The organism is Enterobacter cloacae complex sp. SHL018 (assembly GCF_049237905.1).
Classification (GTDB): Bacteria; Pseudomonadota; Gammaproteobacteria; order Enterobacterales; family Enterobacteriaceae; genus Enterobacter; species Enterobacter hormaechei_C.
The window spans coordinates 1,821,804-1,878,120 of sequence record NZ_JBMKJE010000001.1; the positions used below are offsets into that span (position 1 = coordinate 1,821,804).

A 56,317-nucleotide genomic window follows, 5' to 3' on the forward strand; every position below is an offset into this window, starting at 1 on the left:
GGTGGTGATTATTCTGGTGCAGGTGCTGATTGCAGCGGGAATGCTGCCGGAAGTGGGGTAAAAAAAAGGGGCTATGAATAGCCCCTTTTTTCAGTGCAGGCAGCAGCTTTTAAACTTCTTCCCACTCCCGCACGGGCACGGATCGTTACGCCCCACCTTCGACCCGTTCACGATCGGCTTTTTCGCTTCCGGCTGCTGCGGGTTAGCCACCCAGTAGTTATACAAACGCAGCGCCGCAGGCTGAATGCTTTCGATGCTGGCCATGTACTCCTCTTCGGTCAGCGCATCCAGCTTCTCGCTGTTCTCTTCCGTCCCGTGCAGGGCAATCACCGCCAGGTCCGCTTCCAGCGCTTCCGGCAGGGATGACCAGTCCGTCAGCGCCACGCCGCGCATGTAGCCATAGCACCACTCTTCCACCACGGTATAGCTCTGACCGTCAACGTCGTTATAGCCAAACAGCGGTTCAAACTGATCCGGGTATTCGCTCAAACGCTCGGCAATATCGTTCATGTGCTTAAAGCAGAGATCGATAAAACGGTTCATCTCACGATCGTTTTTCCAGCGCGGAATATATTTCTCACCACCCCAGACCGCCACCAGCCAGGTGTCGGGCTCCACCACAACGGGACCGGAAAGTACTGCGGTAAGCATGCCGTCCAGTTCGGACACGTCAATCACGGATGCATCGTCGTGACCGTAAGAGATTAATGTCTCTTCCAGCCACGCCATCTCGCTTTCATTTAATGGGCCTTCAGCCATTGCTGATACTCCTGATAAAAAAAACGATCCTGACATATATCGCCGCGCGTGCCTATCTGAAGTTTAGGTCTTTATTGCTGCAAAAACGTGCAAATCGTGACCGTTGCACAACTTATGGGCTTTGTTGTTAAGGAGATGTGATCTCCGCTGTAAATTCATCTCCTCCCGCAAAGGCGCATAAAACGGCGCTCTATACTCAACGTGTTGTGACCCGGTCAAGGGATTAACCATTCTGGCAACCTTTTTGCTTAATGTTCTGCGCGCTTCGCGGTGCGTGGGATCCTCGCCGTATTAAGCATGAGATTGCTTCTAAAGTGCATTTTGTTCTCGCTCTTGTTTTTGGATTTACGATGCCATCAGGCGTTCGGGTTTATACCTGGTGCAAAAACCTCTTTGCTAAGGAACATAATAATGTCGCTGAAATTTACCAAAACTCCCCTCTCCCTGGTGCTGGCCGGTTGTCTGGTGACGGCCTTTTCCGCGCAGGCTGATATCGTCATCGGCGTGGCCGGGCCGTTCACAGGCCCGAACGCAACCTACGGCGATCAATACTGGCATGGCGCTACGCAGGCGGCGGAAGACATTAACGCCGCCGGCGGGATCAACGGTGAGAAAATCAAACTGGTTCAGGGCGACGACGCCTGCGAGCCCAAACAGGCCGTCGCCGTTGCCAACCGCTTAGTCGATCAGGATAAGGTGAAAGCGGTCGTCGGCCACTTCTGCTCCTCGTCGACCATGCCCGCCTCCGAGGTCTACAGCGATGCCGGGATCCTCTCCATCACCCCCGGCTCGACGAACCCGCTTATTACCGAACGTGGCATGAGCGATATATTTCGCATGTGCGGACGTGACGACCAGCAGGGCCAGGTCGCCAGCGATTTCATTCTTGATAAGCTGAAAGCCAAACGGGTGGTCATCATCCACGATAAAGACACCTACGGTCAGGGGCTGGCGGACGCCACTAAGGCGGCGCTGGCGAAACGCGGCGTGAAGGAGGTGATGTACGAAGGGTTATCCCGCGGGGAGAAAGACTTTAACGCGCTGGTGACCAAAATCGGCGCACAAAAACCGGACGTGGTGTTCTTCGGAGGCTGTCACCCGGAAGCGGGCCCGCTGGTTCGCCAGATGCGTGAACAGGGCGTGCAGGCGAAGTTCTTCTCGGGAGACTGTATCGTCAATGAAGAGATGGTCACCGCCGCCGGTGGGGCGCAATACACCAACGGTATTTACATGACCTTCGGTAAAGATCCGCGCCTGATCCCGGACGGAAAAGCCGTCATCGAGAAATTCCGCACCGGTAAATTTGAACCTGAAGGATACACCCTCTACGCCTACGCGTCTGTGCAGGCTATCGCGGCGGCATTCAAGGCCACGAAAGGGACGGATTCCGCAAAAGCCAGCGAGTGGCTGAAGGCCAACCCTGTCGACACGGTGATGGGTAAAAAAGCCTGGGACAGCAAAGGTGACCTCAAAGTCTCTGACTACGTGGTCTATCAGTGGGATGACAAAGGCAAATATAAAGAAGTGCCATAACGGGACGGAATCTGCTCAGCGCCGGCAGGTCTGACTGTCGGCGTAACCCTTTATTCAGGTGCGCGACCATGAGTACATTCTTCCTGCAACAATTAATTAATGGCTTAACGCTGGGTTCGGTCTACGGTCTTATCGCCATCGGCTACACCATGGTGTACGGCATCATCGGTATGATCAATTTCGCCCACGGCGAAGTGTATATGATCTCCGCCTATCTCTCGGCCATTGGCCTGGCCCTGCTGGCGTTTTTTGGACTCCACTCCTTTCCGCTGCTGATCCTGGGGACGCTGGTTTTCACCATCGTGGTCACCGGCGTTTATGGCTGGACGATTGAGCGCATCGCCTATAAGCCGCTACGCAACTCGACGCGTCTGGCGCCGCTGATTTCGGCCATCGGGATGTCGTTGATACTGCAAAACTACGTCCAGCTCAGCCAGGGCCCGCGCCAGCAGGGCGTGCCCACCATGCTTGATGGCGTGCTGCGTTTTCACCTCGGCGAAGGGTTTGTCCAGATAACCTATACCAAAGTCTTTATTCTCATCGCCTCGTTCGCGGGCATGCTGGTGCTGACCTGGATTATCAACCGTACCCGCTTAGGACGCATGTGCCGTGCGGTACAGCAGGATCGTAAGATGGCCTCCATCCTGGGTATCAACACCGACAGAATTATTTCGCTGGTGTTTGTTATCGGCGCAGCCATGGCCGGGCTGGCGGGCGTGCTAATCACCATGAATTACGGCACCTTTGATTTTTACGTCGGGTTTGTTATCGGCATCAAGGCCTTTACGGCGGCGGTGCTGGGCGGCATCGGCTCTCTGCCCGGTGCGATGCTTGGCGGGCTGATTCTGGGCGTCGCAGAAGCGCAATTCTCCGGGATGGTGAACTCGGATTATAAAGACGTGTTCTCGTTTGGATTGCTGGTCTTAATTCTGATCTTTCGTCCTCAGGGGCTGCTGGGCCGCCCCGTCGTGGCTAAAGTGTAAGGAACAACGCGATGACCTCTGACGGTTTTTCCCTGAAGCGCTGCATTCTGGACTCGATTTTTTCCGGAATGATCGCCCTGATTATTTTCGGCCCGATTGCGGGCGTGATACTGGATGGTTACAGCTTTACCTTTGACGGCCAGCGGCTGGCGTGGATTGTAGGCACGGTGATGGTGGGACGCTTTTTACTGAGCGCCTTTTCAGCTACGGCGGCCGGAAGACGTTTACAGGCACGGTTTGAATCCGACAATGCGGGGGTGCATGTCCGGCCGCCGGCGTATAAAAGCCGCATGCGCTGGATCATTCCGCTGATTGTCACGCTGGCGATCTGCTTCCCGTTTGTGGCCACTAAATACGTTCTGACGGTTGCCATTCTCGGACTGATCTACGTCCTGCTCGGTCTTGGGCTGAACATTGTTGTTGGCCTGGCAGGGCTGCTGGATCTGGGTTATGTCGCCTTCTATGCCATCGGCGCTTACGGGCTGGCGCTCGGGTATCAGTATCTGGGGCTTGGGTTCTGGAGCATGCTGCCGCTGGCGGCGCTAATGGCCGCGGGCGCGGGCGCCCTGCTCGGCTTTCCGGTGCTGCGCATGCACGGGGATTATCTCGCCATCGTCACGCTCGGGTTTGGCGAGATCATCCGCCTGGTGCTGAACAACTGGCTCACCTTCACCGGCGGGCCTAACGGCGTTTCAGCCCCTGCCCCGACCTTTTTTGGCCTGGAGTTTGGCCGACGCGCCAAAGAAGGCGGCGTCCCCTTCCACGAGTTCTTCGGCCTGACCTATAACCCCAACTTGAAGTTTATCTTCATCTATGCGGTGCTGTTCCTGGTAGTCATGCTGGTGCTGTACATTAAACACCGGCTGACCCGAATGCCCATTGGACGGGCGTGGGAAGCGCTCCGTGAGGATGAGATTGCCTGCCGTTCAATGGGGCTAAATCACGTTCTGGTCAAACTCTCGGCCTTCACCCTGGGCGCATCGACGGCAGGTATCGCCGGGGTGTTTTTTGCCACCTACCAGGGGTTTGTTAACCCGACCTCTTTCACCTTTTTTGAATCGGCCCTGATCCTCGCCATTGTGGTCCTGGGCGGGATGGGCTCCACCGTCGGCGTCGTACTGGCCGCCTTTGTGCTGACCGTCACGCCGGAACTGCTGCGCAGCTTTGCGGAATATCGCGTGCTGCTGTTTGGCATGCTGATGGTGGTGATGATGATCTGGCGTCCTCGCGGTCTGATCCGCATCAACCGCAGCGGATTTGCCGTGCGTAAAGGAGTGGCGCCATGAACGCAACGATTTTACGTGTAGAACATCTGATGATGCACTTCGGCGGGATCAAGGCCTTAAACGACGTCAATCTTGAGGTGCAGCGCGGCTCCATTACCGCACTCATTGGGCCTAACGGCGCGGGAAAAACGACCGTCTTTAACTGCCTGACCGGTTTCTACCGGGCCTCCGGCGGCAACATTCTGTTCAATGCACGAAATAAAACCACCAATGTCATTCAGGTGCTCGGCCAGAAATTCCAGCCGGGCGACTGGCTCAACCCGGCGCAGCTTGGTCAACGCCTGTTCTATAAGATGTTTGGCGGCACGCATCTGGTGAACCGCGCGGGTCTTGCGCGCACGTTTCAGAACATCCGCCTGTTCCGCGAGATGTCCGTTGTGGAAAACCTGCTGGTGGCACAGCACATGCGCGTCAACCGCAATCTGCTGGCGGGGGTGCTGAACACCCCTGCGTATCGTCGCTCAGAGAACGATGCGCTGGACCGGGCGTTTTACTGGCTGGAGGTGGTGGATCTGGTGGATTGCGCGAACCGTCTGGCCGGGGAAATGTCCTATGGCCAGCAACGACGCCTCGAAATCGCCCGCGCCATGTGTACCGGCCCGGAGATGATTTGTCTCGATGAACCTGCTGCCGGCCTGAACCCGGTGGAAACGCACAAGCTGAGTGAGATCATCCGGTTCCTGCGCGACCACCATGACATCACGGTTTTGCTGATCGAGCATGATATGGGGATGGTGATGGGCATTTCAGATGACATCATTGTGCTCGATCATGGCGATGTGATTGCCAGAGGTAAACCGGCTGAAATCCAGCACAATGAAAAAGTGATTGCCGCGTATCTGGGCACCGACGAAAGCGAGGTAAATCTGTGAGCGAACCGATGCTTCAGTTTCAGGATGTGGATGTTTTCTACGGGGTGATCCAGGCGTTGAAGCAGGTTTCGCTTGAGGTTAACAAAGGGGAAACCGTGGCCCTGATTGGCGCTAACGGCGCGGGGAAGTCAACATTACTGATGTCTGTCTTTGGTCAGCCCCGGATCCGCAACGGGCAGATCCTCTTCTGCGGCGAGGATATCAGCCACAAATCCACCCACTATGTTGCCACCGGTGGCATCGCGCAGGCACCTGAGGGACGACGCATTTTCCCGGATATGTCTGTAGAAGAGAACCTGCTGATGGGGACAATCCCCGTCGGCAATCAGCATGCAGCGGAAGATATGCAAAGCATGTTCGACCTCTTCCCCCGCCTCAAGGAGCGACGTAACCAGCGGGCGATGACGCTCTCCGGCGGTGAACAGCAGATGCTGGCTATCGCCCGCGCGCTGATGAGCCGTCCTAAACTTCTGCTGCTGGATGAACCCAGCCTCGGCCTCGCGCCAATCGTGGTTAAACAGATTTTCCAGACGCTGCGCGAACTGGCCCGTAACGGAATGACGATTTTTCTGGTCGAGCAGAATGCGCACCACGCGCTGAAGTTGTCCGACCGCGGCTATGTGATGGTTAACGGGCAGATTCGGTTAAGCGGCAGCGGCGAGGCGTTGCTGAAGGATCCTGAGGTGAGGAAGGCGTATCTGGGTGGAGTGTGAAATGAAAAGGCTATAGTGAGAAAAACTCACAGTGATTGCCATTATTAATCGTTTTTCAAAAACGCACGCCTTCCAATATTATCCTCTCGACCTACCCTGACGGTGGGCCAATTAAAACATTCAGGCGCAAACTGAATAGTCATAATGAGAGGAACCGGGGCAAACATGACACTTGATGCTTTATTTCAATTAATAAAAATTATATCGCCATCTGAAACTCCATCAGATGGCGATTTAGCGAATTTTATGACCATGCTTATCTCCACCAAAAATCATTCTGGCGCCCTGTTACCGTTTTCGCAGCGCGCGTATATGCTTTCAGTTGCCTATCGCGATCCCCAAAAAGCAGCTGCGTTGCTTTCATCCTGTCAGCCCGAAGCAGGCAACCCTCTCCCGCTGCTCAACTTCTCTGGCTGGCCGGACGTGCGTTACGCCACTTCTGGTGAATTACAGACGCCCGAGTCTAAGGACTATTTTCACAAGATTTCGTCTGCCGCCACGCTATTACGTGCGGCAATTATTGACGCTGAGCAACAGAAAAACACGCCAGCATTTTATATTCTGGATAAGGTGCTCAACCTGAACAGCGCTTTGCCAGAACGTTATAAAAAGATGGCAAATATATCTTATTCATAACGGTATTAATAAATCCGACTGTCATCGTATGCCAGATAATCGATATCCAGCGCGGGAACGACCGGGGTATGGTTTTGCAGCCAGGCCAGAAGATGCTGAATGCTCTCTCTTTTGAGTGAATTTTTTGGCCAGACGAGGTAGTAGCCATCCCCCGTCGCGATAGCTTCCCTGAAAGGCAGGCCCAGCAGGCCACTTTTCAGGGCATCAAGCGTGAGATGCAGGTCGGCGATAGCGATGCCGTGCCCGTTCATCGCGGCAATACTTCCCTGTTCAAGGGTATCGAACACCATACCGCTGCTCATATCGAGCCCCGGGAACAATCCTGTTCTTCGCAGCCAGCGCCGCCAGTCACGTCTGTCCGGTGAAGGATGGATCAGATCGCATTGCGGAAGCCGCTGCCGGGCCGGTTCGATAAGTGATGGAGTACAAACCGGGATAAGCCATTCATGAAATAGCAGTTGGCTTTCCGTTGTGTCACCAAAACGCCCATTGCCGAGAAGAATGGCGCAATCGTAGGGCTCAAGATTGAAATCAACGGTGTCAATGTCCATCCAGACGCTGGCAATCTCAACCTGTGGTTTTGTATGGTTGTTGCGAAAAGATCGCAGCACGTCGAGAAGCCATCTCATGGTCAGGGTGCTGGGCGCTTTAAGCCGCAGCAGGTGGTTTTCACTGCGAAATACCCGGCAGGCCCATTCAATGCTCGTGAAGCTTTCGTTCAGCTGCCCGGCAAGCACTCGCCCGGCTTCAGTGACCTCCACCCGAGGACCTTGCCTTTTGAAAAGCTCGCAGTCGAACCACAGTTCAAGGGTACGAACATGTCTGCTGACCGCGCCCGGCGTAATATTGAGCGTTTCAGCGGCTTTACTGAAGGAGTTCAACCGCGCAGCAACTTCAAACGCACGCAGTGCATACAATGGCGGTAAAGACATAGCGTCCCTTAAATGAGGTGATGGCATGGGGAATCAGGATCGCAAACCTGCAAATCTTCACACTGCAAATCGCGCCCGCTACACGATAGCATAATGGGTATCTGTTTAATTCCGTTGAAAAGGATCGTTGTTTTATTACGTGAGGGTCAGAAATGAAGGTTGTTGATTAGCAGAATGGCAGGCACAAAAAAACCACCTTTCGGTGGTTTCACGACACTGCTTATTGCTTTGATTATTCTGCTTTTTCCCATGGTAGCCGGAGTGGGACTTGAACCCACACAGCGCGAACGCCGAGGGATTTTAAATTGGTTGTTAAAACCAATAAAATCAGTAGATTATAAAAATATTCCGAACATAGACCCAAATATATACGCCTTAAATACATGCACTTACAACCTCTCCGGCACCAATCTTCGGAATGATTAGTGAATAAGAGTGCGTTATTCCGTAGCCCTGTACCAAGCTTGCCAACGATATTTATCCAGCCGTAACTGCCGCAGGCATTCCGCTGTTTCGATGTCTGCTTGCAGATCTTCGTCGCTGTCTGTTCCTGCTTTACTCGCTCCCTTGCATGGCTCCTGCATCAAATCCGCTGATGGAGTTGGCCGCATCGAGGGCTCGCTGCCGCAGCTGCACAGCGTGATCGTCAAAATCGCACTTAGTATGATTCGGGTCGTTAACATATTTCACCACATCTCGGTAAATGGTCCGGTAAATCACTTTACCTTCTGCGCTGGCCGCTGCCGCTTTCTGCTCACTACTGGCGACGGCTTTCTCAGCCTTTTTGTTTTTCGCTGCATGCTCACTGTTTACCTTTTCGCTATGGGCGTACCAGCCTTTCAGATAACCCGCGTAAAAGGTAACAGCGAAAAGAGCCAGCAGAACGGCCAGCGCTAACAGCTTTGCTTTAATGGTCACTGGTCTATCCCCCAGCACGCAAGTGCGCTTTCCTGATCCCGGCGTACAACCTGACCATAGCAGCCATTCTCCTGGCCTTTTGTCAGTCGACAGTCGCGGCCACCGTCTCTAATCCACCAGCGGATCGACTCGCAGGCCCCTTTGCGGTCACCGGCATTGATGCGCTTATAGAACGTTGATGGGAAGCATTTACCGGGGCCGATATTGTACGGGCAGAACGAAGCAATACCGGCTTTCTGTGGTTCGGTCAGCGGCACCTTTATATTTCGTTCTACCCAAGCCAGCGCCTTATTACGTTCAATGGAGTTTACCTGGTCGCATTTCGCCTGGGTCAGCCTCATGCCCTGCACCACCGGTTTACCATCCACCATTGTGGCACCACGACAAATAGTCCAGACCCCACCGCCGTCTTTGTAAGCTGTGAGGCTGTTTCCCTCTTTTTCATTCAGAAACTGATCGAGGATGACGGAAGCAGGCGCCCCGGCAAGGATCAGCCCGAGAACTGCGGCGCTGAATTTAGTCTTGCTGGTAGCCATTATCTCTGGCCTCTTTTCGACGATCGTCTTTGATTTTGAAATACAGGTTGGTCAGATACGTCAGTAAACCAAAGAGAATACTTGCAAGAACGCCGATTGCAGCCCACTGGCTGGGGCTCACTTTATCGAGTAGTTGCAACAGCCAGTACCCAAAGCTGCCAATAGATGTGCCGTAGGATAGTCCTGCCGCTACGTCTGATAGGTTGTTCATCCTCATGCCTCACCCCCTGTGGGGAAAATATTTGTGTGAGCCGAGGGTAAGCGTGGAGACCGGTCGGAATCCCGACCATATAGAGGAGGTCGATTAGGTTAGTGACAAGTGCTAAACTCTTTGCCTTTCAGAATAGACTGATTCTCATAATGTTAAAGCTCTTCGCTAAGTACACATCGATCGGTGTCATAAACACGCTCATTCACTGGGTTGTGTTCGCTATTTGCATATATGCGTTTCACACAGGCCAGGCACTTGGCAACTTCGCCGGGTTCGTCGTGGCGGTGTCATTCAGCTTCTTTGCAAACGCCAGGTTCACGTTCAAGTCTTCCACCACAACCATGCGTTACATGCTTTACGTTGGGTTCATGGGCTCGCTGAGCGCGGCTGTTGGTTGGGCTGCCGATAAGTCCGGCATGGCTCCGATCGTAACTCTCATTCTTTTCTCCGCCATCAGTCTGGTGTGCGGTTTTATTTATTCAAAGTTCATTGTCTTTAGGGATGCGAAATGAAAATTTCTCTGGTCGTTCCCGTCTTTAACGAAGAAGACGCGATACCTATTTTTTATAAAACTGTTCGGGAATTTGAAGGGCTTCAGAAGCATGAGGTTGAGATAGTTTTCATTAATGACGGCAGTAAAGACGCGACAGAATCAATTATCAACGCGCTTGCTGTTGCCGATCCGCTTGTTGTTCCACTGTCATTCACTCGTAACTTTGGGAAAGAACCCGCTCTTTTCGCCGGGCTTGACCACGCGACCGGTGAAGCGATTATCCCGATCGACGTAGACTTGCAGGACCCTATCGAAGTCATTCCTCACCTGATAGAGAAATGGCAGGCCGGGGCTGATATGGTTCTGGCTAAACGCTCTGATCGCTCAACAGATGGCCGACTGAAGCGCAAGACGGCTGAGTGGTTCTATAAGCTGCACAACAAGATCAGCAATCCGAAGATTGAAGAAAACGTTGGTGACTTCCGTCTCATGTCTCGTGAGGTTGTAGAAAATATTAAGCTTTTACCTGAGCGTAACCTTTTCATGAAAGGTGTCTTGTCATGGGTTGGTGGTCGCACTGATGTAGTCGAGTACGCCCGTGCCGAGCGTGTTGCAGGCAGCACGAAGTTTAACGGCTGGAAGTTGTGGAACCTGGCGCTTGAAGGGATCACAAGCTTCTCTACATTCCCTCTGCGTATGTGGACTTACATCGGCCTGTTTGTTGCTGGGGTGGCATTCCTTTACGGCGCGTGGATGATTTTCGACACTTTGGTGTTCGGTAATGCTGTCCGTGGATATCCATCTTTACTGGTATCTATTCTTTTCCTTGGCGGCATTCAGTTGATCGGTATCGGCGTACTTGGAGAATACATTGGCAGGATATATGTTGAAGTGAAAAATCGTCCAAGATATGTGCTTAAAAACAAGGGCAAGAAAGATGATTGAACAGTTCTTCAGCAGATACAAAATTGCGTACATTGCAGGATTAGTGTACATCCTTCCTATCATTATTGCAGGACGTATGTTTAATGATGATATAGGAAGGGCAACGGAGGGTTATACTAAATGGGGTGTAAACGGAAGGCCACTAAGTGACTGGATTATGGAGGGTCTAAGCTTTGGATTCCCTATAAGTAACCTTTCCCCTTTCACCATAATTATTGCAATGCTAATTACTGTGCTCTGCGGCGCTCTACTTGCTGAGCACTTTGGTGTTGAGGATAAAGCAAAAAGAAACATACTGGCTTTTTCTTTTATTATATCTCCGTTTTATTTAGAGAATCTTTCTTATCAGTTCGATTCTCTGCCTATGGCTTTATCATTATTATTCGCATCTCTTGCGTTCACAATCCCAGGAAAGTTCAGACCTTTAGCTGGCTGTGCAGTTGGCACCGTCTTGCTGATTGGCACCATGTGTCTTTATCAGCCATCTATAAATGTGTACATCATACTAGTTTGTTTTGCTGCAATACTAGCAGGAATAAATAGCGAAGGTCGCATTTTACTTACCGCTTTATACAAAGCCATATCATTACTTGTAGCTCAGGTGATTTACTCTTTAGCAATTGTACCTGCCTTTATCGAGGGTGATTACAACACAAATCACAGTATTATGATTACTGAAAAACCAGATCCGGTTGGTCTGCTTTTTAGTAATGCTCAAGCATTTTACGATAGAGTATTAAGCTCACTAGATACAACGGCATACGTGATAGCAGTTGCTCTGGTAGTATTGCTATTAGTGATATGGATAAAGTCTTTATTTACACACAATAACAATAAAAACAAATTAAACCTTGCGTTTGATAAGTTAACTATACTCATTGCATTTCCAGTTATTTTTATATGCATAGCTGGCCCCTTACTATTACTCTATAAACCAGTGACAAACCCCCGCGTATTGCTTGGCGTTAATGCCATAGTATTCATTGGGGTATTTTGTGCGATATATTTCTTAAGCCGATACTGGAAATTCCTGATGATTGTCCCGGTGGTTTACGCTTTCTCACTTTCCGCAGCGTATGGGAATGCTTCAACCATGCAAAAAAGGCTTGATGAATATCGGGCAATAGTAATTGCCAAAGATATTAACAATTTAAATAAACCATTTAAGAATCTTGTTTTTATAGGCATGCCTGAGCTTTCCAAGGTGTCTAATAAATATGCTGACAACTTCCCTGTCATTCGTCAACTGATTACCCCATCCATAAGAGAGAACTGGGTTTTCGCAAACTACTTCATGCGGCAGTATGGGATCTATCTCAACTATATTCATATAAGCAAAGGAAGAACAACCAGAGATGCTTTATGCAAACAAGGTGTATTAATTGCTAATGATGACTATTTTGTTATGCACAATTCAGACGCGGTAATAATAGACTTTACAAAATGTAAAGACGTGAACTAACTTAGTCGAAGGCCGATACTTTTCGGCCTTCCTTAATTTTATTAGGTTCATAAATTTAATTTGTCACCATTAAATGCAGTGATGATGGCTTGTTTTTTATCATTAGCAATACCAATCAATGGTCATAAGTTATACAATTTGAAACCGTTCTCTTTTTGCTGGTGATACATACAGTGAATCTTACTCGCCCTTCTGAATAAGTGAACTTTCCTAAACATGTGATAAACTGCTTTTTTGAGGAGAAGAAGATGGAGTGGCTAATCATCATGATAGTTGTGCTTTTCGTCTTTGCACTACCCGGTACTGACATATGAAAGAAGGGATTAACCTCCCAAGAGTTTTGGGTGTCTCAATGGTATGCTTGCTTGTCACTGGATCTGTGGATAACAAGTGGGTAGTGGCTATCTTTTTACTGCTCATAGCAGCCTGGCTAACACTAGAAATCTATCTTAAGAATAAAAAATGCGATTAATTCTTATACTAATTCTCTGCCTTTCTGTACCGGTAGACATGCTGAATGGGTGGCTATCTTATGAGCGAGACATAGGGTTTGTGTCCCCTCTCTATAAAGCTGCTGTATTAGGTCTGTGCCTTTTGCTGCTCGCGGCAACCAGAATCAAACGGTTTTTGTTCTATTCATTTTTTATGCTTATCCTGTGCCTTGGTCCGATACTCGGCTATACTACTTTTGAACTCAATGAGTTCCCGGTAGAAACTGTGCAGATAGCAATTCGATGCCTGCTAATGTTTGTCGTTTATGACACCCTCTCGGCACTGAGAGTTTCTCACAGGATGGCCGCGTTGGGAGCAGTTTCAGCGCTAGGTTTTACGCTTCTCAATTTCCTTATGGCGCAAATGGGTTACGGTTATTCTGCATATGGAGACGCCGCCCTAAGTGATGCTTACGCTGAATACTCTGTCGGCGCTAAAGGGTTCTTCTTTGCTGGAAATGAAGTAAGCATTTTGCTTATGTTCCTTGCTGCATTTGTTTCACTTTATTTCTATAGATACTTTTGGACTTTCTTCCTGCTTGTTGCATTGCTTGGATGCAGCATACTCCTTTCAACAAAAACAGCTATGATTGCTTCTCTCGCAATGGTAGCTGTATGGTTCTTTGTTAGATACCGTTCACTTTCTGTAAAGTACCTTATACCTGCCGCCATTATCGCAGTGTTCGCGCTGGTTTTCATAATCAACCCAGACATAACACTGAGTGGAGCTAAATGGACTCAATTCGTTTATATATATGAGAATGGCGGAATTACTCGATTAATATTCTCAGGAAGGGATGAGTTTGTAGACGCGGCGTGGAGAATGATTCAAGGAAACTCCGCATTTATTACTGGTGAATATTTCTTCGGTTTTACCAAAGAATATCTTGAGTTTCAGAGAATAAAATCATCGGTAGAAATAGATCTGATTGATATGTACCTGTGGTTTGGCGTAGCCGGTGTCGTTTTCTTCTTCTACTATATGAAGTTTGTGTGGTCAAAAGTAAAATATGGATGCTATGAGACTCGCATGTCCAGACTCATATCACTTTGCTTCTTTACCATGATATTCTTCGTATCATTCTTCTCTGGTCACGTTGTTTACTCGGGAACGGCAGCGATCCCTGCTGCATTGTGTCTGTATGCCATTTATCAAAAAATGATGTCTCACAAATAAAAGAAGGCGGCATTAGCCGCCTTTTCTTTTACACCATCAACTGGAATGTTGGTGCTGTTCCAGAGAAATCTCCGGACTGTGTACATACCCAGCCTAGTTTCACTGATGTTCCAGGTGTGATGATGAATATTTTATCCCCGCTGTACCACTTACCTGCTGTTGGTACTGCTGCGGCATGGAAGATTCGGCAGTTAGCAGAGATAGCGCTGCTGATATATGGACCTGCGTTAACCTGCACGGCCTGGCCCACAGCAAAGTCTATCGTGTCGTTTCCAATATTAGTCATTCTCACCGTCGCCGTGGTTGACCTGTAATTCTGATACCCAACCTGAGAGCCAGCGAACTGAGCTGTAGAAGGCAGAGAGAAGTAAGCAATGCTTGCTGATGTGAGTGTCCCTGTGGTGTCATTGAAATCTATCGTCCAGTTACCCAACTGGATCCTTGAGCACCCTGCAAAATCCGCCATGCCAAGATATGAGCCGGTTACGTAATTTACCCGTAGATTTACATCGCCAATATACAGATCAGTCACACCTTGCGTAATGGAGAACATAGAGTGAAGAATGCTCGCAGTAACTCCAGCAAGTACACATGCCCCTTCAATGCGGCCTATCCTGATTGTGCTGCTCACGTTATCAGGTCGGCTACGCAGAATTGGCATAATAGATGAACTTAGGGTGTTGTCGATATACAAGGCATCGATGCGCATGGTTCCACTGTACGAGTATGTAATGCCATATCCAGAGCACTCTCTGATACGCAGAACCCCTATGTTTACTATACCGCCAGCATTTACAACGGGCTCGCCTAATCCGTTATCAACAACCATTTCAGAGATCGAAACGCGACTACCCTCGAGGCAGTAAATTCCATTATCGTGGATCAACCTGGCAGTGATAACACCGAATACCGTTTCAGTGGTGGCTGCGACGATTACCCCACCTTGACTGTCATAGATATTAACATCTGGGTAGTTTCCTCGCTGAGTTGTAGCACCTACGGTGAATGCAGCAGGCTGCGGATCAACGCCAGTATCCCCCTTCTGAATATTACGAATAATGGCAGAAATGGTGTTTCTTGTTCCTTCATCCGTTACTGCGTTCTGGAGGCCATAAGTCGTTCTGTTAGCACCATAGATATTCGAAACCTTGATGCGACCAACAGTGTCTGTACCCTGGTTGATAAAACCACCAGCGCCGAAATTCTGCATGTCGATATCGATGTCATAAGTTACATTCGCTCCAGTCAATGTCAGGAGCGTACGACCGTATGCCGTGGAAAAATCAGCAGTAGAGGCTTTCATTCTCCCGGTCAGGCTGAATCGACTTGAAGGGATGCTAACGACATTATAATTCTCCCCCATCATTTTCACGTCAAGACCAGAGGCGCATGCTTTCAACAGGCGTGCAGAGTTGTCAGATCCTGTATTCCCATCCCAGCATCCATATTCTTCTGTGCTGACCTGTTTATTTTTGACGCACCGCCGCCACACAGCTCCGCCGGACGTTTTGATATAAAGACCGCCATCTTCTACCAGCGATCCGGGATTAACACTGCGGAAGAAGCCCCCACCACCAAATTTGTCTGAGTAGTAATTTTTGACCCTTATTAACTGTCCGAGTGTTGTTGGTTCAATCGACCGTAAAGTCGAGATATCTGGACACTCTCCGATATATTTGTAGCCATCACTTGCAGCTAGTTGCAACATGACATCTGAGGCAGACCCCGATGGCGGCGATACGAATACTGGATCGCCGGCGCTGTTGAACCCCAGCAGCTTATTTGCTCGATGTTCCGCGGGTGCAAGTGTTGGAATGGAGCTTTCAGGGACACGCAGCGCACGAACAAGACTCACATTATCAATGTAACGTTTTGTCGCAGCATCTTGCGGATTAACCGGATCGGCAAGCTTCTCAATCCGGTAACCTTCTGCGTTAAACGGCCCTCCAAGCAATGGGCGACGTAATGCCAGACCAAGGTAGATAAAGGAACGCTGGATAGCCATCCACAGACGGTCAAAGTCCTTGTTTACCGTATCGGCCAGCAGGTCACCGTTATCCTGGTAATCGGTCAAACGGTAAGTCGGGACCACTCGTTCCAGCATCACTACTGTACCCGCAGCAGGTGGAGTAATGAAAATCACATCTCCGCCTGTTACATTACCAACGCCGGAAACGCTGTAACCGCTTGAAACTGGTGTACCGTTTATGGAGACCTGAATATCCCCAGCATTAATGATGTAAAACTCGAAGGGAAAAACGGTCGTCAGGCCGTTGGCATTATAAATTATATAAGGTGTCTGGTTAGGGACCGACATGATGCGAAACCTCTGGCAGGTTAGTAATCGACGTCGACCAGATGATCTCCGTCACTTAACTGCCAATCTTCGCGCGCATGCCCGGTCGGAATCCCGACCACTTTCCCGATACGTACAGGGGTCTGACTTATTGCACCAGCGCCGGAATCAATGAAGTCGTCCGGCTGGTTGGTCAGCGCAGGATTAAAGTCACGCATCTGGCCATAGACAGGACCGTCGAGCACATCGGTATGCGCCCAGAGGAACCGAGAAGACAGGGGCGCTTCAAACGCATCGAGGATGCGTTTCTGCTTGTTGGTGATACTGAATTCTTCTCGTACGCCGCAGCCGGTACCCTTAAGCGCCTGACGAAGCAATTTGCCCGCGAAGCTGCCGGGGCCGTTCACCTCAACGCACACAACCGGGATCTGATATTTGAGTACCAGTTCTTTGATCTGCGCCACCTGGCCGCCAGTGATTTTGTCGTTATCGTCAAACTCTGCCAGCTCCCCGGTAAGCTCCTGGCATATGTGCCAGTACAAATGCCCTCTCGCATCCGTCAGCATCAGCGAGAACGCCGAAGCATCCGCTTTAACTTTACCTGTGGCCACATCCCACCAGGCTACAGCACCGACGATTTGCACGTTACCCAGCCATAGCGAGGCCGTACGGTTCGCATAGCGGATCTGCGGATGGATGTTGTACTCGCGAATTCGGTCTGGATCGAGACGAACGTCGCCGACGGGTTTACTGTGCAGCTGATACTGGCTGTCCCACTCGTTAATCGTGCGCGTTTCTTTGCGGCGATTCTCCATTTCATCGCGCGTGAATCGCTCAGGCCAGGCGCAATCTGCATAGAAATCAATAACGGTGTCGGGCGCGGTGGCAAATTCAACCCCGCTTGCCGTAATTTTGTAGTCGACATCTTCCACCAGCAGGCGGGCACTTTTATGGATCCCGGCGAAAACATATTCCGGCCGGAAAGATAAGCTGTATCGCAGCTGCGTGGCGTCTTTGGCCTCAACGCGTTTTTCTTTCTCAAATAGCCGGATGGTCAAGCAGTCAGCGCCCATAGACTCAACCTCATCGTAAAGGCTGTCATGCGTATGCGGCGTACCAATGTAGAGTTTGCGGCCACCGGGGATCAGGATGTGCGTTTGTTCACCCAGGCGATAGCGCAGCTTTTCACGCGCTTCTGGCGTCTGGATATTGCGGGGTACTTCTACATCATCGTTCTGGCATTCGTTGGCACGGGCGGATGTAACGTTAGACAGAATGCCTTTGGCATACATGCTGCCGTTACGTAAATCCAGCGCACCGTTGACCCACCACTGCTCTACCGTCCCCTGCCCGTCCGGTAGCATTCCTTTCGTCAGCGGATGATTACGTAAAACGTTCTGCGTATCGCGGCTGGTTTTATACGCAGTACCATCGGATTCAGACTGATGCAAAATGCGATACTGCCGATCGCAGTAATACCGCCAGGCGTTATAGACCGCGAGAATTGTCGATTTGCCGAACCCACGGAAACAGCGAAGCACCGCGAGATTACCGCGATGCTCCAGCCAGTGGCAGGCTTTATAGTGACAGTCCGGTACATTCCACTGCATCCGTTCCGCCCACATCAGAAAGAAGGCGAGGAAGGAGATCATTTTTTGCCTTTCTGGAGACGCTCGATAATAGCGGCTGCTTCACGCTCAGCCTTCGATACCTGCTGGCCCAGCGCAAAAGCTTCATCATCCTGACCAGGATTATCAGTTGGCGTACCTCCGCGCGTCTGCATGCCGATAAGGGAGTGAACCTTAATCAACAGCGTCAGCGATGCGGCTGCGTTCTTCTTGTCCCAGTAGCGGTCGCCGCGCTCATCTTTCGTCAGTTCGCTCGGTTTCTTCCCTGCCCCCGGCCAGTTATCCGGATCGGCTTCTTCGAGCACCATATCGGTGAGTTTATCGCTCAGCGCGGTAAGGCGTGTTTTGTAATCCTGATGCATAAAAAAGCCCCATAGTGAATACAGGGCAATGATGTAACAGACAAGAGGTCGGAATCCCGACCGATTACCGCATACCAGGGTCAACCTGATTTATCAGAGGAGCAATCCAGAAGAGGTTATTACCCGGCAACAGCGTACGTACGTTGTGCAGAACCCGATCGCCAGCATCGCCATTGAGCACGCCAGCTGTCACATCGGTAATGGTATCGAGAAGGCCAAACGTCGGACCCAATGCAGAGCCGATAAAACCTCGACTGGCATAACGTGACTGTGTGCCGGTACCGAGCAAAGCACCCAGCCCCACCATACCGCCGGAGGCCTTTTCCGCCATATTGTTATATTCCATCAGCGGGCCAAGAATACCGGAGCGGTCAACACCTTCCAGTACCAGTTTATTCGGCGACCAGTCTACCTCTTTACCGTTTGCAGTCTGTTTAAGCGCGTACGTCAGCGCGCCGAGACCAATCTGAAAAGCGGTACCGTAATAAAACTGCCCGGTTCCTTCTTGCAGGCCGCCCAGTGTGGCACGGTTATAGGATGCGGTAGCGAACGATTTAAACTGGAAGATGGTTTTACCGAGCGGCGTGCTGGCCCATAGTGGTGTATCACCTATCCCCGGCGTGATAACAGTGTTATTAACGTCTTTGAGTACCGCCGACTGAAAAACGCCAGCCACGTGCTGATCATCCCATTTCTCGAAATTACCGATATGCCAGCCGTTGATGACTTCACCGTGCTTCTCGAACTCGCTGCGGATACGCGCGGCCATGTTGTCGTTAATACCAAGCTTCGCCAGACGACGGCCAGCGAACGCGCCGGAGAGAATGCCGTCGGACGTGATCATGCCGTTTACCGATTTGTTCATATCATCGAAGTGGCCCATCAGCGTGAGCTTGCCGAACGCATCAGTAACGCGCTCCATTCCCGCTTCTACCGCCGTAGTGCGGGCAGAACTGTCTACCAGATCACCCATCGTACGCGCACGAGTATGCAGGATCGTTTCCAGCCCGACGGCCATTTTTAACTGTTCGGCGCGGCTGGCCTTGAATGCTGGCGACCGGCTGATTAGCGCTGAGTAACCGCGCATGGTATTGCCAAAGCCATTAACCATCACACCGCGCGCGAGATCAGGAATAGCGGAAACGGTCATACCGCCCAGCTTGGTTACAAAGTTAGCGCTGCGCAGAAACGCACCAGCGCGCACAAAAAATGATGATGGATCGTCCGGCATGCCGTAGGTACCCGCCAGGCGGTCGCGCAGCGCTGTGATGTCGCGGATATCGTTATCGCGGGCTTTCGCCAGTTTCGCCTGGTCTTTGGGATTCTGGCGCATCAGCGCATCGTATTCGTCCTGAATATCCTTGAGCTGCTTCTCCAGTGATTTATTACCGAATGCGCGCGTCAGCTCCACCTCTGCCGACGCCTCGCGAATATGCCGTTGCAGCACATAGTTGGCGTCGCTCTCCAGATAATCTTTCATCAGGCGATCGGGAACGCTGAGCGTACGCGACCGGGTGCTGCCTGCCGCTTTCACCATAAAGACGTTTGCGAAATCCTGCGGGATTTTTGCGCCGACGATTTTATTGATCGTGGCATCAGCTGTAATTTCCGCCTCTTCGCGGGACATGGTTTTCTCACCGCGCGACCACCAGTCGACCAGCATGTCGCGAAATTTATCGCGCTCGTTAACGATTTTGCCGACTCTGTACACGCGCGGGAAATAACTCTCCTGGCCGATGGCTTTCAGCTCCTCGTCAGGCGGCAGCAGGCCCAGCTTTTGCTGCGCCACTTTCACCCGGTTAACCACGGTCCGCATCGCCTGTGCCGTTTCATGCACTACCGGATTAGCATGCACATCGCCGCTGCGCATGGCATTACCCACTTCTTCGCGGAACTGAGAAAAGCTCAGGTCACCACCGGTGGCTTTGTACTGGCTGTAGGCCTGCTTGTTTGTCACAACAACAGCGGCCTCTTCACGACGCCACCCACGAACGCGGGTTTCTGCGGCGACAGGTGTCTCGATGCCGCGGGCATTACCCTGAAGTGTGTAATTATTCTCTGCCAGCTCAAGAGCCGTGCGGCGGGATGTCTTCGACGGTGACTCCATCAGGCGGGTGAACGGTGTCAGATAGCTACCTGCCTTTCGCGCCAGTTTACCGACCGGGCCACCAGCTGCCGGAGTGAGATCTTCGAGCGTGGCTTCGCTGATTCGTGCCGCGCCGACGCTACCACCTTCTGAAAGGGAAGCCGCTGCCGTATCCGTCGCTGACGTGATACTCATACTATCGAGCGCATCAGCCACTTCGCGCGTGGCCCTAGTGCGAACAGAAGGAGACAGCGCGGCGCCAGCCGCCGCAAATACACCGCTCATCAATGCACCCGCTGCGACGTGAGACGCGCTTTCGCCCCATGTGCGGGTTATTTGCTGGTTGTTAAGCGCAACCTCGCTCGCTGCTGTTGCAGCCGCACCGATTGCAGCCTGCGACGCAATACGAGCCACTGCGCCCCCCTGCGCCCCAGGGATGAACATCGAAGCTACTGTAACCGGGTCAACAACCCCGGCGGCAATGCTGGCGAGAACACCCTCCCCCCCGGCCTCGGAAAGTACCCGCCGGTCCTCGTTTTCGTCGTCAATCTGCTGTTTCAGCCAGGCAGTTTCTTCTGGCGAACGGGAGTCGGCAAAAGCGGATCCCCATTGTTCATAGCCGTGCAGCTCGGTTTTATCAGCATAGGGGTTATACCCGTCTACAGGCTCAAACTGCTTCGCCGGGCGGAACATCTCGCCCAACAGGTTATTCTGACGAAATGCAGCGCTCCATACAGACGGCTCATCCTGCTGGGGGGCCGGGTTGGTACCCTCAGGCAACGGGACATCAAACCCGGAAGGCGCCGCCAGGACATTACCCGCCGGAGTGAATCCGTTATTCATTTCTTCATGAGTGGCGTATACCGGCATTATTCAGTGCTCCACGAAAAGTAATTTTTAACTCTGTCCATACGCTCGTTGTGCAGACGCTTATACTGTTCGTCGAGTGCGCGGTGTTTATCTTTGAACCCGCGTATATCCTGACCGCGTTGCAGCTCATTGCGATCATGTTCTTCGCGCTCTTCCTGCATTTTTTTGTATGGCGCCCACTCTTCCAGTGACGGTTTCCAGCGCATCGGTCTGCCGTACGAATCGTAGAACGGCTGTACCGCCTCGATACCATCCTTATCTTTTGTACGCACCATGATGGCGTAATCGCCATTGCGGGCCGTCAGCACATCAGGAGTTATCTCCAGTTCTCCGCCAATAGGCGATTCTGGCGTTTTACTGATAACAGGTGCAGCGCTTCCGGAGGTGATCCCGAGCTGCGTTGGGCTGGTGGAGATATCACCCTTGCGTTCGCCATACATCAGGCTCTCTTTTTCTTCTTTCCACTGCGCTGCCTGCCAGCCAGACGGTCCGTAGTTATAAAGTGCTTCCGGAGCATATTTCATAAGCTTAGCGCTGCCGTTCACCTCGCTGATACTCCATGTACGTGCGATCTGCTGGTTGGTCATTTTCTTCGCCGCATCCGCATTACCGCCGGTGGTGCGATAGTTGATGTCGTATAGCGACTGGTAATCGTTACGGAAACGTGCAGCCTCCGGCGTCTGGTCGTCGGCTGATGGATTTCCCCAGCTAAAGAAGCCAGACATACTGCTCACTGCGGAATCCATCGCTTTGCTGCGGTCTTTTTTGTACTCCTTGGTGCTCTGAGTTGATGCCAGTTGCGCTTTGAGCGCATCGGTCTGGTTGTAGGTCAGATTCTGCGCCTGCTCGATAGCGGTTTCGGACGCCATGCCAGAATCGGTAAGCTGCTTAACGGTGAGATAAAACCCTTGCATATCCTTTGGCATGTTGCCAACAGACGCAGGATCTGTGTCATAGAGACGATTAAATAACTCAGCACCCTGACGTACCGCCTCAGAGCTGCGCGAGCGGGATATCGCCGATAACTGGGTGGTTACCTGCGAAGGAATGATCCCGGTCTGGGCAACCTGCTGTACGATCCCGTCGTGGGTAGTGGCGTCGTTAATCCGGAAATTTTGCGCCGTTGGTGTTGCGTCAGCGGCTTTTTGCATAGATTTATTGGTAGGGTCGAGTTTCTCGCCCATAGACAGCGCTTCGTTAAAACGACGGGCATCACGCTGCGCCTGTATCGCTTCATTGCTTTTCTGCACCAGCGCGCCAAGTTTGCCGTATGCATCGAGTTTCAGCGCATAATCAGGGTCATTTGCCTGAGGCTTTAACCTCGCAATTTCTGACTGCTGCTGTTCTGGGGAAACGTACTGTATCGCCTGGAAGGTTTTGGCGTTGTTGATCGCAATATCGAGCTGCTTAACCGCCTTTGCCCCCTGCTCGCCATACGCAAACATGATGGAGGCTTTATCAGGCATAGCGTCCGGCACTTCACCGTTATACAGCTGTACCATTGTATTATTCAGAATTGGGTCTATTTGCTCGCGCAGGGCTGTACGCTGCTCCCGAATTTTCGACTCGGCGATATTATCGATTTTGTTGACAGACACCGGATCGAGTCCGGTTTTATTTTTACGGTACCGGGCCAGCCACCCGCGAGTTTCCGCAGGTAGCTGCCGAACAAAATCAGCCTCAGATATTTCGCCTTTACGTGGGTCCCCGGCTTTCACGATCAGTTTGTCAACGTTGCCCATACCCCAGTTGTACGCAGCACCTGCCAGCGTTTCAGAGCCGTATTTACCATACAGCTGATTTGCGTAATCGCTTGCCAGCAGGGCATTTTGCTCTTCGTCTGCCGGGTTATATTCAATACCGCGCTTCGCCGCCAGCTCCTTACCTGTGTCCGGCATCAGCTGGTATTTTCCCTGCGCACCGGCAGAAGAAGTGATAATACTGCCGTCGGCATTAAAATGCTTACCGCCGGATTCAACTATCCCGATGGCGCGCATATCCAGCGCACCGGTATCTTTCACTGGAAAATCGCCATTTAACCAGCCCTGAGGATTGGTAACCGCATAATTCTGGGCTCGCTGGTCCGTAGCACGCAAATTTGCCTCAGAAACCGCCTGGTCAATTTGCTCCTGTGACCATCCTTGTGCCTGGCCATACAATGAAATCGAGTGCTGCCGGGCGCCGCGAATTAACGCAGCTGCCTGCGGGTCGTCAAACGCCCCCGCTTCCTGTTCAACGGACGATTTTACCGTCGCGTCGAGTTGCTGGCGCTGGGCCTGTTCGGTCTGGCTACGTTCAAAGCTGTTGTAGGTGCTGGCGCGGCGGATCTGACCAGCTTTCCATTGCGCATCGAAATACTGCAACTGGCTCTGTGGTACGCGTTTGCGGGCTTCTTCGTAGTCTGATGAATCCAGCTTGTCCATGTCCAGACCAACGCCAGACGACTTAAACCCCTGCCGGGTTACCAGCGCGCCGGTCTCCGGGTTCTCCCAGCGGTCGCTGGATTTCGCATCGAGATCGGTAAGTATCGCCTGGGTAGCAGCCACATCAGCTTTATCCTGCGTACGCTGCAAATCATCCACAGTCTGGCCCAGAGCAGCCCCCAGCCCAGCTACAGCGTTACCAATCTGGCCAACATTACTGACACCGACCCGGGTCGGATTAGCCTGCGGCGCAACGTTACCAAAATTACCCGTTGGAATTCTCACGCTTATTTACTCCCTGCTTTTTTCCAGCCGTTATACGCTGTACCGCCAGCGCTCAGCAGCGAGCTGCCCGCACTGATATAGCCAGATGTTGAAGCATTACGGCCGCTGATGCGGTCAGCAGACGCCTGCGCGTTGAGCCGGGCGCTCTGGTTCGCGCCGTTCAGAATGGTCTGGTACGCATCCTGTTCCGCATCACCCACAATATCGGACTGAATACGCAGTGCTGTACCCTCCCCTGTGTCAACACCTGATGCTGCCAGAGCTGCATTTGCCTGGGCTGCTTGTGCCCTGCCCGCCTTACGAATACGATCAGCTTCTACGCGTGCAGCAGCCTGCGCGGCTTCTGCATCTGCTTCCGCCTGCGCCGCCTGATAGTTGGACATTTTCTTTTGCTGTTGCCCGCTATAGACCGCGCCACCAGCTGCAAGAACAGACGCACCAATTGCAGCCACCTCTAACCCGGTACACATCGTTACACCTCTTTGGAATAAAGCAGACCGGTACGGGACAGGCCGAGACGTGAATACAAATCACCAGTGCGCTCTTCATGTACGCCCGTGGTGATACCCATATTTATGATGGCGGCGCCGTGGTCTTCCGCCCAGGTGATAAAGGCTTTAGCGAGACGCGGGCCAGCCGTGCCGCCGCGATGTTCAGGCGCGATAAACAACCCATACTCAAAGGCCATGAGCTGGCGGCTGAACCACTGCTCAGCAATCCCGCCGGCCAGCCAGCCGATTACAGCACCGTCTTTTTCTGCCACAAGCAAACAGCCGGCAGGAGATGAAATAAGGTTACGGGCAAGTTCTGCGCACTTTTCTTCATCAAAAGGTGAATTCTGCGAATAGCGAGACTCGATATACATCCGCGCGCCCAGCTCGATCAGCGCCGGGATATCCCCGGATTTTGCGTTACGTACCATGTCAGCCCCCGTTACTGGTGAACGTTAAAATAATCGCAAGAAGATGGAATGGCAGCGGCTGGCGCTGCTGAATAAGCAGGGTGTCTTCCCCCCGCTCCCAGCCGAGTTTTCCCCAGTAGTGATCGCCGGTGAAAAGCGGTGCGGGCTGGTTGAGGATTTTTGGTCCGAACCGGCGGAACGGGATGACCTGGCCGTTGCACTCCGCACCAGTTGTTTCGAGAAAACGCATCGTCACTTCGCTGGTGCGCTTCTTCGCGTTCTGTGTCGTACCCTCTGTGGTCTGGACTTCTGGCGAAAGCGTTTCGATCGTACTTTCGAAGTGCAGACCAATTTCCACGCTTTTCGCCGGGCGGGACAGGGTAATTTGACCAGAGGAAACAGTGTGCTGAGGCATAACAGCACCGTCAGCCACAACATCAACCGTCTGACCCTCAAGGTGAGTAAGACCGGACCACGTGGCAGAACCGGCGCTACTGGTGCCCGTCACGGCTGCATCGGTATAAAGCTTACTGTCGAAAACCTCGACATAACGAACTGTCTGGCCGTTAATCTCACGACGTACGATGGCGTAGACCACATCGTCGGTATCGGACGGGATGGTAGCCACTGACTCAAACGCGCCGGAAGTCACCTGACGGGACCATGCAACAACGTCCTGAGCGCGATCGATAGCCATGGTGACCGCAACCCCATCCGCTCTGACCATCCAGATAAATGCATCTGGTTGCTGCTGATAGGCCATGTCCAGCACGCCGCCAGCGGTGATGTGCTCGGCCAGCACCGTCATATCGTTGGCGGAATATGAAACAAAGCTGTCTGGGTCATACGCCACTGCGTAGAGCTTGCGGCCAGCGCGCTGCACGAACATGATTTCGGTACCAACGCGCACCGGGCGGATCCCGTTGCAGCCGTACGGGCTTGGGTTTTTCACCGAAATATTGGTCGGAGTAATGGCCGCATCGTTGCCTGAGGTGATCGTAAACTCGCCGCCGTAGGTCAGCGCAATCAGGGTATTCATCTGCGCCAGATGTACGATAGGGTTGAGCTGGTCGGAAGACAGAGTGAAGCTGATCGCGTCATCATCTTCGGTAAATGCGGGTGGCGGCGTTTGTGCGTTTCCGCAATGGCGCGAATTTGTTCGACGGTCAGATCGGTAGCGTCAACAATCCAGATATCACGATCGTTGAGTGTGGCCATCGCTGATGTTAAGCGTGCCCAATCTTCGTCATACATATCCTGCGGGTTGCGCAGACGCGATACGGAAAGGTTTCCGGCGCCAGCCAGAGAGCGCTCAACGATCTGCGTAGCCGCCATTTCCATGCTAAAAATCAGCGCGCCGCCGCCTTTAGCCGTTACACCTTCCACCACAGTGAGCGCGAACTCTGTTTTACCCATTCCCGGTCGGCCAGCAACGACAATAAGATCTTGAGGGTTGATCCCTCCAGTGGCGCTATCGAGATCCGAAATGCCCGTCAGCAAATTGCGGGTCGATTCATCGCCATCCATTCGTTTCTGCACGGTATCCATGTAAACAGGCAAAAGCTCGTTGATATGTACTGGCTGAATGTCGCCAGTGTCAGCAGTCATGTCCAGCAGCTGCGCGACGGCGTTCTCGACCACCTGATCGCGTTGTTCCTGGTTTGACGCCTGCCGGATGCCGTCAGCCCCATCTTGCAGCAGTTTCGCCAGCGCACGGCTACGCCATGCTTTGACCATTTTCCCTGCATACCCTTTCAGGTTTGGTACCGTGGCGGGGATGCGGGAAATTTCTGACAAATCGGCCAGGCTTGAACCGCCCAGCGCCTCGCTGATGAAAAGCATATCGATCATGCCGTTCGCCAGTGCCTGTTTTTTTATCTCACTGAAAGCGCGGCGATGGAATCCAATGCTGAATGATTCCTCCGGTGTGCTGGCGATCACATCGAACGCGTCTGGCGTTGCACCGCCATTCAGCAGACCAGCCAGCACACAGGCTTCGAGATCCTGAGGACTCACAGTGCACCTTCCCTTGTTTTACGCAGTGTTTCCGGTTTCATGAGGTAATCAAAACTGGCGCGCCAGCCGTCGTGGTGCTCACCCCCAAAGTAAAAATCTGGCGCGGTATTGCGGAACTTTTCCAGGTACCCCAGAAACGCACCAGTGGTTTTATTCATCATGTGAGCCGCAAGCCGCGTAATTTTCTGGCGGCGATCAGCGTCAAGGGTCGCAGCAGGAAGTACGTCAGCGAAAATCTCGTTGTAGGCATCAACAACCGCAACCGGATCAATACTCGCCTCTGTGGTGGCCCAGGCCTCAGCGTCAGCGAGATAACCGTCGAACCGGTTCACCCGGCAGATATTTGCTGGCTTCGGCGCGCCAGAGCCGCGGCGATGCCATGTAGCCAGAACCCAGCGGATAACCAACTGCAACTCGGCCAGGGTGTAACCTTCACGAGTTTGGGTTGGCGTCAGCATCAGCACAAATGGTTTAACGTCACGGCAACGGGTACCGGTGCAGTCGTTATAAAACTCGAGCGCTTTTTTCGCGTCAGCGAGAATAATTTCCTCGCTCTCCCCCATTTGGGGGTTAGGGGGATCTTTAGGTTCATTGACTGGTTCAAAAGAGTGACTGGTTCTGGTGCCGCCACACGGCATAGGGGGTGTGCTTTCTGGCGGCACACCTGTGCTTTTTGACGGCATAGGGGCTATGCTTTTTGGCGGCATAGGGTTATCGAGTTTCATGTAATACAGATTCGACGCATTACCCTTGCCATTTTTGACGCCAGGGCGGTTTTCTTTCACCAGCAAGCCCATAGCGATCAGCGCATCGATGTGATCACGAACAGCGCTCTTGCTGCACTCGCAATGTTCAGCGATATGTTTGTAAGACGGCCAGCATTCACCGCTGTCATTGGCATTATCAGCCAGTTTGATCAGCACTAGTTTGCGGATTGGGTTTCCGGTTTTAATTGCCATCGCACGGGCCATCAGGGTCATACTCATAATCAGATCCCCAATGTTTCAGCGATTTGACGACATGCCGCCTGATACTCCTCAGGTGACAGTTCCATTACACGGAGTTCTTCTTTCAGTTTTTCATACTGCGCCCAGATAGATAACGCAGCTGCACGGCGACCTTCGAAAATATCTTCGATGTCTTCCATGACAGCCGGTGCGCCATTCAAACGGAAGCCGTTCCGCCAGGTAATGCGGTCAATTGAATTAAGCATGTTGGTCTTTCCTCGGCACAGTTAAACGCTGGTCAGGCGCTGTGTTTCCTGGATGGCTTGTAATGCCTGGGCTATCTTCTGCGGTCTATCCCTGGCATCCAGCAGTAGCGCTATGATCGCCGCGGCAAACTCGCGTATCGCTACGCATATCAAATGCTGAGTAGTCATTCCCAGCTGCGCGTATCGTTCTGCGGGCAATGCAGCTTCCATCGCCTTTGCCAGCGCTTTTGTTTTGGCTCTTGCCGCTTTGGTGTCGCCACGTAACCAGCGAAAAATTTGCTGGCGATTGTTGTTTATGGCCCGCCAGTCGGCGTTACCCATTGGATCTTCCATCTGGTGAAGCTTTACCGTGCTGGTGTTACCACCCAATCGAAACCACATGCGCGTGATTTCGATGGCAACATGTTCCTGCCCGCACTCTACTGCCCAGTTGAATATCTCCCGTTTCAGTTCTTCGAGGTTTTCCACTTCCTTCGCGTCTCCTGTCGCTGAAAATTGATTATGCGTAATCAGATTTCGATGCCGACAACTGTTAAGCTGATTTTGCTGACAATTGGTAAGCCTTTGGGTCATAAACAAGTTCGCCATCAGTCATCAGAGACAAACGAGCCGCTTTACCTTCAGGAACCAAACGCCCCCACGCATAGACAGTAGGAGCCTTAACGCCAGCGGCCTCAGCCAGTTTTCTCTTACTGCCAAAATATTTGATCGCATCAGTTGTTAACATGAAACACCCTCCTGTTAGATTTTTCTAACAAATTAGGTGTTCGAGATAACGAAGTCAAGGGAATTTAGAATTATCTAACTATGACAATGCCAGGTGAGCGCATCAGAGCGCGTAGAAAAGATCTCAAACTTACTCAGCGCGCTTTAGCGAAGCTGGTTAACGTCGCGCACGTCACTATCTCCCAGTGGGAAACTGGTGATAGTGAGCCTGGCGGAAAAAACTTATTCGCTTTAAGTAACGCACTTCAATGCAGCCCTACCTGGATACTTTACGGCGATGAAGCTGCCACCCCAGGAACCCCGGTAGACACCCCGCCACCGTTAGATGAACGAGAAACAGAGCTTTTAAACCTCTTTTCTTCACTCCCAGAATCTGAAAAAGAGCGACATTTAACGGAACTTCGTGAAAAAGTAGACGGTTTCAATCGTTTATTTGAAGAGTTACTGCAAGCACGCAAACAAAAATAATTCCTTCCTAATCATATGGATGCGTTTTTTTGCGTCCATATTGTTCAATTTATCTAATTTACACATTGACCTAGTTGTTAGATTTATCTAAATTACATCACATCAACGACGCACTAACCACGCGGCAGTTGTTCAGAAAAACGTTCTGACAGTCTGGAAAGACAGGCACCAAATTCGCGGGTCGCCGCCAGTACGATGACATGCGGGAAAGACCGCAACGAATCCAAAATTGCTGTGTGTAGTCTTTGCCTCGTCTCCATGAGGGGCACTTTTTTTCACGGCAATGAATACGAGGAAAGACCAACGGGCATGACCAGCCCTGACAGCCCGGAAAGACGGGCACAAGATGTAAAAAAACCCACCGAAGTGGGCTTCTTTACCCGGGACAGTGACCAAACCGCCCGGAGGTGGTACAGGGGACCAACCCTATACCGAGGAAAGACCAACGACATGAGCCGCTGATCGGCTAGAATTATACATCAGTAAGGAGCCGCTATGGAAGCGCTACCCCTGCAAGTAACACTGTACATCCACGTATCTGCTAACCCCCACGTTCCGGCACTCTATCTGGTTCATACCTGTGACATGTCACAAAACTATCCGGATCTTTACGTGCTGCTGGAAACGCGCACTGTTTGCCTTGAGATAAACCAGCCGGAACCGATAGATATCATCGGTAAACAAGTCGAACGCCTCCAGAAAGAAAAGGCGTCGATTGTCGATCAGGCTCACCAGCGTGTCGCTTTCATAGAAGACAAGATCCAGCAACTGCTGTGCATCGACCATTCAACAATCCAGGAAAGTGATATCCCGTTCTGATAACGGCGCCTGACCCGCGCCAGTAACCGAAGAGGAAAGACCAAGTGACAATCTCAATTTACAACTGCCTGTTTAAGCCGAAAAAATCGGCCATCAAAGATGGTGCCGTTGCGTTGGCGATCAGCGTGGAAGCCCCCAACAAAAAAATCGCAGAAAGTATCGTGACGGGTAAGCTCTGGGAGCACTATCCCGCGAACGGCGATAACTTCTTTAAACCTGAAATATGGGAAAACACAGCTGATCAGCCTCACCCGGAGATCGGCAAGTTTGACGAGCACTTTGCTAAATCCCATACGTTCGATGGCGAAAAGTGGATGGCAAACGCCGAACCAAATGGCGGGATGAGCCACCTTCCTGACAATGATGAAAAATTAGACTTCATGACTATTTCACCGCGCGAACGCTTCGCAACGGTGGTGTTATTTGGCCTCGCCCAGCTGGATGGGGAGATTTATTCCCAGGTTTGTGACTATCTTGATAATCTCGAAAACACTAGCCAGTACGGTGACGAGGAGGATGATCGCTTAAATCGTTACATCATCAATGCGATGGAAGCGCATCCGCCTGTTCACTACATGCATCAGGAGGGGCTTAATAATCTCCTACAGGCAATTTACGTTAAGTTTGAGAACCAGTTACCCGGCGGCGCCGCGCTTTACTCGTTTATTAAAAAATGGACTGACAACCCAGGTAAGCGTGAAGAAATGCTGCCTCAGAACAGCACCAGCACCAGCACCAGCACCAGCACCAGCACGGAAGATAGTACCCCAGACCAGGTGGCACCACAGCGCGGATACAAACACACATATGCCACACTGGACCAGGAAATCGCTCTCGCGCTGTTGCCAATAGAACCAGCGACCACTGTATCTGTCAGCGCTTTGCGCCAGGCGGAGATCCTCATTGAAGAAGACCGGGAAGACTTTAAACGCTGGTCCATGGCGCTGCGCACTACTGAGCAGATCCTCAAGTATTCCCGAAACACTATTTTTGGCGTGATTCAGAATGTGCCGGCGAAAGATACCCATCACTTCCCCGACTCATTGCGCCGTTACATCGACAACTGGCTTGCCGAAAATGGCGTGTTTGAACAGGATCCAACTGATTCGGATGCAATCAGTAAATCACTGGCAGCCGGGCGGGGTGAATATGTTGAAGGTATAAGCGACCCTGCCGATCCTAAGTGGGTAAAAACAGAAACTCAGACCACACCGCAGAACACATCAAGTGAGGTGGAAAAAACGGAAGTGGTAACCGATTCCCAGGCTGAGGCCGCACGTGAAACGCTTAATAAAATGGGCTACAGCGTTTACGCCAGTGAATCAGAGCAGGAACAGAGCAGCGGCGAGCAAGCTAATAGTGCAGGGCAACCAGCAGAGCCGTTAGTGCAAGAAGAACCTCGCCCTAACGTTAATGACGTTGAAAAGAGTATCACCGAACGCACCGGTACCGAGATGGAAAATCTCGACCTGTGGAAGCGTGTTTTTAAAACTGATGAGCGTTTCACAAAACAGTTTACTCAGAACGGTGGCGGCACATCGATCAACGGTACCTACATGACGATGCTGGCCACCCGTGAATTTGGCCCGAAAGGTATTGGCTGGGGAGTCGATATTCTCGAAGAACGTTTTGACGATGGTGCGCCGATAACCCGGACAGTCAAAGGGCTGGACGGGAACAATACGTGGGAACTTATTCCAGACGGCATTGGTGGCTACCTCACAGAGAAACATCACGTGATAAAGATCCGTCTCTGGTATGTGCGTAACGGCGTGCGCGGTGAAGAGATTTCATTCGGCTGTACCCCTTATCTTTACGGGAGTAAATACGGCCCTACCTGCGACGGCGAAGCGACTAAAAAATCACTTACCGATGCGACTAAAAAGGCGCTCTCTTCGCTCGGATTCAGCGCCGATATATTTATGGGTCTCTATGACAACCCTGAGTACCGGCAGAAAAACAAAGAAGAATTCGCACTTAAAAATGCCAGCGATAACGCAGAGGATGCTGCACGCCTGCGCCAGGAACTGGACGACAAGCTCACACGGGTGGCAAACACGCTGGCAACCGGTGTATCTGCAAACGAAGTTACAAAAGTTTTTGCATCTATCGCCCGTGAAGTAGAAGTGCACCGTAAAGACGCTGAGGTTAAAGGTGACAGCCAGCATGCTAACTACCTGAGTAAACGCCTGCGCCGCCTGACCACTATCAAAGACGAACGTCTGAAAGAACTGAATAAAGCCCAGGAGAAAACAGCATGAGCAAGGTAACTGCAATCGCATTAGCAAATGATTACTCCAGCCTGTTAAACCTGCTGGAAACCTCTGACGAACTGACGCCGGAGATGATCGCCGACACCCTGGAAGGGATTGAAGGCGAACTGGCTGACCGTCTTGATGCCGTTATGGTGGTGGCGCGCAACAACCTGGGCAATGCTAAAACCTGCGACGAAGAGATGAAGCGTCTGGCTGAGCGCAAAAAGTCCTTTGAAAATAAAGACAAGCAACTTCGCAAATACATCCTGTCATGTCTGTTAGGTGCTGGCCTCAATAAACTGAAAACGCCCAGGAACACCTTTACAGCTCGTCAGGGTTCGGTAAGCGTTGTGATCGATAATCTTGACGCATTGCCTGACGAAGTGGTCGACGTTCAGACGGTAATCGCCCCTGACAAAAAGGCTATCAAAGAACGGATAGAGGCAGCCGAAGCGGCGGCAGAACAGATCAAAGCCGATGGCGGTGAGGTTCCAGAGGAATTGCTTAATCCGGTACCGGGTGCGCATCTGGAAATCGGCGAACGCTCCCTACAGGTGCGCTAATTATGCTGAAACTGACTCTAAAAAGGGGTGATGCGGTACACGTGGTGTTTCCGGATGGAACAAACGGGATCATCGAAGCGCGTAGCCGCAGTGAGCTGGGGTTACATCTTCCGGAGAACGTCAAGGTTACACGAGAGAAAGGCGCGTTCCTGAAAGATAACCTGATTAAGCGTAATCAGAATTAATCCCTCTCTGCCGATAGCATTGTGGCCTCAACAACTCAATGGAGGCCGCAATGCTGCACTGGCAACCCGGGGCAATTTTGCTCTCAGACTTTGATACCAAGATCGGAAAATTATCAGCGAGTGTACGAAAGAAGACTCTGACCAGGTCAGACATAGAACGCGCATGTAGTGACGCTGACGATGCGATATACCGCATGCTGAGGAAAGACCATGAGACACGATCACGACATCATCACCAGAGAAGAGATGATAGAACTGACGGGGACGCCACTTAAATCAAAACAGTGTGATGCCCTGCGTCGAGCCGGGATATTCTTTATGGAAAGAGCTGACGGCCACCCTAAAACAACATGGGGGCATTTCATGAACCCCATAAAATACCGCAACCAGGAAACCTCCCCGGTGCGCGAGGATGAAGAACCAAATTTCGGAGCCGTATTTGATGGCCGGAAAGCGTAAAAACCCCGCCGATAACTGGATGCCACCGCGAGTATATCGCGGCAAAGCTGCCTATGAGTTTCGGACCAAAGATAATAAAGCCGTACGCCTGTGTTCCCTTGAAGAAACACAGGCAGCTGTCTGGTTGGCATACGAAAAAGCAGTGGGCGAAGAAGTTAGGAAAAATACCTTCCAAAACCTTGCCGATATGTTTATGGCCTCCCCTGACTTTATGGATTTGTCACCGGAGACCAGGAAGGATTACACGAAATATTCGTGTAAGGTATTACCGGTTTTTGGCAAAACAGACCCAAACAAAATAAAACCCGAGCACATTCGGCGTTATATGGATCAGCGTGGTATTTCCAGCCGAACGCAGGCAAACAGGGAAAAGAGTTTCCTTTCGCGGGTATTTCGTTGGGGTTATGAACGTGGGCATGTGGAAAGAAATCCATGCCAGGGGGTAAAGCAATTTAAGGAAGTATCACGTGAGCGCTACGTAACGGATGAAGAATACAATGCTGTATATGAGGTTGGGGCTGATGTGGTCCGTGCAGCAATGGAGATCGCTTATTTATGCGTTGCCAGGCAAAGCGATGTCCTGTCTTTAAGTGAAGAGCAGATCAGCGATATGGGGATATTTATCTGCCAGGGTAAAACTGGCGTGAAGCAGATCAAAGCGTGGACACCTCGTTTACGCGCAGCGGTTTCGCTGGCACGCGCGTTACCACTTAAACCAGGCATAAGAAGTTTGTTCCTAATCCATCAACCCAGTGGAAGCAAATATACCCGTGATGGTTTTAACTCCCGCTGGCGAGAGGCAAAACTCGCAGCCCAGGCAAAGTACCCTCACCTGTCGATTGATTTCACTTTCCACGATCTGAAAGCAAAAGGCATTTCAGACCTGGAAGGTAGCCTTGAAGAGAAACAGGCAATTTCCGGCCATAAGAACTCGCGACAAACGGCAATTTATGACAGGAAAGTAAAAGTGGTACCAGTAGTGGGCGGGCAGAAAAACTGATTGGGTATGCGTTCGCGGAAAAATCATCTTCGGACGCATCTTCGGAAAAGCAAATTTCAGGCAATAAAAAACCACCTTTCGGTGGTTTATACGACACTGCTTATCATTGATTTTATTCTATTTTCCCCATGGTAGCCGGAGTGGGACTTGAACCCACACAGCGCGAACGCCGAGGGATTTTAAATCCCTTGTGTCTACCGATTCCACCATCCGGCCAGGGAAGAAAGTGGAGGCGCGTTCCGGAGTCGAACCGGACTAGACGGATTTGCAATCCGCTACATAACCGCTTTGCTAACGCGCCTTAAATCTGTTGTCTTTCGACCTGCACCCGCAAGCTGCCGATGCATTAATCTGGAGCGGGAAACGAGACTCGAACTCGCGACCCCGACCTTGGCAAGGTCGTGCTCTACCAACTGAGCTATTCCCGCATGTCATCAAGTAACTATTTAACTACTTCCTAACCACTTGATTTCATTGTCGTCCGGCTAACTGTGCCGCCGTTCGATGCGTTGCATTCTACTGATATGACGTTTTGAGTCAACGTTATTTTTTGCATCTCAGGATCGTTTGCTGAAAATTAAGCCGAAACGATCACTGTTCAAGCAAATCACCGCGCGCAGCGTTCAAATATTGCAGCATTGACCACAGCGTCAGCACCGCCGCAACCCACAGCAGACCAATGCCGGCCCACTCTACCCAGGCATTCGGACGCCACAGCATCCATACCAGCGCCGCCATCTGTGCGGTGGTTTTAACTTTACCGATCCAGGACACCGCCACGCTGCTGCGTTTACCCAGCTCCGCCATCCACTCGCGCAGGGCAGAGATAATAATCTCACGGCCAATCATGGTCGCGGCAGGCAGCGTTACCCACCAGGTATGATAATGTTCCGCCACCAGCACCATCGCGATTGCCACCATCACCTTATCCGCAACCGGATCGAGGAACGCGCCAAAGCGGGTACTCTGGTTCCAGCGACGCGCCAGATAACCGTCAAACCAGTCCGTCACGGCAGCGATCAGGAAAATAAGCGCACAGGCAAAAGGCGCCCAGACGACCGGCAGGTAAAATGCCAGGACGAAGAACGGAATGAGCACAACGCGAAAGAGAGTGAGCAACGTAGGGATATTAAATCGCATGATGACGGTAACTGTCTGTTGTCAGTAAAATTTAGCTCTATGTTGCTACAGAGCCCTCAATGTTTCAACGAGTAGTAGATCTTTTCTGCCAGCCCTTGCGAAATACCCGGCACTTTTGCAATTTCTTCCATACTGGCGTTGAGTAATCCTTGCAATCCGCCCATATACTTCAACAGCATCTGGCGACGTTTTGGCCCGACGCCTTCAATCGTCTCAAGGGTACTGGTATTTTTCACTTTCGCCCGTTTTTTACGGTGCCCACTGATGGCGTGATCGTGCGACTCATCGCGGATATGCTGGATCACGTGCAGCGCAGGGGAATCCGGCGGCAGGCTAAAGCCCTCGCCTTCCGGCTCAAAGAACAGCGTTTCCAGGCCAGCCTTACGATCTGCCCCTTTCGCTACCCCTAGCAGCAGCGGATGGTTCTTATCCCACTCCACGTCGAGCGATTCAAATACCGCCTTCGCCTGCCCCAACTGCCCTTTCCCGCCGTCGATAAGGATAACGTCCGGGATTTTGCTCTCTTCAATCGCTTTACCATAGCGACGGCGCAGCACCTGGTTCATGGCGGCATAATCGTCACCGGGCGTAATGCCGGTGATGTTATAGCGACGATACTCTGCCCGCAGCGGACCGTTGGCATCAAAGACCACACACGACGCCACGGTCTGCTCACCCATCGTATGGCTGATGTCGAAGCATTCCATGCGTTTCACTTCCGGCAGCTTAAGCAGCGTAGCAAGCGCGGTTAAACGCTGGCTGACGGTCGACTGCTGGGACAGTTTGGTGGTCAGCGCCGTGGCGGCATTGGTTCGCGCCAGCTTCAGATAACGCGCGCGATCGCCGCGCGGTTTCGTCTGAACATTCACCCGGCGGCCTGCGAGCTCTGAAAGCGACTCCGCCAGCAGGGTTTTATCATCGAGCGTGAAGTCGAGCAGGATCTCCGAGGGCAGCGTACGCATCTGGCTGCCCTGCAAATAAAACTGGCCGACGAAGGTCTCCACCACTTCACCCAGCTCAGTGCCGCCCGGCACTTTCGGGAAGTAGCTGCGGCTGCCGAGCACTTTGCCCTGACGAATAAAAAGCACATGAACGCAGGCCAGACCGGCGTCAAAGGCTACGCCGATAACATCGAGGTCGTCGCCCGTATTGGAAACAAACTGCTTCTCGGTCACCCTGCGCACCGCCTGAATCTGGTCGCGGATGCGTGCGGCCTCCTCAAATTCCAGCGCCGCGCTGGCTTTTTCCATACGGGCAATCAGTTGCGTCAGCACCTGATCGTCTTTCCCGGCTAAAAACAGGCGGACATATTCCACCTGCTGCGCGTACTCTTCTTCGCTCACCAGCCCTTCAACGCACGGCCCCAGGCAGCGGCCAATCTGATATTGCAGGCATGGCCGGGAGCGGTTGCGATAAACGCTATTTTCGCACTGGCGAACAGGAAAGATTTTTTGCAAAAGCGCCAGCGTTTCCCGCACGGCATAACCGTTCGGGAACGGGCCGAAATATTCACCTTTCGCATGCTTAGCGCCACGATGCATCGCCAGCCGCGGGTGCGTGTCGCCGCTCAGGAAGATAAACGGATAGGATTTGTCATCGCGCAGCAGAACGTTGTAGCGCGGCTGATACAACTTAATGTAGTTGTGCTCAAGGAGCAGCGCTTCCGTTTCCGTATGCGTTACGGTGACATCAATGTTGTGTATAAGTGCGACCAGCGCTTCGGTTTTACGGGAGGCAAGGTTGCTGCGGAAATAGCTGGAAAGGCGTTTCTTCAGATCTTTCGCCTTACCGACATAGATAACCGTACCGCCAGCATCGTACATACGGTAGACGCCTGGCTGGCTGGTGACGGTTTTCAGAAATGCTTTTGAATCGAACGCTTCACTCACTGACTTATTAACGACTCCGCATTGCACAAACCATGGCGAATGGCCAGGTGAGTCAGTTCGACATCACCGTGAATGTTCAGTTTACTGAACATTCGATAGCGATAGCTGTTGACCGTTTTCGGGCTGAGATTCAGCTGCTCTGAGATCTCATTCACCTTCTGACCTTTAGTGATCATCAGCATAATCTGCAATTCGCGCTCAGACAAACTGGCAAACGGAGATTCCGTTTTTTCCGGTTCAATCTGACTCAGAGCCATCTGTTGAGCAATATCAGAAGCGATGTAGCGCTGCCCGGCGTGTACGGTGCGGATCGCATTGACAACTTCCTGCGGCGCGGCGCCTTTACTGAGATACCCGGCAGCACCCGCCTGCATAACCCTGGCAGGCAGCGGATTTTCGGTATGGACGGTCAGCATGATAACTTTGGTATCAACGAACATGCGCGCGATTTTGCGCGTGGCTTCAAGCCCGCCAATACCGGGCATGTTCATATCCATCAGCACCACGTCTGCGGAGTTAGCGCGACACCATTTAACGGCATCTTCGCCACAGCACGCCTCGCCGGCAACTTTAATACCCTTTATATCTTCAAGAATGCGTCGTATCCCTGCGCGCACCAGTTCGTGGTCATCAACAAGAAGGACGTTGATCAAAGGAAATGTCTCCAGAATAGGGATAACGCTACTGACTGCTAATTGGGTTTATATTAACGGTTTTCCATGCAAGATTAAAACGCTAAAAAATCGGCTATTCGATTCTGGTCTCGTTTTTGGAAATTAAGCTGTACAGTAAGTGGAAAGAAAACCCTTGCCCGCCGGGCTTTTACCGCTATTTTTTAGCATCGACATTCGAAAAGTTACTAAAACAGTTGTTAACTCAAACGAAAAAGAGCGCGCGATTTTTTGTAACAACAATTAACGAATGGCGAACCGGGGATAAACATTTAATTGTCGCTAACATATTGGACAGGGTACCTTCATAATCCGCGCCGCCCAATAATCACTGCGCGATAAGTATAAAAAACAACCACTGCATTTTTTGCCGTAGCTTGTGGTATACTCCGCCGCCTTAACTTTCATCGTCGCGCTCATGCGCTGTTTTATAATGAGGAAAATAAATGAGCACACCTGAATTTGCCACTGCCGAGAATAACCAGGAACTGGCACAGGAAGTAAACTGCCTGAAGTCGCTGCTGACGCTTATGCTACAAGCGATGGGCCAGGCTGATGCTGGTCGTGTGATCATTAAAATGGAAAAACAGATCGCGCAGATGGAAGACCAGGCGGAATCCGCTGTTTTTGCCAATACGGTTAAGCAAATTAAACAAGCCTACCGCCAGTAACAAAAACGGCTGGATGCAAAGCATTCAGCCGTTTTCTCGTCTGACACGCAGAACGTGATATCAGTCAGATAAGCCCCGTCGCCGCGGCATAACACGCTATCTGGATCTTATTCGGTGCGTTGAATTTCTTCTGCATATTCTTTTGATGGAAATTGACGGTATTTTCCGAGATGGAGAGAATGATGGCGATTTCTGCCGACGTCTTCCCTTCTGCGGTCCACTTCAGAATTTCCCGCTCACGCTTGCTGAATTTCATTTCAGGCGGCATCACCGTCTCATGTTCAAAGCGCAACAGTGTGGTGAGCGCCATCTGGACGAGCATTTGTAAACGCAGCTCAACTTCTTCACTGGATATCGAGTGTGCCTGTAAGCTGGTACATGACACGGAGAGGAAACCGAGCGCATGATTTGGCATCATCAGACACTGCGTTATTCCCTTGCGTAAACCGTGGTCCCGCGCGCCGTCCCATAATTGCTGGGCATCCGTGAATAATTCATCCGTCCAGGGCAAATGTCCCTGAATGAAATTCTCCGGCTTCAGCACCGGGTCAATGGCGAAATAATTCTCGGACTGATATTGCGCCATCCATTGTTGCGGATAACTGGAATGGACGGATGTTCGCGGGCGGGTAAATGGCACAGGGTGTCGAACACAAAGCGCATAATAATCGAATTCAAGCGCCTGCGTTTGTCGCTGAAGTTCCTGATATACCTCTTCGGCACAGGTCATTTCCTGAAACCGGAGGAAGCATTCCCGTCGCCAGGTGAAAAAGTCTATATCCCTCATACTTACTGAATGAAGCCTCTGATAAAGATAATCATTATTATGGTGAATATAACCTAACACATAAAGCATGATTATTTATATAAAATATCGGCCACAGGCAGATTATCTTTAATTTGGCGATGGCTTATCCACATCAGTCGGAATAAAAAAGCAACAGAACGGAGTTTAAGGGAGGATAATTTGCTCCAGAAGCGGCATCTGGAGCAAATTGAACGCTAAAATGCTACTGCATTAAGAATTTTTCAAGGAACTGACGGGTACGGGGCTGCTGCGGATTGGCAAACAGCGCTTTAGCCGGCCCCTGCTCAACTATTCTCCCCTGATCCATGAAAATAGCCCGATCGGCAACGTCGCGAGCGAAGCTCATTTCATGCGTCACAATCACCATCGTGCGTTTCTCCTGCGCCAGCTGTCGGATCGTGTTCAGTACTTCCCCGACCAGCTCAGGATCGAGCGCGGATGTGGGTTCGTCAAACAGGATCACATCCGGGCGCATCGCCAGCGCGCGCGCAATGGCGACACGCTGCTGCTGCCCGCCAGATAAGCGACGCGGATAGCTCGTCTCCTTCCCTGCCAGCCCAACCTTCGCCAGCAGCTCGCGGGCGCGGACCGTCGCGTCTTCCTTAGGTTCCCCCTTGACGATGACCGGCCCTTCAATAATGTTTTCCAGCACCGTGCGGTGCGGAAAGAGATTAAAGCTCTGGAACACGAAGCCGACATGCTGGCGCAGGCGGCGAATCAGCCCTTTTTGCTGGCTGATGGGTTTCCCGGTATCAATGGTGATATCACCCACGCGGATCGTCCCGCCTTCGGGCTGCTCCAGTAAATTGATGCTGCGCAGCAGCGTGGTTTTGCCTGACCCGCTCGGGCCGATAATTGCTACCACTTCGCCCTGCTCAACCTCAAGATCAATGCCATGCAGCACCGTTTGTCCATGGAATTTTTTCACCAGGTTTTTGACGTCAATTGCACTCATTTTGGATCACGCTCCTGGCGGTTAAGCTGGTTTTCAAAATAGTTTTGCAGAGCGGACAGTACCGTCGCCATCACCCAGTAAATCAGCGAGGCCGCCAGATACATGGTAAACACTTCCAGCGTGCGCGAGGTGATCAGCTGCGCCTGACGGAACAGCTCCGGCACCTGAATGGTCGCCGCAAGCGAGGTGTCTTTCACCAGGCTGATAAAGCTGTTGCTCAGCGGCGGCAGCGCCACGCGCGCCGCCTGGGGCAGGATCGCCCGGCGCAGCGTCTGCCACGGGGTCATCCCGATACTGGCCGCCGCTTCCCACTGTCCTTTATCGATGGAGGAGATCGCCGCACGCAGCGTTTCAGAGGTGTACGCCGCGGTATTCAGCGACAGGCCAATCATCGCCGCCGGGATCGGATCCAGCTCAATACCAAACTGTGGCAGCCCGTAGTAAATCATAAACAGCTGGGCGATAAGCGGCGTTCCGCGGAACACGGAGATGTAAAACCGCGCCAGCCACCGCACCGGCCAGATGTTCGACATGCGCATCAGTGCCAGCACAAACCCGAGCACCAGCCCGAAGAACATCCCGCCGATACTGAGCTGTAAAGTAAACACCGCGCCCTTAAGCAAGAACGGCAGCGAATCAATAACCAGTTGAATACTTTCTTGCATTATTATTTTTCTACCTGATTTTTAGACATGAGGATGATAGGCAAACAGCGCAGGCGCCCCGCCAGTATGAACAAACAAAATGGGTCCTTCATCCTTAAAGCGCTTGCGGGCGATGCCGTCGATCAGGCCCGCCATTGCCTTGCCGGTATAGACCGGGTCAAGCAGAATACCTTCGAGACGGGCCAGCAGCTTAACCGCCTCCATCCCTTCATCATTGGGGGTGCCATAGCCCGGCGCGAAATAGTCATCCCACAGCAGTATTTCCGCCTTCGCCTGAAGCGCAAGCTGTTCAGCCACCGCCTGTTGCAGGGTGACGACTTTCGGCTTCTGTTCCGCAACGCTTCTGGAAACCGTCACGCCAATCAGCTCGACCTCCGGCATCAGTTGCTCAAGCCCGACAGCTAAACCAGCATGGGTCCCCGCACTGCCGGACGCCACCACCACCGAGGATAAACTCACCGCGCCTTCGCACTGCTGAGCGATTTCCAGCGCGCTCTCAACATAGCCGAGGGCACCCAGCGCATTCGAGCCGCCAACCGGGATCACGTACGGACGAAAACCCTGCGCTTCCAGACGCGTCGCCAGCTCGTCGAGCTGTGCAGCCGGGTCGGTCAACGCGTCGACCATTTCAACCTGCACGTTGAACAGATCCAGCAGCAAACGGTTACCGTTAGTCAGGTAATTCTCTGCCTGCGTCCCGATCGGGTTCTCCAGCAGGGCTACGCAGTGGAGTCCCAGCTTCGCCGCCACTGCCGCCGTCTGGCGAACGTGGTTAGACTGAATTGCCCCGGCGGTGATCAGCGTGTCCGCCCCCTCACGCAGAGCATCGGCGGCGAGAAACTCCAGCTTGCGCAGCTTATTTCCGCCCATCGCCATGGGCGTCACATCGTCACGCTTAATGAATATATCGCGCCCCAGATAGTCAGAAAATCGCGGCAGATACTCCAGCGGCGTGGGTGCGCCGATAAATTCCAGACGGGGAAAGCGCGTTAAATTCTGTAGTGACATGGTTCCTCCGGTCACGCAAACAATTGTTATTTCATTATGCACGCAGACGCGCGAGAAATAAAAAAGGCGCTTTTAAAAGCGCCTTTTTTTGTCAGTCAGAGACTTATTTCGTCACGTCTGCGCCGAACCACTTCTCAGAAAGCGCCTTCAGGCTGCCGTCTTTCTGCATCTCAGCAATGGCGCCGTCGATGGCTTTCAGCAGATCCTCGTTACCTTTACGCACCGCCACGCCGGACTCCTGACGGGAGAACGCATCACCCGCGACAGCCAGGGTATTGTTGGTTTTCTTCACCAGATCCAGCGCTGCCAGGCGGTCAACCAGAATGGCGTCAATACGGCCTACGCGCAGATCCTGGTATTTCGTCGGGTCATCATCGTAGGTACGGATGTCCACGCCCTGCACGTTCTGGCGCAGCCACTCTTCGTAGTTGGTGCCCAGACCGACGCCGACTTTCTTACCTTTCAGATCCGCTGCGGATTTGATACTGCCTTCGTTACCTTTCTTCACCAGCGCCTGAATACCGGACACGGTGTACGGCGTGGAGAAGTCATACTTCTTCTTACGCTCGTCAGAAATGGTTACCTGGTTAATCACCACGTCAATACGTTTGGAATCCAGTGACGCCAGCATCCCGTCCCATTTGGTGGGTTTCAGGGAGGCTTTAACGCCGAGGTGTTTTGCCAGCTCCTGCGCAAACTCCACTTCAAAACCGGTCAGTTTACCGTCGTCGCCCTGGAAGCTGAACGGAGGATAGGTTCCTTCCAGCCCAACCAGCAGCGTGCCGCGCTCTTTAACTTTGTTGAGCAGATTCTCTGCCGCGAACGTTTTCACGCTCATCCCCGCGACCAGCGCAACGGCCATCATCCCCATCAGCGCCTGACGACCCAGAAGTGCTAATTTCATAAGTACCCCGATACAGTGGAATTTTTGAGTAGTGTAGAGAAATCGCCTGCAACGTCAAAGGCGGCTGCGCTACATCTTATTCTTTTTTAATATATATCAGAAGTTGTTCCGGCGCGGACTTTCTGCTTTATGACGCCCGGCATCTGGACTTTATATTGCGCGTACTTTCGCAGCGCGATGCGGTAATTATTGGTACTGGTGGCGGGCAACCAGGGTTCCAGATTTTCATCCAGGTATCCGGTCGTCAGCAGATCGCGGGAGATATTTTGCATGGTCAAATGCTGACCCAGGCGGCGCAGGCGAACCACGTATTCACGCACGGTGCCGTGACTCATCTCCGTTTGTTCAAACAGGAATTGCTTGAAGCCGATAATATCGAAGAAGTCGCTTTGCTCTTTGCAATGGAGATCGCCACAGAAACGGCAAAGCGCTACCCACTCTTTTTGCTCTTCAAGCCAGGCGGCTTCATCCATCAGCGTGTCGAGGCGGGAAATCGCAATCTTATTCACGATTTCACCGCGACGAACCAGCGTGATGCGGTCGAGTAATTTTTTACAGTGGGCGCAATGCGTCTGGCTGTGTTTAAAGTCTTTCAGGTAGCGGCTTAAAGGCCGTCTTTTAGATTGCTGCACCGTCATGATAACTCCTGGTTGTCAATACGTTGTGCGGCATTTCCAAGGCGAATAACTCACCTATAACTTACCCAGTTTTGTGCGCAGGCGTTTAATGGCCTGGCTGTGCAGCTGGCTCACCCGTGACTCGCCCACCTCCAGCACAGCGCCAATCTCTTTGAGATTGAGCTCTTCCTGGTAATAGAGGGTTAACACCAGTTGCTCACGTTCCGGTAAAGCTTCGATCGCTTCCATCACGCGCTGGCGTAAATTCCCTTCCAGTAAATGGTGTAACGGGTTTTCTTGCTGGTGTTCATCGGTCACCAGCTCGATGCTATCGCCATGCTCTTCGCGCCACTCATCATAAGAGAAGAGTTGGCTGTTATTGGTATCGAGCAACATCTGGCGATACTCTTCAACAGGAATGCCCAGACGCTCCGCTACTTCGGTTTCCGTCGCGTTGCGCCCCAGTTCCTGTTCCAGCTGCCCCATCGCATGCGCCACTTCGCGCGCGTTGCGGCGAACGCTGCGCGGCACCCAGTCGCGGCTGCGCAGCTCGTCCAGCATCGCACCACGAATACGCTGCACTGCGTAAGTCGTAAATGCCGTTCCTTGCAGAGCGTCGTACCGGTCAACTGCATTCAATAACCCGATACCGCCCGCCTGTAGCAGATCGTCCAGTTCCACGCTCGCCGGCAAACGCACCTGGAGGCGCAATGCTTCGTGACGCACCAGCGGAACATAACGCTGCCACAGCGAGTGTTTATCCATTACACCTTCAGCGGTATAGAGTGAATTCACGATAAACAGCCCTGCGTTAGTTGAGTTATCGGCATGATTATCCGATTCTGGAGGGGTTTTAATCGGGTGAATAGTGGGTGAAATGAGGGGTTATTTGGGGGGTTACGCGTAAATGCGGACAGAAAAAACCCCGCCGAAGCGGGGTTTAAGCGTAATCAGGCGATTAGCCTTGCAGCAGAGACAGAACCTGCTGAGGAACCTGGTTAGCTTTGGACAGCACGGAGTTACCGGCCTGCTGAACGATCTGCGCTTTAGACATATTTGACACTTCGGTCGCATAGTCGGCGTCCTGAATACGGGACTGCGCTTCAGACAGGTTGGTGGTGGTGTTGTTCAGGTTGGTTACCGCAGAGCTCAGACGGTTCTGTACCGCACCCAGAGAAGAACGGAATTTGTCTACGGACGCGATAGCTTCGTCCAGTTTAGCCAGTGGATCAGAAGAAGCACCTTTGGTCAAGCTGGTCAGACTCATATTTTTAGTATCGAGAGTGAACGCGGCTTTGGTTGGGTCAGTGAGTGATGCAGACTGAGGATCCAGTGCAATCATGAAGTCTTGAGAGGCACCATCAGTACTTTCAATACCGTTAGCTTTTAAGTTATTAACTTCTGCTGCACCGTTAGGCTTAATACTAACCTTAGCAAACAGATTACCATTTTCATCTTTGTAAACCTGAGTTTTATCTAAGGTTACGCTAGCTGGATCAACACCAAGACGCGTTGCAAGATCATCAGGCGTAGCTTCGTTAACAGTTGCAGCTGCAACTTTTGTAGTTGCGCCATAATAGGAAGTAAAGTCTTTACCTGCGGTTCCATCCAGAGCAGTTAAAGTTCCTTTAGGACCGTTAACGTTGAAACTGTCCAGACCCAGAGTTTTGGAGTCGATTTTTTTCAGATCAATATTGATGGTTTCGCCATCGTTCGCGCCAACCTGGATAGCCATTTTGCCGTCTTTTGCCAGGACGTTCACGCCGTTGAACTGAGTCTGGCCAGATACACGGTCGATCTCAGACAGACGGGATTTGATTTCGTCCTGGATTGAAGACAGGTCGGAATCGGAGTTAGTACCAGTCTGAGACTGAACGGTCAGTTCACGGATACGCTGCAAGTTGTTGTTGATTTCAGACAGTGCGCCTTCAGTGGTCTGAGCAACAGAGATACCGTCGTTAGCGTTACGTGCAGCCTGAGTCAGGCCTTTGATGTTAGAGGTGAAGCGGTTAGCAATCGCCTGGCCCGCAGCGTCATCTTTCGCGCTGTTGATACGCAGACCAGAAGACAGACGCTCGATAGAAGAAGACAGAGCGGACTGGTTCTTGTTGATGTTGTTCTGAGTGATCAGCGAGAGGCTGTTGGTATTAATGTACTGTGCCATGATTTCGATTCCTGTTGTTCATCAAATCTGTTTGGTTAGATTTGGGTTTCCACCCTTCGGCTTCATCGCCGTCAAAGGTGTTATCGTCTGGTCCAAAACAACCTTTAGATTTTTTTTCAGGATCGCGTTAATTTTTTTAGCCACTGAAAAGCTCTTCTCTATTAGCGTTATTCCCGCCATTAAAAAAAAGAAATTAACCGTAAACTTTCCCCCATAAAGGCCGATAACCCCACTATTCGTTCTACGTGTCGATAGATTAAGGAATAAATATGGCAAGTATTTCATCATTGGGGATTGGATCGGGTCTTAAGTTAGCAGACATTCTGGATAGTCTGACCACGGCCGAAAAAGCGCAGCTGACGCCGATTTCCAAACAACAGTCATCTTATACCGCCAAGCTGAGCGCTTACGGCACGTTGAAGAGTTCACTGGAAGCGTTTCAGACTGCCAACACCGCGCTGAATAAAGCCGACCTGTTTACGGCGACCAGCACGTCGAGCAGCACCACGGCATTCAGCGCCACCACCACCGGCAGCGCGATTGCCGGTAAATACACCATCAGCGTGTCGCAGCTGGCGCAGGCGCAAACCCTGACGACCAAAAATGCGCAGCCGGACAGCAAAACGGCCATTGCCACGGCTGACAGCAAGATCACCTTTACCGCCGTTAACGGTAAAGATCCGGTGACCGTCGATATCAGCGCGGCAAACTCTTCGCTGACCGGCATTCGCGATGCGATTAACAAAGCTGACGCCGGCGTGACCGCCAGTATTATTAACGTCGGTAATGGTCAGTATCGTCTGTCCATCACCTCCACCGAAACCGGGGCGGACAACGCGGTCAGCATCAGCGTAAGCGGCGACAGCGCCCTGCAATCCTTTATGGGTTACAACGGCACCAGCACCGACGCCAGCAACGGCATGACGGAAAGCGTCACCGCGCAGAACGCGAAGCTGAAGGTGAATAACGTTGATATCGAAAACAGCAGCAACACCATCAGCGATGCGCTGGAAGATATCACCCTGAACCTGAACGACGTCACCACCGGTAACCAGACGCTGACGATCGCTAAAGATACGTCGAAAGCGGAAACGGCGATGAAAGCCTGGGTGGATGCCTACAACACCCTGCAAGATAGCTTCGCCTCACTGACAAAATACACGGCGGTAGATCCGGGTAAGGATGAACAAGATACCAGCAACGGTGCCCTGCTCGGAGACACTACGCTGCGTACTATCCAGACGCAGCTGAAAACCATGCTGAGCAACACCGTCGGCGGAACCGCCTATAAAACGCTGTCTCAGGTCGGCATTACCTCCGATCCAAGCACGGGTAAGCTGGAGCTGGACAGCGACAAGCTGAAAAAAGCGCTGACGGATAACCCGTCTGCCGTGAAAGATTTGGTTGTAGGTGACGGTAAAACCACCGGGATCACCACCACCATGGCCACCCATCTGACTGACTGGCTTTCCAGCAAAGGCATTATCCAGGCGGCCAAAGATGGCGTCAGCAAAACGCTGAACAAGTTAACGGATCAATATAACGCCGTGAGCGAACGTATTGACGCGAGAGTGGCGCAGTACAAAGCCCAGTTTACCCAGCTGGACGTACTGATGACCTCGCTGAACAATACCAGCAGCTACCTGACGCAGCAGTTCGAAAATACGTCCAGCAACAAGTAGTAAACGCTAATCAGACCCGAGGGGGATAACATGTACGGCGCAAAAGGCACGCAAGCCTACGCAAAGATAGAAGTTGAAAGCGCGGTGATGAGCGCCAGCCAGCAGCAGCTGGTTATCATGCTATTTGATGGAGCCCTCAGCGCGCTTGTACGCGCGCGTCTGTTCCTGGCAGACGGTAATATCCCGGCAAAAGGGCTGGCGCTCTCCAAAGCCATCAACATTATCGAAAACGGGCTGAAGGTTGGCCTGGTAGAAGATAACGGTGATGAGCTTACGCAAAACCTGATTGCCCTTTATGCCTATATGGTACGTCGCCTCCTGCACGCCAACGTGAATAACGACGCCAGCGCCATCGAAGAGGTGGAAACCTTGCTGCGCAATATCGCTGACGGGTGGAAGGAGGTTGCCGGTACGCCACAACTGATGCAGGACGCCGTCTAATGAGTAACGCACCGCAACTTTATGCCCTTTATCAGCAACTCCTTGAGCAGAGCCAGTTGATGTTGCGACTGGCCCGGCAGGGACTATGGGATGATCTGATCATCTGTGAAACCGACTATGTTAATGCGGTGCACTCACTGGCTCGTCTCACTCAGGAAAGTGAACCTTCGACGCAGATTCAGGAGCAGCTTCGCCCGACGCTGCGGGTGATCCTGGACAACGAAGGCCAGGTAAAAACGTTGCTGCAAGCCAGAATGGATGAACTGGCGAAGCTGGTTGGGCAATCCTCCATCCAGAAAACCGTTCTCTCCACCTACGGTAACCAGGGCGGTCATGTCCTGGTTCCGCAAAGTAATAGCGATATCAATTAGCCATTTAACTGGCGGGCAAACGTTAACCGTTTCGTTCGCCAGGCATTTCTGCCAAACCTGCTCCATACTTGAGTTTCGCGACCTCATGGAGATGGTGCATGCGCAACCCAACACTTTTACAATGTTTTCACTGGTACTACCCCACCGGCGGTGAACTGTGGCGAGAAGTCACGGCATTAGCCCCCAACCTGAACGAAATCGGCATCAATATGGTCTGGTTACCGCCGGCATACAAAGGGGCATCCGGCGGCGATTCCGTCGGGTATGACTCTTATGACCTTTTCGACCTCGGTGAGTTTGACCAGAAAGGCAGCGTCGCCACCAAATACGGCGATAAAGCCCAGCTGCTGGAGGCTATCAACGCCTTAAAAAGCAACCAGATTGCGGTGCTTCTGGACGTGGTGGTCAACCACAAAATGGGGGCCGATGAAAAGGAACCCGTCCGCGTGCAGCGCGTGGATGCTCAGGATCGCACCCAAATCAGCAATGAGATCATCGAATGCGAAGCCTGGACGCGCTACACCTTCCCCGTTCGGGCCGGGCAGTATTCGCAGTTCATCTGGGATTACAAATGCTTCAGCGGTATCGACCACATTGAAAACCCCAATGAGGACGGTATCTTCAAAATCGTGAACGACTACACCGGCGAAGGCTGGAACGATCAGGTCGACGACGAGATGGGCAATTTCGATTACCTGATGGGTGAAAATATTGATTTTCGCAACCACGCGGTGACGGAGGAGATCAAATACTGGGCGCGCTGGGTGATGGAGCAAACCCACTGCGACGGCTTCCGCCTGGACGCGGTAAAACACATCCCGGCCTGGTTCTATAAAGAGTGGATTGAGCACGTCCAGGAGGTGGCCCCGCAGCCGCTGTTTATTGTGGCGGAATACTGGTCTCACGAAGTGGATAAATTGCAGCACTACATCAATCAGGTGGACGGTAAAACCATGCTGTTTGATGCGCCACTGCAAATGAAATTTCACGAAGCCTCACGCCAGGGACGCGACTACGATATGAGCCAGATTTTCACCGGTACGCTGGTGGAAGCCGATCCGTTCCATGCCGTGACGCTGGTTGCCAACCACGATACCCAACCCTTGCAGGCGCTGGAAGCCCCGGTTGAAGCCTGGTTCAAACCGCTGGCCTACGCGCTCATCCTGCTGCGTGAAAACGGCGTGCCGAGCGTGTTCTACCCGGATCTTTTTGGCGCCAGCTATGACGACACCGGCGGGGATGGCGAGACGTATCACATCGATATGCCTGTGATTGAACAGCTCCACGAGCTGATCCTCGCCCGGCAGCGTTTTGCCCACGGCGTGCAGACGCTGTTTTTCGATCATCCAAACTGCATTGCGTTCAGCCGCAGCGGGACTGAGGAACACCCGGGCTGTGTTGTGGTGCTGTCGAATGGCGATGACGGCGAGAAGACGATCTGCCTCGGGGAGAATTACGGCAACAAGACCTGGCGTGATTTTTTAGGCAACCGCGAGGAAATCGTGACCACGGCGGCGGATGGCGAAGGGACGTTCTTCTGTAACGGGGGCAGCGTCAGCGTCTGGGTGATTGAGGACGCGCTGTAGTGCTGGGAAAGTGCGGCCTGATGCCCTCACCCCGACCCTCTCCCACCGGGAGAGGGAGCAAACCCTAAAAACGGCAATATGATTGCCGTTTTGCTTTTACCGCTACGGAAGCTTACTCTCCAGCGGATTCTTACTCAGGTAATCTGCGCATTCCACTGTTGGACGGTCAACCTTGTACAGTTCCATACCGTCATACTCCAGCGCCGCCCCATCACGCTCCAGCGGATAGACATCCAGCTTACGGGTCACGTTGTAATAATCATCTGAACGCAGCATGATCTTACCCGGCACCGCGATAACGCGCTGCCACTGACGGCAATCCAGCGTATCCCCCTCTGGCGTCACCACCAGCGTGGCGATCGCTTCCGGGCTCACCATCGCGCTCTGCGGCCCTTTCGACTGCCAGTAACCTGCCAGTTGCGAAGGTACCGGGTGCTTAATCACTTCCTGATAGTTATCTACCTGAACACATCCCGCTAACGTCAGCATCGCAGCCACAATTGCTACTTTTTTCATCATCTTTCCTGCATGCGAAGAAAAAAATATTGTGGCATTAAAGCCATCAGGCTGCCAGCGTAAGATGGGTATTGATTAAACCTGCATCCCCATCACTTCCTGGTATGCCGACACCAGCTTGTTACGCACCTGCAACCCCATCTGCAATGACACCGACGCTTTTTGCAGATCGGCCATCACATCGTTGAGCGCCACGCCGGGTTCGCCAAGGGTAAATCTCTCAGCCTGGGTACGGGCCGCGTTTTGCTTGTCGCTGATCCGGTCCAGCGCCGCATGCAGTTGACCGGCGAAGCTAACGCCCGGCGGCTGGTCAGCCACGCTCTGATTACGGGCGGTCATCGCCGTTGCCTGTAACTGACTGAGTACCCCTTCAATGCCCTGTATAGCCATGACTCTCCCCTGGATGGTTTTTTACGAGGTCAAGACTAACAGCTTGTCAATAAGATAATGGCGGTAAATAGCGTTAAAAAACCAGGTTATTTGACGCATAGAAAATCCCGAATCATCAAATAATGGCAGGGCCATCAGTATGGAACTTTTGTCGTGTTTGCCGACCCGGGAGTCAGTTTTGTTTCTCTACACGAATAACGTAAACCACCAGGATTTAAGAGGTGCGCAATGAGTGCGACAGCAGCATCGACAGCGCCACAGAATAAATCACTCGAGTGGATGAACCGCCTTCGCGCCAACCCTAAGATCCCGTTGATTGTGGCAGGCGCTGCCGCCATTGCGATCGTTGTCGCGATGGTCTTATGGGCAAAAAGCCCGGATTACCGCACGCTCTACAGCAACCTTTCTGACCAGGATGGCGGTGCCATCGTCACCCAGTTAACCCAGATGAACATCCCGTATCGCTTTGCCGATAACGGTGGTGCGCTTGAAGTACCGGCAGATAAAGTGCACGAGCTTCGCCTGCGTCTCGCCCAGCAGGGGCTGCCAAAAGGCGGCGCGGTTGGTTTTGAGCTGCTGGATCAGGAAAAATTCGGCATCAGTCAGTTCAGCGAGCAGGTTAACTATCAGCGCGCACTGGAAGGTGAGCTGGCCCGTACGATTGAAACCTTGGGCCCGGTGAAAAGTGCCCGCGTGCACCTGGCGATGCCTAAGCCGTCCCTGTTTGTCCGTGAACAAAAGTCCCCTTCGGCCTCTGTGACCGTTAACCTCGAACCTGGCCGTGCGCTGGATGAAGGGCAGATCAGCGCCGTCACGCACCTGGTCTCCAGTGCGGTGGCCGGCCTGCCGCCGGGTAACGTTACGCTGGTGGATCAGAGTGGTCATCTGCTGACGCAGTCCAACACCGCCGGGCGCGATCTCAATGACGCCCAGCTGAAATACGCCGCGGATGTGGAAGGCCGTCTCCAGCGTCGCATCGAAGCGATTCTGGGCCCGGTGGTCGGCAGCAGCAACGTACACGCGCAGGTCACAGCGCAGATTGATTTCTCGAATAAAGAACAGACCGAAGAGCAGTACGCCCCGAACGGGGATGCCTCCCGCGCCGTGTTACGCTCGCGTCAGATCAATGAGACGGAACAGGTCGGCGGACAGTATCCTGGCGGTGTGCCGGGCGCGCTCTCTAACCAGCCTGCGCCTGCCAACGCCGCGCCAATCTCCACCCCGCCGGCAAACCCGCAGAACGGTCAGCAAACGAATCAGCAGACGACCTCGACCGCGAACAGTACCGGCCCGCGTAACAGCAGCCGTAACGAAACGACCAACTACGAAGTCGACCGGACTATCCGCCATACCAAACTGAACACGGGCGATATTCAGCGTCTCTCTGTTGCCGTGGTGGTGAACTACAAAACGCTGCCGGACGGTAAACCGCTGCCGCTCACAGCGGAGCAGATGAAGCAGATCGAAGATTTAACCCGCGAAGCGATGGGCTTCTCTGAAAAACGTGGCGATACCCTCAACGTTGTGAACTCACCGTTCAACCCGGTGGATGAGACCGGTGGCGAACTGCCGTTCTGGCAACAGCAGGCGTTCTTCGATCAGCTGATGTCCGCAGGCCGCTGGCTGCTGGTGCTGATTGTCGCGTGGCTGCTGTGGCGTAAGGGTGTCCGTCCTCAGCTACAGCGTCGTGCTGAAGCCGAGAAAGCCGCGCTGGAACAGAAGAACGCGCGTCCGGATGAGGAAGAAGCGGTTGAAGTTCGTCTCAGCAAAGATGAACAGATGCAGCAGCGTCGTGCTAACCAGCGCATGGGCGCAGAGGTGATGAGCCAGCGCATTCGCGAAATGTCAGATAACGATCCGCGCGTCGTCGCGCTGGTCATCCGCGGTTGGATGGGTAACGAACATGAGTAATACGCTTACAGGCACCGATAAGAGCGTCATCCTGCTGATGACCATTGGCGAAGATCGCGCGGCGGAGGTGTTTAAACACCTCTCCCAGCGAGAAGTGCAGATCCTCAGCGCGGCGATGGCCAACGTGCGCCAGATCTCCAACAAGCAGCTGACAGAAGTACTGGCGGAGTTTGAGCAGGAAGCCGAGCAGTTTGCCGCGCTCAACGTCAACGCCAACGAATACCTGCGCTCCGTGCTGGTTAAGGCGCTCGGCGAAGAGCGCGCCGCCAGCCTGCTGGAAGATATTCTCGAAACGCGCGACACCGCCAGCGGGATCGAAACGCTCAACTTTATGGAGCCGCAAAGCGCCGCCGATCTTATTCGCGACGAGCACCCGCAGATTATCGCCACCATTCTGGTCCACCTCAAACGGGGCCAGGCAGCCGATATTCTGGCGCTGTTCGACGAGCGTCTGCGCCACGACGTAATGCTGCGTATCGCCACCTTCGGCGGCGTCCAGCCAGCCGCGCTGGCGGAGCTGACCGAAGTGCTGAACAACCTGCTCGACGGCCAGAACCTCAAGCGCAGCAAAATGGGCGGCGTGAGAACGGCAGCGGAAATCATCAACCTGATGAAAACGCAGCAGGAAGAGGCGGTTATTACGGCGGTACGCGAGTTCGACGGCGAGCTGGCGCAGAAAATTATCGACGAGATGTTCCTGTTCGAAAACCTGGTCGAAGTGGACGACCGCAGTATCCAGCGCCTGCTTCAGGAGGTGGACTCCGAATCGCTGCTTATCGCCCTCAAAGGCGCCGAGCAGCCGCTGCGCGAGAAATTCCTGCGCAACATGTCCCAGCGTGCGGCCGATATCCTGCGCGACGACCTGGCCAACCGTGGCCCGGTGCGTTTGTCTCAGGTGGAAAACGAACAGAAAGCGATCCTGCTTATTGTTCGTCGTCTGGCAGAAACCGGCGAGATGGTGATTGGCAGCGGAGACGACACCTATGTCTGATGAACTGTCGTGGAAGCGCTGGACGCCTGACGACCTCTCCCCTCCCACCGCAGAGTTCACCCCTGCCGTTGTGTCGTCCGACGAGGGCGACGCCGGGGCGGGCATACCCGAGCTGAGTGAAGAGGAACAGCGCGCCCAGATGCTGGCCCAGATGCAAATGCAGGCGCACGAGCAGGGCTTCAACGCCGGGATGAACGAAGGCCGTCAGACCGGGCACGCACAGGGTTATCAGGAAGGGTTGGCGAAAGGTTTAGAGCAGGGCATCGAGCAGGCGCGCCAGCAGCAGGCGCCGCTGCATGCCCGCATGCAGCAGCTGGTGAGCGAGTTTCAGCACACGCTGGATGCGCTCGACAGCGTGATTGCCTCGCGCCTGATGCAGATGGCGCTGGAGGCGGCCCGTCAGGTGATCGGCCAGACGCCGGTAGTGGATAACGCCGCGCTGATTAAGCAGATCCAGGCCCTGCTCCAGCAGGAGCCGCTGTTCAGCGGCAAACCGCAGCTGCGCGTTCATCCTGATGATTTGCAGCGCGTGGAAGAGAGCCTCGGCGCGACGCTGAGCCTGCACGGCTGGCGGCTGCGCGGCGATCCGTCGCTCCATCACGGAGGCTGTAAGGTCTCGGCGGATGAGGGCGATCTGGATGCCAGCGTCGCGACCCGCTGGCAGGAACTGTGCCGCCTGGCGGCACCGGGAGTCATCTGATGACCGCTCGCCTTACGCGCTGGCTTAACACGCTCGATAATTTTGAAACGAAGATGGCGCAGCTGCCATCCGTTCGTCGTTATGGACGCCTGACGCGCGCCACCGGTCTGGTCCTGGAAGCCACGGGGCTGCAACTTCCGCTCGGCGCCACCTGCGTGATTGAGCGTCAGGACGGGGGGGAGACGCGTGAAGTGGAAAGCGAAGTGGTCGGGTTCAACGGTCAGCGCCTGTTTCTGATGCCCCTTGAAGAAGTGGAAGGGATTTTGCCCGGCGCCCGCGTCTACGCGAAAAACATCAGCGGTGACGGCCTGCAAAGCGGCAAACAGCTCCCGCTCGGTCCGGCGCTGCTGGGCCGCGTGCTGGACGGAAGCGGCAAACCGCTCGATGGCCTGCCCTCCCCTGATACCACCGAAACCGGCGCGCTGATCACCCAACCCTTCAACCCGCTGCAACGCACGCCAATCGAGCACGTACTGGATACCGGCGTGCGGCCGATTAACGCCCTGCTCACCGTGGGACGCGGCCAGCGTATGGGGCTGTTTGCCGGCTCCGGCGTGGGTAAATCGGTCCTGCTCGGCATGATGGCGCGTTATACCCAGGCGGACGTTATCGTGGTTGGCCTGATTGGTGAGCGTGGTCGCGAAGTCAAAGATTTCATCGAAAACATTCTGGGTGCGGAGGGCCGCGCCCGCTCGGTGGTGATCGCTGCGCCTGCGGACGTGTCGCCGCTGCTGCGTATGCAGGGTGCCGCCTACGCCACGCGTATTGCGGAAGATTTCCGCGACCGGGGCCAGCACGTGCTGCTGATTATGGACTCCCTGACCCGCTACGCGATGGCGCAGCGTGAGATTGCGCTGGCCATCGGCGAGCCGCCCGCGACCAAAGGCTACCCGCCGTCGGTCTTCGCCAAGCTCCCGGCGTTGGTTGAGCGCGCGGGGAACGGCATCAGCGGCGGCGGCTCCATCACCGCGTTCTATACGGTACTGACCGAAGGCGATGACCAGCAGGACCCGATTGCCGACTCCGCGCGCGCGATCCTCGACGGCCATATCGTGCTGTCGCGCCGTCTGGCCGAAGCCGGGCACTACCCGGCCATTGATATTGAAGCGTCGATCAGCCGTGCGATGACGGCCCTGATCACCGAGCAACACTACGCCCGCGTGCGTAACTTCAAACAACTGCTCTCCAGCTTCCAGCGCAACCGCGATCTGGTGAGCGTCGGGGCGTACGCCAAAGGCAGCGACCCGATGCTCGATAAAGCGATTGCCCTGTGGCCGCAGCTGGAGGCATTTCTGCAACAGGGTATTTTTGAACGCGCCGACTGGGAAGATTCCCTCCAGGCACTGGAGCTGATTTTCCCGCAGGTGTAACACAGGTGGAGGGCGAAGGTCATGGCGCAGAACAGCGCGTTATCAACGCTGAAAGATCTGGCTGAAAAAGAAGTTGATGATGCCGCATTGCAGCTTGGCGCAATGCGGCGCGGGTGCCAGCAGGCTGAAGAACAGTTGAAGATGTTAATCGACTATCAGCATGAATATCGCACCAACCTTAACACCGACATGGCGCAGGGCATTGGTAGCCAGCGCTGGATTAACTATCAGCAGTTTATCCAGACGCTGGAAAAGGCGATTGAGCAGCATCGCCAGCAGCTCAACCAGTGGACGCAAAAAGTCGATACCGCGCTGAATTTCTGGCGCGAGAAAAAACAGCGGTTGCAGGCCTGGCAAACCTTACA

General features: G+C 52.9%; 58 protein-coding genes, 3 tRNA genes and 2 pseudogenes (2 of these 63 only partly in view). 29 read left to right on the forward strand and 34 right to left on the reverse strand.

The genetic code is table 11. The features are described 5' to 3' along the window. A protein-coding gene (tyrP, locus tag ACOTY5_RS08810) for a tyrosine transporter TyrP (protein WP_045142354.1) crosses the window boundary here: on the forward strand, positions 1-61 show its end. 1,151 nt of this gene lie to the left of the window's left edge; 61 of the gene's 1,212 nt are visible here — the last part of the coding sequence; the start codon falls outside the window, past its left edge; its stop codon occupies positions 59-61. Positions 62-90: 29 nt separating this feature from the next. On the opposite strand, the gene ACOTY5_RS08815 is transcribed toward tyrP, so the two are convergent. After that, positions 91-759, reverse strand: a complete 669-nt coding sequence (locus ACOTY5_RS08815) for a YecA family protein (protein WP_003859671.1) — start codon at positions 757-759, stop codon at positions 91-93. Between the two features lie 411 nt (positions 760-1,170). Between ACOTY5_RS08815 and ACOTY5_RS08820 the strand changes: the two genes are divergently transcribed. From ACOTY5_RS08820 to ACOTY5_RS08845, 6 genes are all read left to right on the forward strand, one after another. Then, positions 1,171-2,292, forward strand: a complete 1,122-nt coding sequence (locus tag ACOTY5_RS08820) for a branched-chain amino acid ABC transporter substrate-binding protein (protein WP_003859669.1) — start codon at positions 1,171-1,173, stop codon at positions 2,290-2,292. Between the two features lie 68 nt (positions 2,293-2,360). After that, the gene (locus tag ACOTY5_RS08825) at positions 2,361-3,275 is read left to right on the forward strand and encodes an ABC transporter permease subunit (RefSeq protein ID WP_003859667.1); all 915 of its coding nucleotides are present in this window, start codon (positions 2,361-2,363) and stop codon (positions 3,273-3,275) included. Positions 3,276-3,286: 11 nt separating this feature from the next. Further along, the gene (gene livM / locus ACOTY5_RS08830; protein WP_045142346.1) at positions 3,287-4,561 is read left to right on the forward strand and encodes a high-affinity branched-chain amino acid ABC transporter permease LivM; all 1,275 of its coding nucleotides are present in this window, start codon (positions 3,287-3,289) and stop codon (positions 4,559-4,561) included. Beyond that, positions 4,558-5,433, forward strand: a complete 876-nt coding sequence (locus ACOTY5_RS08835; protein ID WP_015570244.1) for an ABC transporter ATP-binding protein — start codon at positions 4,558-4,560, stop codon at positions 5,431-5,433. Before livM ends, ACOTY5_RS08835 begins: the two co-directional genes overlap by 4 nt. Then, complete coding sequence (locus tag ACOTY5_RS08840) at positions 5,430-6,146, forward strand: ABC transporter ATP-binding protein (protein WP_017384431.1); 717 nt, start codon at positions 5,430-5,432, stop codon at positions 6,144-6,146. The genes ACOTY5_RS08835 and ACOTY5_RS08840 overlap by 4 nt, the downstream gene beginning before the upstream one ends. A gap of 165 nt (positions 6,147-6,311) precedes the next feature. After that, positions 6,312-6,782, forward strand: a complete 471-nt coding sequence (locus ACOTY5_RS08845; RefSeq protein ID WP_045142345.1) for a hypothetical protein — start codon at positions 6,312-6,314, stop codon at positions 6,780-6,782. A gap of 5 nt (positions 6,783-6,787) precedes the next feature. On the opposite strand, the gene ACOTY5_RS08850 is transcribed toward ACOTY5_RS08845, so the two are convergent. The 4 genes from ACOTY5_RS08850 to ACOTY5_RS08865 form a co-directional block, all read right to left on the reverse strand. After that, positions 6,788-7,714 (reverse strand): LysR substrate-binding domain-containing protein, encoded by a 927-nt coding sequence (locus ACOTY5_RS08850; protein WP_045142344.1) that lies wholly within the window; start codon positions 7,712-7,714, stop codon positions 6,788-6,790. Positions 7,715-8,269: 555 nt separating this feature from the next. Then, positions 8,270-8,632: a hypothetical protein gene (locus ACOTY5_RS08855; RefSeq protein ID WP_126497481.1), complete on the reverse strand. Its 363-nt coding sequence runs from the start codon at positions 8,630-8,632 to the stop codon at positions 8,270-8,272. Beyond that, positions 8,629-9,168: a lysozyme gene (locus tag ACOTY5_RS08860; protein ID WP_032654028.1), complete on the reverse strand. Its 540-nt coding sequence runs from the start codon at positions 9,166-9,168 to the stop codon at positions 8,629-8,631. The genes ACOTY5_RS08855 and ACOTY5_RS08860 overlap by 4 nt, the downstream gene beginning before the upstream one ends. Next, positions 9,149-9,379 (reverse strand): class II holin family protein, encoded by a 231-nt coding sequence (locus ACOTY5_RS08865; protein ID WP_015571338.1) that lies wholly within the window; start codon positions 9,377-9,379, stop codon positions 9,149-9,151. Before ACOTY5_RS08865 ends, ACOTY5_RS08860 begins: the two co-directional genes overlap by 20 nt. A gap of 149 nt (positions 9,380-9,528) precedes the next feature. Between ACOTY5_RS08865 and ACOTY5_RS08870 the strand changes: the two genes are divergently transcribed. The 4 genes from ACOTY5_RS08870 (at position 9,529) to ACOTY5_RS08885 (ending at position 13,947) form a co-directional block, all read left to right on the forward strand. Then, a complete protein-coding gene (locus tag ACOTY5_RS08870) occupies positions 9,529-9,891 on the forward strand; it encodes a GtrA family protein (RefSeq protein WP_032648602.1) in 363 nt (120 codons plus the stop codon). Beyond that, complete coding sequence (locus tag ACOTY5_RS08875; protein ID WP_032654030.1) at positions 9,888-10,817, forward strand: glycosyltransferase family 2 protein; 930 nt, start codon at positions 9,888-9,890, stop codon at positions 10,815-10,817. The genes ACOTY5_RS08870 and ACOTY5_RS08875 overlap by 4 nt, the downstream gene beginning before the upstream one ends. Further along, positions 10,810-12,279 carry a glucosyltransferase domain-containing protein gene (locus ACOTY5_RS08880; RefSeq protein ID WP_185807588.1) on the forward strand — a complete coding sequence of 490 codons (1,470 nt, stop codon included), beginning with the start codon at positions 10,810-10,812 and terminating at the stop codon, positions 12,277-12,279. The genes ACOTY5_RS08875 and ACOTY5_RS08880 overlap by 8 nt, the downstream gene beginning before the upstream one ends. A gap of 462 nt (positions 12,280-12,741) precedes the next feature. Beyond that, positions 12,742-13,947 (forward strand): O-antigen ligase family protein, encoded by a 1,206-nt coding sequence (locus ACOTY5_RS08885; RefSeq protein ID WP_063613301.1) that lies wholly within the window; start codon positions 12,742-12,744, stop codon positions 13,945-13,947. Between the two features lie 28 nt (positions 13,948-13,975). On the opposite strand, the gene ACOTY5_RS08890 is transcribed toward ACOTY5_RS08885, so the two are convergent. The 13 genes and pseudogenes from ACOTY5_RS08890 to ACOTY5_RS08950 all read right to left on the reverse strand — a co-directional run bounded on the left by ACOTY5_RS08890 (position 13,976) and on the right by ACOTY5_RS08950 (position 28,754). Beyond that, positions 13,976-16,264, reverse strand: coding sequence for a phage tail fiber protein (locus ACOTY5_RS08890; RefSeq protein WP_126497483.1), 2,289 nt, complete (start codon positions 16,262-16,264; stop codon positions 13,976-13,978). Positions 16,265-16,284: 20 nt separating this feature from the next. After that, the gene (gene terL, locus ACOTY5_RS08895; RefSeq protein WP_126497484.1) at positions 16,285-17,895 is read right to left on the reverse strand and encodes a phage terminase large subunit; all 1,611 of its coding nucleotides are present in this window, start codon (positions 17,893-17,895) and stop codon (positions 16,285-16,287) included. Next, on the reverse strand, positions 17,892-18,233 hold the full coding sequence (locus tag ACOTY5_RS08900) for a hypothetical protein (RefSeq protein ID WP_032654043.1): 342 nt from the start codon (positions 18,231-18,233) through the stop codon (positions 17,892-17,894). Before ACOTY5_RS08900 ends, terL begins: the two co-directional genes overlap by 4 nt. A 64-nt stretch (positions 18,234-18,297) precedes the next feature. Further along, a complete protein-coding gene (locus tag ACOTY5_RS08905) occupies positions 18,298-21,189 on the reverse strand; it encodes a hypothetical protein (protein WP_126497485.1) in 2,892 nt (963 codons plus the stop codon). Next, a complete protein-coding gene (locus ACOTY5_RS08910; protein WP_421631895.1) occupies positions 21,189-23,897 on the reverse strand; it encodes a transglycosylase SLT domain-containing protein in 2,709 nt (902 codons plus the stop codon). Before ACOTY5_RS08910 ends, ACOTY5_RS08905 begins: the two co-directional genes overlap by 1 nt. A gap of 2 nt (positions 23,898-23,899) precedes the next feature. Next, positions 23,900-24,367 carry a hypothetical protein gene (locus ACOTY5_RS08915; protein ID WP_058685301.1) on the reverse strand — a complete coding sequence of 156 codons (468 nt, stop codon included), beginning with the start codon at positions 24,365-24,367 and terminating at the stop codon, positions 23,900-23,902. Between the two features lie 2 nt (positions 24,368-24,369). Further along, a complete protein-coding gene (locus ACOTY5_RS08920) occupies positions 24,370-24,819 on the reverse strand; it encodes a GNAT family N-acetyltransferase (protein WP_032654055.1) in 450 nt (149 codons plus the stop codon). 1 nt (position 24,820) lies between these two features. Beyond that, a pseudogene (locus ACOTY5_RS08925) lies at positions 24,821-25,909 on the reverse strand (hypothetical protein); the annotation flags it as partial. Then, positions 25,909-26,814 (reverse strand): annotated as a pseudogene (locus tag ACOTY5_RS08930) (replicative DNA helicase); the annotation flags it as partial. The pseudogenes ACOTY5_RS08925 and ACOTY5_RS08930, both read right to left, overlap by 1 nt. Continuing rightward, complete coding sequence (locus ACOTY5_RS08935; RefSeq protein ID WP_032654093.1) at positions 26,811-27,800, reverse strand: helix-turn-helix domain-containing protein; 990 nt, start codon at positions 27,798-27,800, stop codon at positions 26,811-26,813. The gene ACOTY5_RS08935 and the pseudogene ACOTY5_RS08930, both read right to left, overlap by 4 nt. Positions 27,801-27,802: 2 nt before the next feature. Then, complete coding sequence (locus ACOTY5_RS08940; protein WP_259429641.1) at positions 27,803-28,027, reverse strand: hypothetical protein; 225 nt, start codon at positions 28,025-28,027, stop codon at positions 27,803-27,805. Between the two features lie 21 nt (positions 28,028-28,048). Beyond that, positions 28,049-28,495 (reverse strand): toxin YdaT domain-containing protein, encoded by a 447-nt coding sequence (locus ACOTY5_RS08945; RefSeq protein ID WP_259429642.1) that lies wholly within the window; start codon positions 28,493-28,495, stop codon positions 28,049-28,051. 64 nt (positions 28,496-28,559) lie between these two features. Next, the gene (locus ACOTY5_RS08950; protein ID WP_032654100.1) at positions 28,560-28,754 is read right to left on the reverse strand and encodes a Cro/CI family transcriptional regulator; all 195 of its coding nucleotides are present in this window, start codon (positions 28,752-28,754) and stop codon (positions 28,560-28,562) included. Between the two features lie 86 nt (positions 28,755-28,840). On the opposite strand from ACOTY5_RS08950, the gene ACOTY5_RS08955 reads away from it, so the two are divergent. The 7 genes from ACOTY5_RS08955 (at position 28,841) to ACOTY5_RS08985 (ending at position 34,502) form a co-directional block, all read left to right on the forward strand. Beyond that, positions 28,841-29,221 carry a helix-turn-helix domain-containing protein gene (locus tag ACOTY5_RS08955; RefSeq protein WP_369797642.1) on the forward strand — a complete coding sequence of 127 codons (381 nt, stop codon included), beginning with the start codon at positions 28,841-28,843 and terminating at the stop codon, positions 29,219-29,221. Between the two features lie 495 nt (positions 29,222-29,716). Next, positions 29,717-30,040, forward strand: a complete 324-nt coding sequence (locus ACOTY5_RS08960; protein WP_032654104.1) for a hypothetical protein — start codon at positions 29,717-29,719, stop codon at positions 30,038-30,040. A 50-nt stretch (positions 30,041-30,090) separates the two neighbouring features. Then, entirely contained in the window at positions 30,091-32,301 is a 2,211-nt protein-coding gene (locus tag ACOTY5_RS08965; RefSeq protein WP_259429800.1) for a hypothetical protein, read from the forward strand. Then, complete coding sequence (locus ACOTY5_RS08970) at positions 32,298-32,858, forward strand: siphovirus Gp157 family protein (protein WP_126497488.1); 561 nt, start codon at positions 32,298-32,300, stop codon at positions 32,856-32,858. The genes ACOTY5_RS08965 and ACOTY5_RS08970 overlap by 4 nt, the downstream gene beginning before the upstream one ends. A gap of 2 nt (positions 32,859-32,860) precedes the next feature. Beyond that, positions 32,861-33,043, forward strand: coding sequence for a hypothetical protein (locus ACOTY5_RS08975; RefSeq protein ID WP_017384474.1), 183 nt, complete (start codon positions 32,861-32,863; stop codon positions 33,041-33,043). Between the two features lie 210 nt (positions 33,044-33,253). Continuing rightward, positions 33,254-33,502 carry a DUF4224 domain-containing protein gene (locus ACOTY5_RS08980; RefSeq protein WP_017384475.1) on the forward strand — a complete coding sequence of 83 codons (249 nt, stop codon included), beginning with the start codon at positions 33,254-33,256 and terminating at the stop codon, positions 33,500-33,502. Then, complete coding sequence (locus ACOTY5_RS08985) at positions 33,486-34,502, forward strand: tyrosine-type recombinase/integrase (RefSeq protein WP_126497493.1); 1,017 nt, start codon at positions 33,486-33,488, stop codon at positions 34,500-34,502. The genes ACOTY5_RS08980 and ACOTY5_RS08985 overlap by 17 nt, the downstream gene beginning before the upstream one ends. A gap of 129 nt (positions 34,503-34,631) precedes the next feature. Here the strand turns inward: ACOTY5_RS08985 and ACOTY5_RS08990 are convergent. From ACOTY5_RS08990 to uvrY, 6 genes are all read right to left on the reverse strand, one after another. After that, a tRNA-Leu gene (locus ACOTY5_RS08990) sits at positions 34,632-34,718 on the reverse strand. A gap of 11 nt (positions 34,719-34,729) precedes the next feature. Next, positions 34,730-34,803: transfer RNA gene (locus tag ACOTY5_RS08995), tRNA-Cys, on the reverse strand. Positions 34,804-34,854: 51 nt separating this feature from the next. Then, positions 34,855-34,930, reverse strand: a tRNA-Gly gene (locus tag ACOTY5_RS09000). 163 nt (positions 34,931-35,093) lie between these two features. Further along, positions 35,094-35,642 carry a CDP-diacylglycerol--glycerol-3-phosphate 3-phosphatidyltransferase gene (gene pgsA / locus ACOTY5_RS09005; RefSeq protein WP_003859652.1) on the reverse strand — a complete coding sequence of 183 codons (549 nt, stop codon included), beginning with the start codon at positions 35,640-35,642 and terminating at the stop codon, positions 35,094-35,096. A 56-nt stretch (positions 35,643-35,698) separates the two neighbouring features. Further along, positions 35,699-37,531 carry an excinuclease ABC subunit UvrC gene (gene uvrC / locus ACOTY5_RS09010; protein WP_017384477.1) on the reverse strand — a complete coding sequence of 611 codons (1,833 nt, stop codon included), beginning with the start codon at positions 37,529-37,531 and terminating at the stop codon, positions 35,699-35,701. Next, positions 37,528-38,184 (reverse strand): UvrY/SirA/GacA family response regulator transcription factor, encoded by a 657-nt coding sequence (gene uvrY / locus ACOTY5_RS09015; protein WP_017384478.1) that lies wholly within the window; start codon positions 38,182-38,184, stop codon positions 37,528-37,530. Before uvrY ends, uvrC begins: the two co-directional genes overlap by 4 nt. 397 nt (positions 38,185-38,581) lie before the next feature. Here uvrY and ACOTY5_RS09020 point away from each other — a divergent pair, with 397 nt between their 5' ends. Next, positions 38,582-38,662 carry a hypothetical protein gene (locus tag ACOTY5_RS09020; protein ID WP_418235935.1) on the forward strand — a complete coding sequence of 27 codons (81 nt, stop codon included), beginning with the start codon at positions 38,582-38,584 and terminating at the stop codon, positions 38,660-38,662. Then, a complete protein-coding gene (locus tag ACOTY5_RS09025; RefSeq protein ID WP_003859644.1) occupies positions 38,649-38,873 on the forward strand; it encodes a DUF2594 family protein in 225 nt (74 codons plus the stop codon). Before ACOTY5_RS09020 ends, ACOTY5_RS09025 begins: the two co-directional genes overlap by 14 nt. A 64-nt stretch (positions 38,874-38,937) precedes the next feature. Here the strand turns inward: ACOTY5_RS09025 and sdiA are convergent, their stop codons facing one another. From sdiA to ACOTY5_RS09065, 8 genes are all read right to left on the reverse strand, one after another. Further along, complete coding sequence (gene sdiA, locus ACOTY5_RS09030) at positions 38,938-39,660, reverse strand: transcriptional regulator SdiA (RefSeq protein WP_017384479.1); 723 nt, start codon at positions 39,658-39,660, stop codon at positions 38,938-38,940. 223 nt (positions 39,661-39,883) lie between these two features. Beyond that, positions 39,884-40,636, reverse strand: coding sequence for an L-cystine ABC transporter ATP-binding protein TcyN (gene tcyN / locus ACOTY5_RS09035; protein ID WP_003859634.1), 753 nt, complete (start codon positions 40,634-40,636; stop codon positions 39,884-39,886). Further along, on the reverse strand, positions 40,633-41,301 hold the full coding sequence (gene tcyL / locus ACOTY5_RS09040) for a cystine ABC transporter permease (protein WP_003859632.1): 669 nt from the start codon (positions 41,299-41,301) through the stop codon (positions 40,633-40,635). The genes tcyN and tcyL overlap by 4 nt, the downstream gene beginning before the upstream one ends. A gap of 21 nt (positions 41,302-41,322) precedes the next feature. Continuing rightward, positions 41,323-42,309, reverse strand: coding sequence for a D-cysteine desulfhydrase (gene dcyD / locus ACOTY5_RS09045; RefSeq protein ID WP_017384480.1), 987 nt, complete (start codon positions 42,307-42,309; stop codon positions 41,323-41,325). A gap of 103 nt (positions 42,310-42,412) precedes the next feature. Continuing rightward, complete coding sequence (gene tcyJ, locus ACOTY5_RS09050; RefSeq protein ID WP_003859627.1) at positions 42,413-43,213, reverse strand: cystine ABC transporter substrate-binding protein; 801 nt, start codon at positions 43,211-43,213, stop codon at positions 42,413-42,415. Between the two features lie 86 nt (positions 43,214-43,299). Beyond that, complete coding sequence (gene fliZ / locus ACOTY5_RS09055) at positions 43,300-43,851, reverse strand: flagella biosynthesis regulatory protein FliZ (protein WP_015570235.1); 552 nt, start codon at positions 43,849-43,851, stop codon at positions 43,300-43,302. Between the two features lie 54 nt (positions 43,852-43,905). Continuing rightward, entirely contained in the window at positions 43,906-44,625 is a 720-nt protein-coding gene (locus ACOTY5_RS09060; protein ID WP_003859623.1) for an RNA polymerase sigma factor FliA, read from the reverse strand. Between the two features lie 163 nt (positions 44,626-44,788). Continuing rightward, positions 44,789-45,994: a FliC/FljB family flagellin gene (locus tag ACOTY5_RS09065; RefSeq protein WP_045142343.1), complete on the reverse strand. Its 1,206-nt coding sequence runs from the start codon at positions 45,992-45,994 to the stop codon at positions 44,789-44,791. A gap of 269 nt (positions 45,995-46,263) precedes the next feature. On the opposite strand from ACOTY5_RS09065, the gene fliD reads away from it, so the two are divergent. The 4 genes from fliD to amyA all read left to right on the forward strand — a co-directional run bounded on the left by fliD (position 46,264) and on the right by amyA (position 50,074). After that, complete coding sequence (gene fliD / locus ACOTY5_RS09070) at positions 46,264-47,676, forward strand: flagellar filament capping protein FliD (RefSeq protein WP_045142342.1); 1,413 nt, start codon at positions 46,264-46,266, stop codon at positions 47,674-47,676. Positions 47,677-47,706: 30 nt separating this feature from the next. Continuing rightward, entirely contained in the window at positions 47,707-48,117 is a 411-nt protein-coding gene (gene fliS / locus ACOTY5_RS09075; RefSeq protein WP_045142341.1) for a flagellar export chaperone FliS, read from the forward strand. Then, on the forward strand, positions 48,117-48,488 hold the full coding sequence (gene fliT / locus ACOTY5_RS09080; protein ID WP_003859615.1) for a flagella biosynthesis regulatory protein FliT: 372 nt from the start codon (positions 48,117-48,119) through the stop codon (positions 48,486-48,488). Before fliS ends, fliT begins: the two co-directional genes overlap by 1 nt. Positions 48,489-48,586: 98 nt before the next feature. Beyond that, a complete protein-coding gene (gene amyA / locus ACOTY5_RS09085; protein ID WP_045142340.1) occupies positions 48,587-50,074 on the forward strand; it encodes an alpha-amylase in 1,488 nt (495 codons plus the stop codon). A 102-nt stretch (positions 50,075-50,176) separates the two neighbouring features. Here the strand turns inward: amyA and yedD are convergent, their stop codons facing one another. Both yedD and fliE read right to left on the reverse strand, forming a co-directional pair. Next, the gene (gene yedD / locus ACOTY5_RS09090; protein WP_003859613.1) at positions 50,177-50,590 is read right to left on the reverse strand and encodes a lipoprotein YedD; all 414 of its coding nucleotides are present in this window, start codon (positions 50,588-50,590) and stop codon (positions 50,177-50,179) included. 75 nt (positions 50,591-50,665) lie between these two features. Next, complete coding sequence (gene fliE, locus ACOTY5_RS09095) at positions 50,666-50,980, reverse strand: flagellar hook-basal body complex protein FliE (RefSeq protein WP_003859612.1); 315 nt, start codon at positions 50,978-50,980, stop codon at positions 50,666-50,668. A gap of 228 nt (positions 50,981-51,208) precedes the next feature. Here fliE and fliF point away from each other — a divergent pair, with 228 nt between their 5' ends. The 5 genes in view from fliF to fliJ are tightly spaced (at most 21 nt apart) and all read left to right on the forward strand, a layout consistent with a single transcriptional unit that may run on beyond the window. Further along, on the forward strand, positions 51,209-52,891 hold the full coding sequence (gene fliF, locus ACOTY5_RS09100; RefSeq protein WP_017383346.1) for a flagellar basal-body MS-ring/collar protein FliF: 1,683 nt from the start codon (positions 51,209-51,211) through the stop codon (positions 52,889-52,891). After that, positions 52,884-53,882, forward strand: coding sequence for a flagellar motor switch protein FliG (fliG, locus tag ACOTY5_RS09105; protein WP_003859608.1), 999 nt, complete (start codon positions 52,884-52,886; stop codon positions 53,880-53,882). The genes fliF and fliG overlap by 8 nt, the downstream gene beginning before the upstream one ends. Beyond that, on the forward strand, positions 53,875-54,582 hold the full coding sequence (gene fliH / locus ACOTY5_RS09110) for a flagellar assembly protein FliH (protein WP_032648798.1): 708 nt from the start codon (positions 53,875-53,877) through the stop codon (positions 54,580-54,582). Before fliG ends, fliH begins: the two co-directional genes overlap by 8 nt. Next, a complete protein-coding gene (gene fliI, locus ACOTY5_RS09115; protein WP_017693144.1) occupies positions 54,582-55,952 on the forward strand; it encodes a flagellar protein export ATPase FliI in 1,371 nt (456 codons plus the stop codon). The genes fliH and fliI overlap by 1 nt, the downstream gene beginning before the upstream one ends. A 21-nt stretch (positions 55,953-55,973) precedes the next feature. Beyond that, positions 55,974-56,317, forward strand: the 5' portion of a protein-coding gene (gene fliJ, locus ACOTY5_RS09120) for a flagellar export protein FliJ (protein WP_017383343.1). The gene runs 100 nt beyond the window's last position; only the first 344 of its 444 coding nucleotides appear in the window; the start codon lies at positions 55,974-55,976; its stop codon lies beyond the right edge, outside the window.

What these genes read in the sequence shown, in the direction of transcription:
- ACOTY5_RS08815 (WP_003859671.1), bottom strand. Translation starts at nt 759, where the DNA reads ATGGCTGAAGGCCCATTAAATGAAAGCGAGATGGCGTGGCTGGAAGAG.
- ACOTY5_RS08820 (WP_003859669.1), top strand. Translation starts at nt 1,171, where the DNA reads ATGTCGCTGAAATTTACCAAAACTCCCCTCTCCCTGGTGCTGGCCGGT.
- ACOTY5_RS08825 (WP_003859667.1), top strand. Translation starts at nt 2,361, where the DNA reads ATGAGTACATTCTTCCTGCAACAATTAATTAATGGCTTAACGCTGGGT.
- livM (WP_045142346.1), top strand. Translation starts at nt 3,287, where the DNA reads ATGACCTCTGACGGTTTTTCCCTGAAGCGCTGCATTCTGGACTCGATT.
- ACOTY5_RS08835 (WP_015570244.1), top strand. Translation starts at nt 4,558, where the DNA reads ATGAACGCAACGATTTTACGTGTAGAACATCTGATGATGCACTTCGGC.
- ACOTY5_RS08845 (WP_045142345.1), top strand. Translation starts at nt 6,312, where the DNA reads ATGACACTTGATGCTTTATTTCAATTAATAAAAATTATATCGCCATCT.
- ACOTY5_RS08850 (WP_045142344.1), bottom strand. Translation starts at nt 7,714, where the DNA reads ATGTCTTTACCGCCATTGTATGCACTGCGTGCGTTTGAAGTTGCTGCG.
- ACOTY5_RS08860 (WP_032654028.1), bottom strand. Translation starts at nt 9,168, where the DNA reads ATGGCTACCAGCAAGACTAAATTCAGCGCCGCAGTTCTCGGGCTGATC.
- ACOTY5_RS08865 (WP_015571338.1), bottom strand. Translation starts at nt 9,379, where the DNA reads ATGAACAACCTATCAGACGTAGCGGCAGGACTATCCTACGGCACATCT.
- ACOTY5_RS08870 (WP_032648602.1), top strand. Translation starts at nt 9,529, where the DNA reads ATGTTAAAGCTCTTCGCTAAGTACACATCGATCGGTGTCATAAACACG.
- ACOTY5_RS08875 (WP_032654030.1), top strand. Translation starts at nt 9,888, where the DNA reads ATGAAAATTTCTCTGGTCGTTCCCGTCTTTAACGAAGAAGACGCGATA.
- ACOTY5_RS08880 (WP_185807588.1), top strand. Translation starts at nt 10,810, where the DNA reads ATGATTGAACAGTTCTTCAGCAGATACAAAATTGCGTACATTGCAGGA.
- ACOTY5_RS08885 (WP_063613301.1), top strand. Translation starts at nt 12,742, where the DNA reads ATGCGATTAATTCTTATACTAATTCTCTGCCTTTCTGTACCGGTAGAC.
- ACOTY5_RS08890 (WP_126497483.1), bottom strand. Translation starts at nt 16,264, where the DNA reads ATGTCGGTCCCTAACCAGACACCTTATATAATTTATAATGCCAACGGC.
- terL (WP_126497484.1), bottom strand. Translation starts at nt 17,895, where the DNA reads ATGATCTCCTTCCTCGCCTTCTTTCTGATGTGGGCGGAACGGATGCAG.
- ACOTY5_RS08900 (WP_032654043.1), bottom strand. Translation starts at nt 18,233, where the DNA reads ATGCATCAGGATTACAAAACACGCCTTACCGCGCTGAGCGATAAACTC.
- ACOTY5_RS08905 (WP_126497485.1), bottom strand. Translation starts at nt 21,189, where the DNA reads ATGCCGGTATACGCCACTCATGAAGAAATGAATAACGGATTCACTCCG.
- ACOTY5_RS08915 (WP_058685301.1), bottom strand. Translation starts at nt 24,367, where the DNA reads ATGTGTACCGGGTTAGAGGTGGCTGCAATTGGTGCGTCTGTTCTTGCA.
- ACOTY5_RS08920 (WP_032654055.1), bottom strand. Translation starts at nt 24,819, where the DNA reads ATGGTACGTAACGCAAAATCCGGGGATATCCCGGCGCTGATCGAGCTG.
- ACOTY5_RS08935 (WP_032654093.1), bottom strand. Translation starts at nt 27,800, where the DNA reads ATGAGTATGACCCTGATGGCCCGTGCGATGGCAATTAAAACCGGAAAC.
- ACOTY5_RS08940 (WP_259429641.1), bottom strand. Translation starts at nt 28,027, where the DNA reads ATGCTTAATTCAATTGACCGCATTACCTGGCGGAACGGCTTCCGTTTG.
- ACOTY5_RS08950 (WP_032654100.1), bottom strand. Translation starts at nt 28,754, where the DNA reads ATGTTAACAACTGATGCGATCAAATATTTTGGCAGTAAGAGAAAACTG.
- ACOTY5_RS08955 (WP_369797642.1), top strand. Translation starts at nt 28,841, where the DNA reads ATGCCAGGTGAGCGCATCAGAGCGCGTAGAAAAGATCTCAAACTTACT.
- ACOTY5_RS08960 (WP_032654104.1), top strand. Translation starts at nt 29,717, where the DNA reads ATGGAAGCGCTACCCCTGCAAGTAACACTGTACATCCACGTATCTGCT.
- ACOTY5_RS08970 (WP_126497488.1), top strand. Translation starts at nt 32,298, where the DNA reads ATGAGCAAGGTAACTGCAATCGCATTAGCAAATGATTACTCCAGCCTG.
- ACOTY5_RS08975 (WP_017384474.1), top strand. Translation starts at nt 32,861, where the DNA reads ATGCTGAAACTGACTCTAAAAAGGGGTGATGCGGTACACGTGGTGTTT.
- ACOTY5_RS08980 (WP_017384475.1), top strand. Translation starts at nt 33,254, where the DNA reads ATGAGACACGATCACGACATCATCACCAGAGAAGAGATGATAGAACTG.
- ACOTY5_RS08985 (WP_126497493.1), top strand. Translation starts at nt 33,486, where the DNA reads ATGGCCGGAAAGCGTAAAAACCCCGCCGATAACTGGATGCCACCGCGA.
- pgsA (WP_003859652.1), bottom strand. Translation starts at nt 35,642, where the DNA reads ATGCGATTTAATATCCCTACGTTGCTCACTCTCTTTCGCGTTGTGCTC.
- ACOTY5_RS09025 (WP_003859644.1), top strand. Translation starts at nt 38,649, where the DNA reads ATGAGCACACCTGAATTTGCCACTGCCGAGAATAACCAGGAACTGGCA.
- sdiA (WP_017384479.1), bottom strand. Translation starts at nt 39,660, where the DNA reads ATGAGGGATATAGACTTTTTCACCTGGCGACGGGAATGCTTCCTCCGG.
- tcyN (WP_003859634.1), bottom strand. Translation starts at nt 40,636, where the DNA reads ATGAGTGCAATTGACGTCAAAAACCTGGTGAAAAAATTCCATGGACAA.
- tcyL (WP_003859632.1), bottom strand. Translation starts at nt 41,301, where the DNA reads ATGCAAGAAAGTATTCAACTGGTTATTGATTCGCTGCCGTTCTTGCTT.
- dcyD (WP_017384480.1), bottom strand. Translation starts at nt 42,309, where the DNA reads ATGTCACTACAGAATTTAACGCGCTTTCCCCGTCTGGAATTTATCGGC.
- tcyJ (WP_003859627.1), bottom strand. Translation starts at nt 43,213, where the DNA reads ATGAAATTAGCACTTCTGGGTCGTCAGGCGCTGATGGGGATGATGGCC.
- fliZ (WP_015570235.1), bottom strand. Translation starts at nt 43,851, where the DNA reads ATGACGGTGCAGCAATCTAAAAGACGGCCTTTAAGCCGCTACCTGAAA.
- ACOTY5_RS09065 (WP_045142343.1), bottom strand. Translation starts at nt 45,994, where the DNA reads ATGGCACAGTACATTAATACCAACAGCCTCTCGCTGATCACTCAGAAC.
- fliD (WP_045142342.1), top strand. Translation starts at nt 46,264, where the DNA reads ATGGCAAGTATTTCATCATTGGGGATTGGATCGGGTCTTAAGTTAGCA.
- fliS (WP_045142341.1), top strand. Translation starts at nt 47,707, where the DNA reads ATGTACGGCGCAAAAGGCACGCAAGCCTACGCAAAGATAGAAGTTGAA.
- fliT (WP_003859615.1), top strand. Translation starts at nt 48,117, where the DNA reads ATGAGTAACGCACCGCAACTTTATGCCCTTTATCAGCAACTCCTTGAG.
- amyA (WP_045142340.1), top strand. Translation starts at nt 48,587, where the DNA reads ATGCGCAACCCAACACTTTTACAATGTTTTCACTGGTACTACCCCACC.
- yedD (WP_003859613.1), bottom strand. Translation starts at nt 50,590, where the DNA reads ATGAAAAAAGTAGCAATTGTGGCTGCGATGCTGACGTTAGCGGGATGT.
- fliE (WP_003859612.1), bottom strand. Translation starts at nt 50,980, where the DNA reads ATGGCTATACAGGGCATTGAAGGGGTACTCAGTCAGTTACAGGCAACG.
- fliF (WP_017383346.1), top strand. Translation starts at nt 51,209, where the DNA reads ATGAGTGCGACAGCAGCATCGACAGCGCCACAGAATAAATCACTCGAG.
- fliG (WP_003859608.1), top strand. Translation starts at nt 52,884, where the DNA reads ATGAGTAATACGCTTACAGGCACCGATAAGAGCGTCATCCTGCTGATG.
- fliH (WP_032648798.1), top strand. Translation starts at nt 53,875, where the DNA reads ATGTCTGATGAACTGTCGTGGAAGCGCTGGACGCCTGACGACCTCTCC.
- fliI (WP_017693144.1), top strand. Translation starts at nt 54,582, where the DNA reads ATGACCGCTCGCCTTACGCGCTGGCTTAACACGCTCGATAATTTTGAA.